This window comes from Lactobacillus sp. W8093 (genome assembly GCF_016100925.1).
In the GTDB taxonomy this organism is placed as follows: domain Bacteria; phylum Bacillota; class Bacilli; order Lactobacillales; family Lactobacillaceae; genus Lactobacillus; species Lactobacillus helsingborgensis.
Genome location: NZ_JACFRL010000007.1, coordinates 1 through 57,671 on the forward strand (window position 1 = coordinate 1; position 57,671 = coordinate 57,671).

At 37.1% G+C, this 57,671-nt stretch carries 57 protein-coding genes and 2 other annotated features (1 of these 59 running past the window's edge); of the genes, 8 read left to right on the top strand and 49 right to left on the bottom strand.

Going from position 1 to position 57,671, the window contains the following annotated elements; all coding sequences use genetic code 11:
* Positions 1-114 precede the first annotated feature (114 nt).
* Positions 115-516: a hypothetical protein gene (locus H3T47_RS05715; RefSeq protein ID WP_052059662.1), complete on the bottom strand. Its 402-nt coding sequence runs from the start codon at positions 514-516 to the stop codon at positions 115-117.
* 584 nt (positions 517-1,100) lie between these two features.
* Here H3T47_RS05715 and H3T47_RS05720 point away from each other — a divergent pair.
* From H3T47_RS05720 to H3T47_RS05730, 3 genes are all read left to right on the top strand, one after another.
* Positions 1,101-2,141 (top strand): PTS sugar transporter subunit IIC, encoded by a 1,041-nt coding sequence (locus H3T47_RS05720; RefSeq protein ID WP_370567578.1) that lies wholly within the window; start codon positions 1,101-1,103, stop codon positions 2,139-2,141.
* 76 nt (positions 2,142-2,217) lie between these two features.
* Entirely contained in the window at positions 2,218-2,574 is a 357-nt protein-coding gene (locus H3T47_RS05725; RefSeq protein ID WP_199282812.1) for an arsenate reductase family protein, read from the top strand.
* Between the two features lie 117 nt (positions 2,575-2,691).
* Entirely contained in the window at positions 2,692-5,094 is a 2,403-nt protein-coding gene (locus tag H3T47_RS05730) for a Xaa-Pro dipeptidyl-peptidase (protein WP_199282813.1), read from the top strand.
* A gap of 89 nt (positions 5,095-5,183) precedes the next feature.
* Here the strand turns inward: H3T47_RS05730 and carB are convergent, their stop codons facing one another.
* From carB to H3T47_RS05760, 6 genes are all read right to left on the bottom strand, one after another.
* Positions 5,184-8,366 carry a carbamoyl-phosphate synthase large subunit gene (carB, locus tag H3T47_RS05735; protein WP_199282814.1) on the bottom strand — a complete coding sequence of 1,061 codons (3,183 nt, stop codon included), beginning with the start codon at positions 8,364-8,366 and terminating at the stop codon, positions 5,184-5,186.
* The gene (locus H3T47_RS05740) at positions 8,359-9,444 is read right to left on the bottom strand and encodes a carbamoyl phosphate synthase small subunit (RefSeq protein ID WP_046327289.1); all 1,086 of its coding nucleotides are present in this window, start codon (positions 9,442-9,444) and stop codon (positions 8,359-8,361) included. The genes carB and H3T47_RS05740 overlap by 8 nt, the downstream gene beginning before the upstream one ends.
* Positions 9,441-10,718 carry a dihydroorotase gene (locus tag H3T47_RS05745; RefSeq protein WP_199282815.1) on the bottom strand — a complete coding sequence of 426 codons (1,278 nt, stop codon included), beginning with the start codon at positions 10,716-10,718 and terminating at the stop codon, positions 9,441-9,443. The genes H3T47_RS05740 and H3T47_RS05745 overlap by 4 nt, the downstream gene beginning before the upstream one ends.
* On the bottom strand, positions 10,718-11,674 hold the full coding sequence (locus tag H3T47_RS05750; RefSeq protein ID WP_046327291.1) for an aspartate carbamoyltransferase catalytic subunit: 957 nt from the start codon (positions 11,672-11,674) through the stop codon (positions 10,718-10,720). Before H3T47_RS05750 ends, H3T47_RS05745 begins: the two co-directional genes overlap by 1 nt.
* Positions 11,675-11,820: 146 nt before the next feature.
* Positions 11,821-12,363 (bottom strand): bifunctional pyr operon transcriptional regulator/uracil phosphoribosyltransferase PyrR, encoded by a 543-nt coding sequence (gene pyrR, locus H3T47_RS05755; protein WP_046327292.1) that lies wholly within the window; start codon positions 12,361-12,363, stop codon positions 11,821-11,823.
* A gap of 286 nt (positions 12,364-12,649) precedes the next feature.
* Complete coding sequence (locus H3T47_RS05760) at positions 12,650-13,573, bottom strand: dihydroorotate dehydrogenase (protein WP_046327293.1); 924 nt, start codon at positions 13,571-13,573, stop codon at positions 12,650-12,652.
* A 242-nt stretch (positions 13,574-13,815) separates the two neighbouring features.
* On the opposite strand from H3T47_RS05760, the gene pyrF reads away from it, so the two are divergent.
* Both pyrF and pyrE read left to right on the top strand, forming a co-directional pair.
* Entirely contained in the window at positions 13,816-14,523 is a 708-nt protein-coding gene (gene pyrF, locus H3T47_RS05765) for an orotidine-5'-phosphate decarboxylase (protein WP_199282816.1), read from the top strand.
* Positions 14,524-15,159: an orotate phosphoribosyltransferase gene (gene pyrE / locus H3T47_RS05770; RefSeq protein WP_199282817.1), complete on the top strand. Its 636-nt coding sequence runs from the start codon at positions 14,524-14,526 to the stop codon at positions 15,157-15,159.
* 1,344 nt (positions 15,160-16,503) lie between these two features.
* Here the strand turns inward: pyrE and glnA are convergent.
* The 9 genes from glnA to H3T47_RS05815 form a co-directional block, all read right to left on the bottom strand.
* The gene (gene glnA / locus H3T47_RS05775; protein ID WP_199282818.1) at positions 16,504-17,841 is read right to left on the bottom strand and encodes a type I glutamate--ammonia ligase; all 1,338 of its coding nucleotides are present in this window, start codon (positions 17,839-17,841) and stop codon (positions 16,504-16,506) included.
* Positions 17,842-18,010: 169 nt separating this feature from the next.
* Complete coding sequence (locus tag H3T47_RS05780) at positions 18,011-19,258, bottom strand: methionine gamma-lyase family protein (RefSeq protein WP_199282819.1); 1,248 nt, start codon at positions 19,256-19,258, stop codon at positions 18,011-18,013.
* On the bottom strand, positions 19,251-20,171 hold the full coding sequence (gene miaA, locus H3T47_RS05785) for a tRNA (adenosine(37)-N6)-dimethylallyltransferase MiaA (RefSeq protein ID WP_199282820.1): 921 nt from the start codon (positions 20,169-20,171) through the stop codon (positions 19,251-19,253). Before miaA ends, H3T47_RS05780 begins: the two co-directional genes overlap by 8 nt.
* 70 nt (positions 20,172-20,241) lie before the next feature.
* The gene (locus H3T47_RS05790; protein WP_046327299.1) at positions 20,242-20,646 is read right to left on the bottom strand and encodes a rhodanese-like domain-containing protein; all 405 of its coding nucleotides are present in this window, start codon (positions 20,644-20,646) and stop codon (positions 20,242-20,244) included.
* A gap of 54 nt (positions 20,647-20,700) precedes the next feature.
* A complete protein-coding gene (locus H3T47_RS05795) occupies positions 20,701-20,919 on the bottom strand; it encodes a YqgQ family protein (protein WP_046327300.1) in 219 nt (72 codons plus the stop codon).
* A complete protein-coding gene (locus H3T47_RS05800; RefSeq protein WP_199282821.1) occupies positions 20,919-21,599 on the bottom strand; it encodes a rhomboid family intramembrane serine protease in 681 nt (226 codons plus the stop codon). Before H3T47_RS05800 ends, H3T47_RS05795 begins: the two co-directional genes overlap by 1 nt.
* Before the next feature lie 7 nt (positions 21,600-21,606).
* Entirely contained in the window at positions 21,607-22,182 is a 576-nt protein-coding gene (locus H3T47_RS05805; RefSeq protein ID WP_199282822.1) for a 5-formyltetrahydrofolate cyclo-ligase, read from the bottom strand.
* 53 nt (positions 22,183-22,235) lie between these two features.
* Complete coding sequence (gene rpmG, locus H3T47_RS05810) at positions 22,236-22,385, bottom strand: 50S ribosomal protein L33 (protein ID WP_081945351.1); 150 nt, start codon at positions 22,383-22,385, stop codon at positions 22,236-22,238.
* Between the two features lie 82 nt (positions 22,386-22,467).
* Complete coding sequence (locus tag H3T47_RS05815; protein WP_233335860.1) at positions 22,468-24,495, bottom strand: penicillin-binding protein 2; 2,028 nt, start codon at positions 24,493-24,495, stop codon at positions 22,468-22,470.
* Positions 24,496-24,773: 278 nt separating this feature from the next.
* Between H3T47_RS05815 and H3T47_RS05820 the strand changes: the two genes are divergently transcribed.
* Complete coding sequence (locus H3T47_RS05820; protein ID WP_199282824.1) at positions 24,774-25,688, top strand: N-acetylglucosamine kinase; 915 nt, start codon at positions 24,774-24,776, stop codon at positions 25,686-25,688.
* Positions 25,689-25,785: 97 nt separating this feature from the next.
* Here the strand turns inward: H3T47_RS05820 and greA are convergent, their stop codons facing one another.
* The 5 genes from greA to H3T47_RS05845 form a co-directional block, all read right to left on the bottom strand.
* Positions 25,786-26,262, bottom strand: coding sequence for a transcription elongation factor GreA (greA, locus tag H3T47_RS05825; protein ID WP_199282825.1), 477 nt, complete (start codon positions 26,260-26,262; stop codon positions 25,786-25,788).
* Positions 26,263-26,339: 77 nt separating this feature from the next.
* Complete coding sequence (gene pheT, locus H3T47_RS05830; protein ID WP_199282826.1) at positions 26,340-28,757, bottom strand: phenylalanine--tRNA ligase subunit beta; 2,418 nt, start codon at positions 28,755-28,757, stop codon at positions 26,340-26,342.
* Positions 28,757-29,806, bottom strand: coding sequence for a phenylalanine--tRNA ligase subunit alpha (pheS, locus tag H3T47_RS05835; protein WP_046327304.1), 1,050 nt, complete (start codon positions 29,804-29,806; stop codon positions 28,757-28,759). The genes pheT and pheS overlap by 1 nt, the downstream gene beginning before the upstream one ends.
* A gap of 39 nt (positions 29,807-29,845) precedes the next feature.
* Positions 29,846-30,048: a binding site (T-box leader), on the bottom strand.
* Between the two features lie 47 nt (positions 30,049-30,095).
* Positions 30,096-30,446, bottom strand: coding sequence for a helix-turn-helix domain-containing protein (locus H3T47_RS05840; protein WP_038523253.1), 351 nt, complete (start codon positions 30,444-30,446; stop codon positions 30,096-30,098).
* 79 nt (positions 30,447-30,525) lie between these two features.
* A complete protein-coding gene (locus H3T47_RS05845; RefSeq protein ID WP_199282827.1) occupies positions 30,526-31,296 on the bottom strand; it encodes an RNA methyltransferase in 771 nt (256 codons plus the stop codon).
* A gap of 93 nt (positions 31,297-31,389) precedes the next feature.
* Between H3T47_RS05845 and H3T47_RS05850 the strand changes: the two genes are divergently transcribed.
* Positions 31,390-31,722, top strand: a complete 333-nt coding sequence (locus tag H3T47_RS05850) for an acylphosphatase (protein WP_199282828.1) — start codon at positions 31,390-31,392, stop codon at positions 31,720-31,722.
* Between the two features lie 33 nt (positions 31,723-31,755).
* Positions 31,756-32,715 (top strand): membrane protein insertase YidC, encoded by a 960-nt coding sequence (gene yidC, locus H3T47_RS05855; RefSeq protein WP_199282829.1) that lies wholly within the window; start codon positions 31,756-31,758, stop codon positions 32,713-32,715.
* Positions 32,716-32,773: 58 nt separating this feature from the next.
* Here yidC and H3T47_RS05860 read toward each other — a convergent pair whose 3' ends face one another.
* The 28 genes from H3T47_RS05860 to H3T47_RS05995 all read right to left on the bottom strand — a co-directional run.
* Positions 32,774-34,351 (bottom strand): HAMP domain-containing histidine kinase, encoded by a 1,578-nt coding sequence (locus H3T47_RS05860; protein ID WP_199282830.1) that lies wholly within the window; start codon positions 34,349-34,351, stop codon positions 32,774-32,776.
* Positions 34,329-35,042, bottom strand: coding sequence for a response regulator transcription factor (locus H3T47_RS05865; protein ID WP_038523265.1), 714 nt, complete (start codon positions 35,040-35,042; stop codon positions 34,329-34,331). The genes H3T47_RS05860 and H3T47_RS05865 overlap by 23 nt, the downstream gene beginning before the upstream one ends.
* Before the next feature lie 137 nt (positions 35,043-35,179).
* Entirely contained in the window at positions 35,180-35,752 is a 573-nt protein-coding gene (locus H3T47_RS05870; RefSeq protein WP_199282831.1) for a DUF177 domain-containing protein, read from the bottom strand.
* Position 35,753: 1 nt separating this feature from the next.
* Positions 35,754-36,908 carry a nucleotidyltransferase gene (locus H3T47_RS05875; RefSeq protein WP_199282832.1) on the bottom strand — a complete coding sequence of 385 codons (1,155 nt, stop codon included), beginning with the start codon at positions 36,906-36,908 and terminating at the stop codon, positions 35,754-35,756.
* Positions 36,909-36,914: 6 nt separating this feature from the next.
* Positions 36,915-37,262 (bottom strand): ribosome silencing factor, encoded by a 348-nt coding sequence (rsfS, locus tag H3T47_RS05880; protein WP_038523274.1) that lies wholly within the window; start codon positions 37,260-37,262, stop codon positions 36,915-36,917.
* Positions 37,263-37,270: 8 nt separating this feature from the next.
* Positions 37,271-37,867: a bis(5'-nucleosyl)-tetraphosphatase (symmetrical) YqeK gene (gene yqeK / locus H3T47_RS05885; RefSeq protein WP_199282833.1), complete on the bottom strand. Its 597-nt coding sequence runs from the start codon at positions 37,865-37,867 to the stop codon at positions 37,271-37,273.
* The gene (locus H3T47_RS05890) at positions 37,860-38,501 is read right to left on the bottom strand and encodes a nicotinate-nucleotide adenylyltransferase (RefSeq protein WP_046327312.1); all 642 of its coding nucleotides are present in this window, start codon (positions 38,499-38,501) and stop codon (positions 37,860-37,862) included. Before H3T47_RS05890 ends, yqeK begins: the two co-directional genes overlap by 8 nt.
* Positions 38,502-38,509: 8 nt before the next feature.
* Positions 38,510-39,625, bottom strand: coding sequence for a ribosome biogenesis GTPase YqeH (yqeH, locus tag H3T47_RS05895; RefSeq protein WP_199282834.1), 1,116 nt, complete (start codon positions 39,623-39,625; stop codon positions 38,510-38,512).
* The gene (locus tag H3T47_RS05900; RefSeq protein ID WP_038523286.1) at positions 39,618-40,142 is read right to left on the bottom strand and encodes a YqeG family HAD IIIA-type phosphatase; all 525 of its coding nucleotides are present in this window, start codon (positions 40,140-40,142) and stop codon (positions 39,618-39,620) included. The genes yqeH and H3T47_RS05900 overlap by 8 nt, the downstream gene beginning before the upstream one ends.
* A gap of 106 nt (positions 40,143-40,248) precedes the next feature.
* Positions 40,249-40,605 carry a 50S ribosomal protein L20 gene (gene rplT, locus H3T47_RS05905; protein ID WP_034980161.1) on the bottom strand — a complete coding sequence of 119 codons (357 nt, stop codon included), beginning with the start codon at positions 40,603-40,605 and terminating at the stop codon, positions 40,249-40,251.
* Positions 40,606-40,641: 36 nt separating this feature from the next.
* Positions 40,642-40,842 carry a 50S ribosomal protein L35 gene (rpmI, locus tag H3T47_RS05910; protein WP_034980158.1) on the bottom strand — a complete coding sequence of 67 codons (201 nt, stop codon included), beginning with the start codon at positions 40,840-40,842 and terminating at the stop codon, positions 40,642-40,644.
* Positions 40,843-40,863: 21 nt separating this feature from the next.
* Complete coding sequence (gene infC / locus H3T47_RS05915; RefSeq protein WP_082229344.1) at positions 40,864-41,394, bottom strand: translation initiation factor IF-3; 531 nt, start codon at positions 41,392-41,394, stop codon at positions 40,864-40,866.
* Positions 41,395-41,413: 19 nt separating this feature from the next.
* Positions 41,414-41,526 (bottom strand) — a sequence feature (ribosomal protein L20 leader region).
* 68 nt (positions 41,527-41,594) lie between these two features.
* Positions 41,595-42,248 carry an amino acid ABC transporter permease gene (locus H3T47_RS05920; RefSeq protein WP_038523292.1) on the bottom strand — a complete coding sequence of 218 codons (654 nt, stop codon included), beginning with the start codon at positions 42,246-42,248 and terminating at the stop codon, positions 41,595-41,597.
* Positions 42,249-42,262: 14 nt separating this feature from the next.
* Entirely contained in the window at positions 42,263-42,901 is a 639-nt protein-coding gene (locus H3T47_RS05925) for an amino acid ABC transporter permease (RefSeq protein ID WP_038523294.1), read from the bottom strand.
* The gene (locus tag H3T47_RS05930) at positions 42,898-43,716 is read right to left on the bottom strand and encodes a transporter substrate-binding domain-containing protein (protein WP_199282835.1); all 819 of its coding nucleotides are present in this window, start codon (positions 43,714-43,716) and stop codon (positions 42,898-42,900) included. Before H3T47_RS05930 ends, H3T47_RS05925 begins: the two co-directional genes overlap by 4 nt.
* Positions 43,717-43,731: 15 nt before the next feature.
* A complete protein-coding gene (locus H3T47_RS05935; RefSeq protein ID WP_305067078.1) occupies positions 43,732-44,469 on the bottom strand; it encodes an amino acid ABC transporter ATP-binding protein in 738 nt (245 codons plus the stop codon).
* A 185-nt stretch (positions 44,470-44,654) separates the two neighbouring features.
* Positions 44,655-46,589, bottom strand: coding sequence for a threonine--tRNA ligase (gene thrS / locus H3T47_RS05940; RefSeq protein ID WP_046327318.1), 1,935 nt, complete (start codon positions 46,587-46,589; stop codon positions 44,655-44,657).
* Between the two features lie 305 nt (positions 46,590-46,894).
* Positions 46,895-47,797, bottom strand: a complete 903-nt coding sequence (gene dnaI / locus H3T47_RS05945; protein ID WP_199282836.1) for a primosomal protein DnaI — start codon at positions 47,795-47,797, stop codon at positions 46,895-46,897.
* Between the two features lie 9 nt (positions 47,798-47,806).
* Complete coding sequence (locus tag H3T47_RS05950; protein ID WP_199282837.1) at positions 47,807-49,168, bottom strand: DnaD domain protein; 1,362 nt, start codon at positions 49,166-49,168, stop codon at positions 47,807-47,809.
* A gap of 2 nt (positions 49,169-49,170) precedes the next feature.
* On the bottom strand, positions 49,171-49,638 hold the full coding sequence (gene nrdR / locus H3T47_RS05955; protein ID WP_038523311.1) for a transcriptional regulator NrdR: 468 nt from the start codon (positions 49,636-49,638) through the stop codon (positions 49,171-49,173).
* Between the two features lies 1 nt (position 49,639).
* A complete protein-coding gene (gene coaE / locus H3T47_RS05960) occupies positions 49,640-50,242 on the bottom strand; it encodes a dephospho-CoA kinase (RefSeq protein ID WP_199282838.1) in 603 nt (200 codons plus the stop codon).
* Positions 50,239-51,069, bottom strand: a complete 831-nt coding sequence (mutM, locus tag H3T47_RS05965; protein WP_199282839.1) for a bifunctional DNA-formamidopyrimidine glycosylase/DNA-(apurinic or apyrimidinic site) lyase — start codon at positions 51,067-51,069, stop codon at positions 50,239-50,241. The genes coaE and mutM overlap by 4 nt, the downstream gene beginning before the upstream one ends.
* A 13-nt stretch (positions 51,070-51,082) precedes the next feature.
* Positions 51,083-53,758, bottom strand: a complete 2,676-nt coding sequence (gene polA / locus H3T47_RS05970) for a DNA polymerase I (RefSeq protein WP_199282840.1) — start codon at positions 53,756-53,758, stop codon at positions 51,083-51,085.
* Between the two features lie 169 nt (positions 53,759-53,927).
* On the bottom strand, positions 53,928-55,241 hold the full coding sequence (murC, locus tag H3T47_RS05975; RefSeq protein WP_199282841.1) for a UDP-N-acetylmuramate--L-alanine ligase: 1,314 nt from the start codon (positions 55,239-55,241) through the stop codon (positions 53,928-53,930).
* 152 nt (positions 55,242-55,393) lie between these two features.
* Positions 55,394-56,041, bottom strand: coding sequence for a YtpR family tRNA-binding protein (gene ytpR / locus H3T47_RS05980; protein WP_199282842.1), 648 nt, complete (start codon positions 56,039-56,041; stop codon positions 55,394-55,396).
* 20 nt (positions 56,042-56,061) lie between these two features.
* A complete protein-coding gene (locus tag H3T47_RS05985; protein ID WP_199282843.1) occupies positions 56,062-56,382 on the bottom strand; it encodes a thioredoxin family protein in 321 nt (106 codons plus the stop codon).
* 35 nt (positions 56,383-56,417) lie between these two features.
* Entirely contained in the window at positions 56,418-57,077 is a 660-nt protein-coding gene (gene trmB / locus H3T47_RS05990; protein ID WP_187158810.1) for a tRNA (guanosine(46)-N7)-methyltransferase TrmB, read from the bottom strand.
* 5 nt (positions 57,078-57,082) lie between these two features.
* Positions 57,083-57,671, bottom strand: partial view of an ABC transporter permease gene (locus H3T47_RS05995; RefSeq protein ID WP_199282844.1) — the final stretch only. Its footprint extends 611 nt past the window's final position; only the last 589 of its 1,200 coding nucleotides appear in the window; its start codon lies off the right edge, out of view; it ends in the stop codon at positions 57,083-57,085.

The following is a 57,671-nucleotide window of genomic DNA, read 5'->3' on the forward strand; positions in this document are numbered from 1 at the left end:
AAAAAATTTACAATTTAAAAAGACCGACAAATCAACGTTTTATTGACGTGATTTGTCAGCCTTTTTAGTTAGGTTAGAGTTTTTTTCCAGAATCTTTTTTGTTTTGTACTAATACTAGTCCTTCTTAATTTTTGAAATCAAATTTTTTTGCCGCTTGGGGTTTAAACGGTAATAGCCGGAGAATATTCCTAAAAATGTTAAAACAATCGTACCAATAACCAAAAGCAAGATGCTGTCTTCATGAAGTTCGCCGATGAATTCATATAAAGATGAAACCATCTTTAACCAACCACCTAAAGAAACAAAATACCAGGCTGTAGCCTTATCGATAAAGCTCATAGCAGTACGTAAATCAGATTCATTTTTGATAATACTACCAAGAATTCTGACGGCCCGCCTTTTTTCAAGATAAATTTTGACAATAGGTATAATCCAGTACAAAGGAGAAATCTTTGGCTGAGCTTTACTTGATTGATTGAACTCTTTTAAAAACCATTCGTAATCATAAAGTTCCATTAGTCCTTGATATAGGGGAAATGCGAATAATAACCAGTCTCCCAAAAAACTAATGCAGTTGATAAATAGTGAGATAATAAACACTTCTTTCTTTGATATAAACCAATCTTTTTTTACTTTAAGATATTCTAATCGTTACAAAATAATTATTCAAAAAGTTTATTTTGATACAAATTATCTTGTAAGCATAATATTAAAATTTAAAAAATAAAATTTATAATTTTTAATAATTAATTTCATTAGCTAGTGTAGCGAGAAAGCTTAAGATGCTTATTATCTTCGGCGCTGCCATCAAAAAATAATTTTATTAATAATTAGTCTTGCTTTTACTTCATCATTAATGTATGATATTGCTTAAATATTTATGAGAGGTAGAGATTATGACGACAATTAACAAAATTAATCAACCGCAAGTTAAATATTATTACTGGTACTTCAGTTATTTGATCTGAGTGCCTAGTTTTGTCATTGCCTTAGACACACAGTTCAACCTTCATGACAATTGTGTGTAAAGACTTAAGTACTTTCTTCTCTATGAATTCACACAGTTGTCGTCATCTGTGTGAATTTTTTATTGGGAGAAAATAATGAATACTATTAAAAAGATTACTTTAGACACCTTAAATGGTTTATCCACTGGTATCGTAGTGGCTTTGATACCAGGAGCATTAATTAACCAGCTAGTACAAGCTCTTTTACCTAGCATGCCACAATTAAGTTTTATTTTAGCATTAACTGCTTTTGCCTCAGCCTTGCTACCCGCAATTAGTGCTGTATGCGTCGGCATGACGGCTAAGTTAACGCCAATTCAGACTTCGTCATTAGCTTTAGCAGCTACTGCCGGAGCAGGTAATTTTGTGATGAACAAGGGCAAAATTGCAGTTATGGGCAGCGGCGATGTTATCAATACCGCTATTACCATTATGATTGCTTACGGGCTGGTCTTGTTTTTTGGTAAAAAGCTTAAGGCCTACACAATTCTGTTAGTACCACTATTAGTACTTTTAATTGCTGGGGGAATCGGTTGTCTCACACGTATTCCCGTTGGTCAACTAACTAGTTTGATCGGAATGGGAGTCGAAAAATTAACTGCATTACAACCAATTGTAATGGGTATTCTCATGGGAATAGTATTCGGTTTACTTATTGTTTCCCCTATTTCTTCTGTTGGTATCGCTACAGCAATCAGCATTTCTGGAATTGCTTCTGGTTCAGCTAATCTGGGCATCACAGCAGTCTCTTTTGCACTGGCTGTTTTTGGCTGGAAAGCAAACAGTTTTGGAACTTCAATCGCGCATTTCCTTGGCTCTCCTAAAATGCAAATGGCTAATTTAATGACCAATCCTAAACTGCTGATTCCTCTTTTAATTAATGCTGGTATCATGGGCGGCTTAGGTGCCGTGTTCCAAATTCAAGGGACGCCAATGAGCGCTGGCTTTGGCTTTTCTGGCTTAATTGGACCCGTCGCAGCGATGGCTAATCGCCCAGCAAATGCAATTAATATTATTCTGATTGCATTTTTGTTCTTTATCCTTCCAATCGCCCTAGGATTATTGATGAATTACTTGTTTAATAATAAAGTTCATCTTTTTACGAGCAAAGATTTCGAATTAGATTTTAGCTAAATAAAAAATCTTTTGTTTCTATTTTTCAGACATTTTGTTAGACACTGCTATAATTGAAACAAAGGAGCGTATGAAAATGATAAAATTCTATGGCTATAAACGTTGTTCAACTTCAAGAACGGCCCAAAAATGGTTGGAGGATCATAATGTCAAGTTTGATTTTCAAGATTTAGTGGAACTACCGCCTAAAAAATCTGACTTGGTTAAATGGCTGACACAATATCAAGACCGTGGCCTAAAATATTTTTTTAATACTCACGGCCAAGATTATCGTAAATTGCATCTTAAAGATCAGCTGCCCCAAATGACAATAGAAAAAGCAGCCGAAATGATGTCAAAAAATGGTAAGCTAATAAAAAGGCCTCTTGTTGTTGATGATCAAAACCTAACTTGCGGTTTCAATGAAAAAACATACCAAGAAGTTTGGCTTTAAATTAAAAATTAAATTCAGTAAGGAAAGTTTTGTCAAGAAACTTTCTTTTTTATTTTCATAATTAACTTCATAATATTTTAAAGAACAGGTAAAATAAAAACCAAAAAGGAGAATTTCATGAAATACAACCAATATGCTTATGTGAAAACAGATTACCAAACACAAGTAGAAGAATTATTACAAATTAAATTTTTACCATCCGCTTATCAAAAATTATCTTTTGGTGCTCTTTTAGCTGAACTAACCGCCAATACAGTTGCAGTTATTGCGCCTGACGCTAAAAGCGCACGAAATGCAAAATTAGCCGAGTTTGCTGTATCAGATAGTGAAAGGCTCAGCGACTTTTTAGACACAGCACCAGAAAAAATTGATTGTAGCCAATTTTATAATGTAGCATTGCAATTACTCGGATACCACGTTGGCTACGATTATCAGTTAAGTGAGCCACTAAAATTTATGCAAAAACAAGGCTTGCCTTATGTTAAAAATATTGGTGACAAAGAACATTTAATTCAGGCTTTTTACCGTTTACTTAATACCCGCGCCAAAAATGGCCAACTTTTAATTGATGTTATGGCTGGTGAAGGTTACTTTTATAACCGTCGGAATCAATTTGCTAAGAATAAATTTCTCTTTTTTAACGGCAAAAGTATGCCCGTTTTTGATACCAGTAAGGTAATTAGAGAAGTAGTTTATGTTGAAAGCGATTTGGATACTGACGGAGATGGCAAGAGCGACTTACTGCAGACAACAATTTTTCGTCCAATTGAAAGTGAAAATTTGCCGGTCCCTGCTCTTTATACTGCCAGCCCCTATTTTGGCGGCATGATTGATAACGAGCAACGCAACCATAATGTCGATGAAAATTTAAGCGATGCAACTGAGTGGACCAATCCGCAATACCAAGCTGCCCCTGTGGTAAAAGCTAAAAAGCCGCTGGCAGATAGTAAAAAATCGTATGAGCCGGTGGAACAGGCTGTTGGGAAGTCTTCTTATGGTTTAAATGAATATATGTTAGCACGAGGTTTTGCCAGTGTCTCTGCTGGTGCAATTGGTACACGCGGCAGTGATGGTCTCAGAATTACCGGTGCTCCAGAAGAAACTGAAAGTGCAAAAGAAATAATTGAATGGTTACACGGCGATCGCATTGCCTATACCGATAGATCACGCCAGCATGAAACTAAAGCTACTTGGTGTAATAAAAAGATTGGTATGACTGGCAGGTCATATTTGGGAACTTTACAAATAGCAATCGCAACTACCGGTGTAGCTGGCCTAAAAACGGTCATTTCCGAAGCTGCCATTTCCTCTTGGTATGATTATTACCGCGAACACGGCCTGGTAATCGCACCTGAAGATTGTCAAGGCGAAGATTTAGATATGCTGGCAGAAACTTGCCAGTCAAACTTGTGGGATGCCGGTGATTATCTGAAAATTAAGCCTAAATTTGACGAAATGCAGAAAGTATTACTTAAAAAAGCTGACCGTAAAACTGGACAATATTCTGATTTCTGGGAAAAACGCAACTACCGCCATCATACAGCTAATATTAAGTGTTCTTGGATTAGTGTTCATGGCTTAAATGACTGGAACGTCAAGCCTAAGAATGTCTATAAAATTTGGCAAAAGGTTAAAAACCTTCCGATTGAGCATCACCTTTTTCTGCACCAAGGGCCACACTATAACATGAACAATTTGGTTTCAATTGACTTTACCGACTTAATGAATTTATGGTTGGTTCATGAACTCCTAGGTATCGAAAATAATGCCTATGAACAGTGGCCGACGGTATTAGTCCAAGACAATCTTAAAGCTGACAAATGGCATGATGAAGACGATTGGAATAATAGCATCGGCACTGAAACCGTCTACTTCCCAACAGATAACAATGAGTTGACAAAAGATGCAAACTATATGCAAAAAGTATCTTTTACCGATATGGGAGGAACGGAGTTTAAGAAAGCTAAAATTTCAGAAAATGATTGGCAATACCAATTTATTTGTGGCAATCCAAAATGGGCTAAAGCCAGTTTGCGTTATACCACAGATGAATTTATTCATCCCGTAACTATAGTTGGTCGACCGGAAATAAGAATGAGCGTGTCATCCAGCCTTAATAAAGGACAAATTTCAGTTGCTTTAGTTGAAATGGGCGATCGCAAGCGTCTGACAGCTACTCCTAAAATTTTAATGCCTGGAGAACAAGAGCTAGGTTTCCATTTTAAGGTTGATTCTTTACAGGAATTTATGCCAGATAGGCTTACTCACGCCAAATTAATCACTAAAGCACACATGAATTTGCAAAATTACCAAGATATGAAGAAACCTGCCAAAATTAAAGCTGGCGACTTTTATGACTTGCAGTTTGAATTGCAGCCAACTTACTATACGATGCCGGTAGGCAGTAAACTCTGTCTAATTATCTATTCAACCGATCAGGGAATGACAAAAAGGCCGCTAGAAAAGACGGTCTACACAGTAGATCTGGCCAAGACCGCAATTAAGTTTAGCCTTAAATAAAATCGTCATACTGTTCTCTATCAATTATGTTTTGTAACAAAAAGACAACTGGATCAAAAAACCAGTTGTCTTTTTTACTTAATAAATTCTTATTTGATGTCTATTGTTGAAAACGACCGATTTTCAAGCGCAGTTAATAGTGCCCGCGCGGTGTCTAAACTCGTAATTAGCGGAATGTTTTGTTGAATAGCTGTTTGGCGAATGATAAAGCCGTCAGAAGTTTTAGCTAAATCATGTCCCATCGTATTAATTACTAAATCAATTTTACCGTTTTTAAATTCAGTTAGAATATTTGTGGCACTTTGGTCATAAATTTTGTCAACATGAGTAATATGCAGGTGGTGCTGCTCTAAAAATGCAGCCGTTCCGCTAGTCGCAAAAATCCGGTAACCAATTTGCGCAAATCTTTTGGCAATTGGTAATATTTCCTCTTTATCGCGGTCTTCAATCGTCAATAAAATATTGCCACTATCGGGTATCTGCATATTAGCACCTGAAAATGCTTTATAAAGCGCCTTAGGAAAACTGAAATCACTGCCCATGACTTCGCCAGTTGATTTCATCTCTGGCCCTAAATAACTATCAACATCCGAAAGTTTACTAAATGAAAATACAGGTGCCTTGACGCTAATCATTTCTGGTTCTGGCGCTAAGCCGGAGGAGAAGCCTTGTTCTTTCAAACTCTCTCCCATAATGACCCGCGTAGCGACTTGCGCCATTTCAATACTGGTAATTTTGCTTAAAAAAGGGACCGTTCGACTAGCACGGGGATTAACTTCAATAATATAGATTTCTCCCCCGCGCTCAATTAATTGTAAATTCATAATTCCGTGACAATTGAGCTTTAAAGCTAATTTTTTGGTAATATCAGCTATTTTTTGCTTAATAGCAGGTGAAAATGTTTGAGCAGGATAAACAGCCATAGAATCGCCTGAGTGAACCCCGGCATGTTCGATATGTTCCATTATTCCGGGAATCAGCACTTCTTCCCCGTCACAAATGGCATCAACATCACACTCGCGCCCATCAAGATAGTCATCGACCAAAATAGGATGACTGCTGGCAATATCCACATGATTGTGCAGATAATCTTCAAGTTCGGCTTGATTATAAACTATTTCCATAGCTTTACCGCCCAAGACATAGCTTGGTCTGACCAGAACAGGGTAGCCAAGCTTCTGTGCCGCCTTAATTACACCATCATGTGTAGTTGTGGTAATTCCTTGCGGCTGTTTTAAACCTAATTCTTTAACTACTTGATCGAATAATTCGCGGTCTTCAGCTCGGTTGAGGTCTGCTACACTGGTGCCCAAAATCTTGATCCCATGTTTCTCTAACCCAGCAGCCAAATTGATTGAAGTTTGACCACCAAACTGAATGATTACGCCTTCCGGCTGCTCAAGATCACAGACATTTAATACGTCTTCCAAAGTCAAAGGTTCAAAATATAATTTGTCAGATACAGAAAAATCAGTGGAAACAGTTTCGGGATTAGAGTTAATAACAATAGCCTCATAACCCATTTTTTGCAATGCTTTGACACAGTGAACGGTAGCATAATCAAATTCCACACCCTGACCTATACGAATCGGACCCGAACCAACTACTAAAACTGATTTCTTATTCGTCTTTTGGCTCTCATTTTCAGCGTCATAAGTAGAATAAAAGTATGGTGTTTCAGAAACAAATTCTCCTGCGCAAGTATCTACCATTTTGTAAACTGGCACTAATTTATGGTCTTTCCGAAAGTTTCGTACTTCATCTTCTGTTTCGTGCCACAGGTTGGCAATAGTATGGTCACTAAAACCATATTTTTTAGCATTTTTAAGGACAGTTATATCATCAGGATTAGCTGCAATAGTTTTTTCTAGATCGACAATATGCTTTACTATATCTAAAAAATAAAAATTAATTTTGGTTAATTCATGCAAATCAGACATTGTATAATCGCGCCGGAAAGCTTCAGCGAGGTAAAAAAGCCGATCATCTTGGGCTTTAACCAATTTATTTTCCAAATCCTCATCGCTGGCCTTGTGTGCCTCAAGAGAATAAAAGTCTTTTTGGTCAATTTCAAGCGAGCGCACAGCCTTTTGAAAGGCTTCTTCTGCAGTTCTCCCAATTGCCATGACTTCCCCAGTTGCTTTCATCTGTGTACCAAGTTCACGATTTGCTTTAGCAAATTTATCAAAGGGCCAACGAGGTATCTTGCAGACCACATAATCCAAAGCAGGTTCAAATTCGGCAAAGGTGGTGCCGGTGACTGGATTTTTAATTTCATCTAAAGTTAGTCCCACAGCGATTTTAGCCGCCATTTTAGCAATCGGATAGCCGGTAGCCTTAGAGGCCAGAGCAGAAGAACGGGAAACCCGGGGATTAACCTCAATGACATCATAATTGAAACTATTGGGATCAAGTGCTAGCTGCACATTGCAACCACCTTCAATTTTTAGTGCTCGAATAAGTTTCAAGGAGCAGTCCCGCAGCATTTGATATTCTTTATCAGATAAAGTTTGTGATGGTGAAAAAACAATTGAATCTCCAGTATGGATACCAACAGGATCAAAATTTTCCATACAACAAACAATCATGGCATTATCGTCATGATCTCTCATTACTTCAAATTCAATTTCTTTATAACCCGCTATTGAACGCTCAATTAAGCATTCGGTAACTGGTGATAGTTCCAATCCATTTTTAGCTATTTTAGCTAATTCTTCACGGTCATTGCAGATGCCGCCACCGGTACCTCCCATAGTAAAAGCAGGACGAACAATAATCGGATAGCCAATTTTATCTCCAAAATCTAGTGCTTCTTGCACTGTTTTCACACTCGTTGAAGGTGGGACCGGTTCACCCAGTTCTTGACAAAGTTCTTTGAACTTTTCCCTGTCTTCTGCTTGTTCAATTGAATCAAGCTTTGTACCTAGGAGTTCAATATTTAGTTCATCTAGAATGCCACTTTTAGCTAAAGACAATGCCATATTCAATCCCACTTGTCCGCCTAACGTAGGTAAGATTGCATCAGGAAATTCTTTACGAATAATGCGGGAAACTGATTCCAAAGTTAAGGGCTCAATATAAACCTTATCGGCAATAGTCGTATCAGTCATGATGGTAGCGGGGTTAGAATTGACCAACACTACTTCGTAGCCTTCTTCACGTAAAGCTAAACAAGCCTGTGTTCCGGAATAATCAAATTCTGCTGCTTGACCTATAATAATTGGACCTGAACCAATTACCATGATTTTTTTAATATCAGTTCTTTTAGGCATCGTTCTCATTTTCCTTTCTCTGGTCAATCATTTGCATAAAGTAATCAAATATCCCTTCTTCGTCATGTGGCCCCGGTGTACTGTCTGGATGAAATTGCACCGAAAAAGCTGGGTATTTTTTATGCCGCAAACCTTCAACAGTGCCATCATTAACTTCAACGTGCGTAACCATTAAATTCTCTGGATCAATTGAATCGCGGCTAACAGCATACCCATGATTTTGAGAAGTAAATCCAATATTTCCTGTAGCAATTTCACGTACTGGATGATTAAATCCCCGATGGCCGAATTTCATTTTATAAGTCTTAGCACCATTTGCCAGAGCAAAAACTTGATGCCCCATGCAGATACCCATGAGTGGTATATGCTGCTCAACTTCTTGCACCATCTTAATTGCCTTTCCCATTTCCAGCGGATCTCCTGGGCCATTGGATAATAAAACACCATCTGGTTGCAATGACAAAATCTTGGCAGCCGAAGTAGTATAAGGAAGAACTATGCAATTGCAGCCCCTTTGGCTTAGTTCACGTAAAATACTGTTTTTTATACCAAAGTCAACCACCACAACATTACGCTTTGTACCAGGTACAGGATAGGATTTTGCAGTGGAAACTCTATCCACTGCACCCCTGGTTATTTGACTGGACTGCAACTCTTTGGCAATTTCTGCCGCGTTCTCCTGAGAATCACAAATTTGACCGCGCATAGTTCCATGACTACGCAGCTTTTTTACTAATTGTCTAGTGTCTACACCCTGAATACCTGGAACATTGATACTTTCTAAAAACTGGGGTAAAGTGGTTTGCATACGCCAATTATCTGGGTGACGCGCCACTTGATGACAAATTACCCCTTTTATACCCGGTTCAAGTGATTCATAATCAGCTAGTGTAATACCATAGTTGCCAATTAAAGGATTGGTAAAAACTAAAATCTGATCAGCATAGGATTGATCAGTAATCGCTTCTTGATAGCCAGTCATACCGGTAGTAAAAACCACCTCTCCCCTAGTTGTTTGGTCGGCTCCAAAACCTGAACCCGCAAATATACTGCCATCTTCTAAAATTAAATATCTCATTTATTTTCCTCTATTTGAAAGACAACTTTGCCATCAACCATTGTTAAGACTGTTTGACCGTAAACCGTGTCACCCTTAACTGGGGTGTTTCTTCCCTTAGATTTAAAATCAGCAGTATTAATGGTTATTTTTTTACCAAGATTAAAAATTACTATATCAGCTGGTTGACCAATCGCAATTTTTCCTGCTTTTTTCAGTCCAAAAGACTCAGCTGGTGCGATTGTTAGCCAAGTTAATAACTGACTCAAAGTGAAAATACCAGTTTTAACAAACTTGGTATATAGTTCACTAAAAACTGTTTCGCTACCAACTATCCCAAAAGCTGCTTTAGCAAAACCGCCTTGTTTATCAGCAGCGGTATGAGGCGCATGGTCAGTAGCTATCATGTCAATCGTGCCGTCAAGCAATCCAGCAATTAAAGCTGCTTGGTCTCTTTTCGTTCTTAATGGGGGATTCATTTTAAACTTAGCATCATCGCCAGTAATATTTTCTTCTTCTAACAGAAGGTGGTGAGGAGCAACTTCACAAGTAACATTGATACCCCTAGATTTAGCAATTCTAATTAGTTCAACACTGGTAGCAGTTGACACGTGACAAACATGATAGTGAACGCCGGTTTTTTGCGCCAGTAAGAGATCACGTGCAATTTGTGTGGTCTCAGCTAATTCAGTAATAGGAGCTAAATGTAATTTTTTTGCTTTTTGACCTTCATTAATCACACCATGATTAAATAGTGCATCATCTTGTGCATGTTCAGCAATGATTAAATTATTCTCTTGTGCTTTTTGCATTGCCAAATACATGGTACGAGCATTCTGCACTCCTTTGCCATCATTACTTAGCGCCACACATCCGGCTTTTTTAAGTTGAGCATAATCGGGAATTTCATCAGTATCTTCATCAATAGTTATGGGGCCATATTGCAAAATATGCACTAGACCATTTTGGTCATTATTGCGCACCATTTTGGTCATTAATTCCGGGATGTTAGGGACAGGTACCACATTAGGCATTGCACAAACCGTAGTAAAGCCACCATGCGCCGCTGCCAGCGAACCAGTCTGAACATTTTCTTTTTCAGTTTGACCAGGATCTCTATAGTGGACATGAACATCAACTAGACCTGGACTTACCAGCTTGTCTTCCGCGTTAATTACGCTGTCGCCGGTTAAGCTGGTCCCAATTGCTGCTATCAAGCCATCTTTAACTAAAAGATCAGCTTGCATAATCTGACCACCAACAAAAAGATAGCCATTTTTAATCACAGTTGTCATTAAGACAGACCTCCTAATTTACGTCCGCGCATGACCGCTTCAATCATTGCCATGCGCATAAAGACCCCATTCTCCATTTGCCTTACGAAACGACATTTTGGAGCTTCAACTAAATCACCACTAAGTTCAACATCATGGTTAATTGGACCTGGATGCATGATAATGGCATCATCTTTCAGTTGGTCATATCGTTTTTGATTAATCCCATATTTTGCATGATATTTTTGAGCATCAAATTGGGCTTCATTTGGATCACCAGCATGCCTTTCATGCTGCACTCTCAAAAGCATCATTACATCCATTTGACTAACCAGATCATCAATCGGCTTATATTCGCCAAATTTGTCAAACTGTCTGTCATACCAATATTCAGGACCCGAGAAATAAACTTTTGCACCCAGCCTAGTTAAAAGATCCATGTTACTTTTGGCAACTCGTGAATTGGTAATATCTCCGACGATAGCTACTTTAAGATTTTTAAAATGACCAAATTGTTCGTGAATTGTCATCATGTCCAATAAACACTGTGACGGATGCTGACCACTGCCATCCCCAGCATTGATTACCCCAATGTTAAGGTGCTGGTTTTGCTTAGGATGGATCAATTGGTTGTAGTATTCGTTTTCTGAATGCCTGATTACTTCAAGATCAATGCCCAGAGCTGCCATAATAAGTGACGTGTCATAAAGGGTTTCACCTTTTTTAGTTGAACTATGTGCTGGATCAAAAGGAATAACCTTTAAGCCTAGTTTTCGTTCGGCCATTTCAAAACTGGTATGAGTTCTGCTGGAATTTTCAAAAAACATATTAGTAACATAGACCGGACAAGTTAAATGTGGGCGGGCACCACCATTTTTAAAATATTCTGCTCGTTCAATCAGTGCCATTACTTCCTCAGCTGTTAGGTTTTCGACGCTAACAAATGATTTTAAAGTGACAAAATTTGTATTTTTCATTTTTACTCTTTCCTAAAAAAATAAACCTGCAGCTTTTCAGCTCCAGGTTTAGCAAAAGGGTTTTTAGTTTAGTCCAAGACTTAACAAAAAGAACTCATACCCTTCTGACCCTCTCTGGAGCCAATTAAACGGTTGAATTGATTCTATTATTGCGGCAATGGCTTTAATTCCACACTGTCTTTATTATCAATTTCTTCAACATGAACCGCTATTTCTTCATGCGAAGATGTTGGGATATTTTTACCAACGAAATCTGCGCGAATCGGTAATTCACGGTGGCCACGGTCAACTAGCACTGCAACAGCAATTGAGCTAGGTCTGCCCTTATCCATTAAAGCATCCATTGCTGCTCTAACTGTCCGCCCAGTAAAAAGTACATCATCGACCAAAACAACGTGTTTATTGCCGATTTCAACACCTATTTCCTTAGAATTAACAACAGGGTCTTGCTTTAACGATGCATCATGACGGTCATCGCGGTACAAAGTAATATCAAGTTGACCCAGTGGCACATCGACCCCTTCAAGTTTTTGAATGCGGTCATGGATTCGCTGAGCTAAATAAACGCCACGAGTTTTAATCCCTACGAGTACCAGATCTTCAGTACCCTTGTTACGTTCAATGATCTCATAAGTAATTCTGGTTAGCGCTCTCTTCATTGCTGAAGCGTCCCAAATTTCTTTTGTCATCTTTTTCTCCTATTGCTACTTTACCCATGAAAAAACACTTAATCTATTGAGACTAAGTGCTGTGTAAAAGTCAATACTTAATTGAGCTTTCCTTGCTAGCCTCACGGGACTAATTTTAAAGGACATCTATTTCAATATAATGGTTAAACGAGCAGTTGTCAACACTAAAGTTATGTATCGGGCAACTATTATTTCTAGCAAAAATTTTTAAGTTTAAAAAAATATTTTCTAATTATATAAACCATGTCTAACTTTTATTTTAAAGCCGCCTCACTTAAGAAACAAACTAATTAAGTTCAATCTGACCAACAAGATCATTGATATCAGCAACACCCATTTTTGCTAAAATTGCGGGCAATTCATCTGCTATGTGGGGGCATATTAATGGATCCTTAAAATGAGCACTTCCCACTTCGACTGCATTGGCTCCGGCTAACATAAATTCAATTACATCTTCAGCTGACTCAATACCGCCCATACCAATTATGGGTAATTTAGTTGCTGTTCTCACCTGATTAATCTGATAAATGGCAATAGGTTTCACTCCCGCACCTGAATAGCCACCAAAATTATTGCCTAACAGTGGTTTACGTGTCTTGATATTGATGCGCATCCCCATTACCGTATTTATTAGTGACAGACCGTCTGCACCACCAGCTTCTGCTGCTCGGGCAATTTCACCTATGGCAGTAACGTTAGGTGTTAACTTAATGTAAATCGGAATTGTGACCGCCACTTTGATTGCAGCAGTTAGTTTTTCAACTAATTCTGGATGAACACCAAAACTCATTCCACCTTGAGCAACATTGGGACAAGAAAAATTTATTTCCAGGGCATTAACCATCTTAGAAGCAGCTAATTTTTGGGCCACTTCGACATAGCCGGCACTACTTTCACCACCAACACTGGCAATAATGGGCAAAGCAGGATATTTCTTTTTAATGTCAGGTAACTTGGTACTAACTACTTGATCAACTCCCGGATTAGTTAAACCGACAGAATTTAATACTCCATTTTCTAAAACTGCAATTTGAGGTTGAGGATTACCAGCCCGCGGTTTAGGTGTAGTAGTTTTTATAACCAGCGCCCCCAATTCATTTAAATCAAATTTCTCAGCCGCAGATACATCACCAAATCCGAAAGTACCACTTGCTGGCATTAACGGATTTTTTAAGCTTAGACCCGGTAATTTTACTTTGATGTTAATCATATTATCCTCCAAAAATTGCTGTTCTTTTGCTCATAAATATTTTTGGGTATATTTTACACGTTTTTGACCATTTTAAAAGTAAAATTTTTAGTTGTATTTTATTAGCAAAAATGTTAATCTCAATGTTAATGAACTTTAAACGGTACAGAGAGACCGCAAGTTGAACATGGCTTAATTTTTTTAAAAGTCTATTTTGATGCACTCTCGTACCAAAGTAGGCTTTTTTATATGTGGAGGCGTTAATGAAAAAAGCGGTATTTGTAGCATTGGACTATGACAATCAGAAGGATGTTGAGAATCTGCTTCAGAAATTAGGTGATCCCCAAGAAACCTACTTAAAAATTGGCATGGAACTATATTATCATTATGGTCCGAACTTGGTAAAAACTTTAGTTGAACAAGGATACCATATTTTTCTAGATCTCAAATTACATGATATTCCTAATACAGTTTACCAAGCTGCCAAACAGATAGGAAAATTAGGAGTTTTTTGTACCACCGTTCACGCACTCGGTGGTAGTGCAATGATTGCAGCAGCTAAGAAAGGGCTGGTTGATAGTACCCTTAAAGGTAGCGAAGTCCCTAAACTCTTAGCTGTGACGGAACTGACCTCCATTTCAGCTGCAACTTTGGCAAATGAGCAGAATTGTTCATTGTCAATGGCTGAAGAAGTGGTTAGTCTAGCTCAGACTGCTAAAAGTGCCGGTGCTGACGGTGTAATATGTTCACCGCTTGAAGTACAAAATCTGCGGGAAATAGTTGGCCAAGATTTCTTATATGTTACACCGGGAATTAGATTATCAGCTAAAGCGAATGATGATCAAAAGCGCACTGCCACTCCTTCAAAAGCAAAAGAATTTGGCTCAAGTGCAATTGTAGTCGGTCGACCCATTACCAAAGCTGAAAGTCCCGCACAGGTTTATCAAGAAATTAAAAAGGAGTTTGAATAAATGTACCAGGAACAAATTATCAATAAACTAATCGCCGAAAAAATAATTACATTTTCTCCGCAAAAACCATATCAATATGCTAGCGGAATGCTATCACCCATTTATACAGACTTACGCTTAACTGTTTCTTATCCAGACTTGCGCGACTGGATTGCGACAGACTTGGCAGCGTTAATTAAAAGCAGATATCCTGCTGTAACTGTAATAGGCGGTGTGGCAACTGCTGGTATACCACATGCAGCATGGGTTGCTGCTAAACTTAACCTGCCCTTGATTTATGTGCGGCCAAAGCCTAAGGATCACGGCAAAGGCAAGCAGATTGAAGGCCGCTTTAATAAAGAAGACAATATCGTGTTAATTGATGATTTAATAACCACAGGTGGCTCTGTAATCAATGCCGTTGATGCCACAAAAAAAGAAGGTGGTAATGTAATTGGCGTTAGCTCAATCTTTACATACTATTTAAAAGATACGAAAAATAATTTTGCTCAAGCTGGCGTCGATTTTAGTCCTCTACTTTCCTATCCTGAGTTATTGCAAAAAGAAAAAGAGTTGAACTACATCAGCTCTGAAGAATATGAGGCTTTAAAAACCTGGCACGAAGATCCGTGGAAATGGGGCAAAAAGTTTCAGTAAATAAGAACTGACAAAGATTGCTACACAGCAAAAATTTGTCAGTTTTTTTATATTTAAAAGAACCAGCAGCTGATTTCTGACAATTACTCTCAAAAACTAGACAGGAATAATTATTACTCCAGTTACCAGACCAGCAAAAAGTTATTTGCGCCTAAACTTTAATCTAGTTCTTTATTAGGAAGTCCCAAGAGGTACGCAAAATATAAAGATGTGGCAACCATTACTAATATTATATCCTTACTGAAAATCGATTGTTCTTCATTCTTAGCCCTCACTTACACTAATTTATTTGAGCAATAAAAGTTTACTCAAAATCTCGCCCACGCATCAAAAAAGACTGATTTTTTCAAACCAGCCTTTTTTGATGTGTATATACGATTTAATTATAGATATCATTAGAAAATTGTTTAATTATTATCTACTTCTTTTTTACTATCAACAAAATTGAGAAAACAGTTGCTAATATCAAATTTATTTGAATATTGCCTGATCAATTTTTCTGACATGTAAAAGAATTTAATCACTCTAAACTTTTTCTGTGGTATTATTAATCATAGTAGTGAGAATAAAATTATTTTTATTCTCACTACTACTTTTAAATGTTAAGCAAAAGTCCGAACTTTAGCATAATTCAAAAACCATTGGATTTTTCTTAACATTATTCGACACAACTTCAATGTATGCCAACATCGGAGTTGTGTTTTTTTAATTGACATTAACTATCCTCTCTTTTGCTAATTTTTCGGTAAATACTAGTTTTCCTATATTTATTTTTATTATTTCCAGAAAAGCATTACCCCTTTCATTCATAGCACCTAATTTAAACTATGTGAATTATATAATAATCGTAATCAAATTTTTAAAAATTGTCAATAAACTATTGAATATTTTTTAGTTACTGTATTAAATTATATCTACTTTCACATTTTGTTATCTAGATTTATAAATAACAATCGAAAAAGCTTTGATTTAAAGGTCTAAGAAATAGGTTCTTTTTCATCTAATTTAAATAACAATTAAAAATACTATTTCAGTTTATATTTTTCGCTATTCAAAATTATTTAAATAACTAAAATATTATAAAGTTGATTGGTTTCTTCCAAAATTACGATTCTTTTCTTTTATTTTCGACTATAATATAACAGTTTTACTTACTGGCACTTTGGAAAGCTTCTTTCAAATTTTTGTTTAACTATTAATATATTAAAATAAAAAATAGAATGATTAAAATATATAAAAATATTACATTAAGTATTATATATTTTGTTTTCCCAATAAATAAGACCAATAAAAAAAGTAACATAAATTTCTTATGCTACTTTTTTATTTTTATAACTAGATTATTTAATAACCCATATAACGATTTCTTTCCCAATCAGATACTGTTTGGGTATATTGAGACCATTCTAATTCTTTAGAATCAATAAAGCTTTGAGTTAAATGCTCACCTAAAGCATCTTGAATTAATTGATCCTTCTTAAAGGCTTTTAATGCGTTATGCAAGGTTGAAGGAAGTGGTTTAATTCCCATTTCATTGCGTTTTTCTTCACTAACATCAAAGAGGTTGCAAGTCACAGGCTCCATTGGCATTTTTTCTTCCTTAATACCAGCCAGACCGGCACTTAAACATGCAGCTAAGAGCAAATACGGATTAGCAGTAGGGTCAGCAGAACGCATTTCTAAACGGGTATTCAGTTCTCCTGCAGATGGTACTCGAACCATTGGTGAACGGTTCTTTGAAGCCCAAGAAATATAAACTGGGGCTTCAAATCCTGGAATTAAACGCTTATAGGAATTGACAGTCGGATTACCAACAGCTGTGATTGCGCGGGCATGTTCCAAAATACCATTTAAAAAGTACAGAGCTGTTTTTGACAAGTGGTACTTATTATTCTTATCATAAAAGGCATTTTTGCTACCTTTAAACAAGGACATGTTAGTGTGCATTCCATTTCCTGCTTGACCCTGTAATGGTTTAGCCATAAATGTGGCAAACAAACCATGCTGCTTAGCTATTTCACGCACAATCATTTTAAATGTTTGCACACGATCAGCCGTTGTTAAAGCGTCATCAAATCTAAAGTCAATTTCCTGCTGTCCGTCACCTACTTCATGGTGAGCAGCTTCTACTTCAAATCCAATGCTCTCTAAAGTTTCAACTATATCTCTCCTACAACTGGCACTTTCGTCATTTGAGGTTAAATCAAAATATGAGGCATGGTCTGGAACCTGTGTGGTCCAGTTGCCATTTTCGTCAAGTTTTAACAAATGAAATTCGGCTTCAAAACCAATATCAAAGGCTGTAAAGCCCATATCCTTCATTTGTTCAATTATCCTTTTAAGATTATTGCGTGGATCCCCTGCAAAAGGTTTGCCATCAGTTGTATGAACTGAACAAGTCAGGCAGCCAATTTTGCCGCCTGTAGTATCGCTCCAAGGTAAAACGGACCAAGTCGAAAAGTCGGGGTAAAGTACCATATCACTTTCTTCCAAACGAACAAAGCCATCAATTGAAGAACCATCAAAGCGTACGTCATTACTTAATACTGTTTCCAATTGACTATTTGGAACTTCAACTGCTTTAAGAGTTCCATTAATATCTGTAAAAGCTAGTCTAATAAATTTGACATCGTCTTCTTTTACGCTTTTTCTAATGTCATCTGCTGAAATTTTCTTTGTCATGATTCTCCACCTAAAAATCTTAAAATAATTGGTATGGTTTAAACTAGAAATACCTTCTTGTCTAAACTAGATTAAAGATTAGCAAATCCTTAAATAAATGTAAAGTGGTCTAACAAAAAAAGTAATAATTTTACCAAAGTTTTACCTTACTTTTATAAATAGTATTAACCTATTTAAAGAATAATTCATTGACAGCATTAGTAATCGCAATTTTAACGTGGGCATAAGTCAGACCGCCTTGCATATACAACGCATAAGGTGGTCTAATTGGTCCATCCCCGGAAAATTCAATACTAGCACCTTCAATAAACGATCCGTCTGCCATAATCACTTGATCTTCATATCCCGTATCGTTACTTGGTATCGGATCCACAAATGAATTAATTGGTGAGTTTTCTTGTAAAGCCTTGGCAAACCTAATCATTTTATCTTTATCATGGAAAATTACCGTCTGAATTAAATCGGTTCTATCTTCATTCCATTTGGGAGAAACTTCTAATCCCATTCTTGCTAAAAGTGCAGAGGAATAAATCGCGCCTTTAATTGCATTACCGGTAACACTTGGCGAAATAAATAAACCTTCGAAATAATCAAGATTGTTATTTAAGCTTGCGCCTTCTTCGCGACCTATTCCTCCAGCAGTGAGTCGTGCAGCCGTATTTTCAATTAGCTCATGCTTACCAACAACATAGCCACCGATTTTAGCTAAACCTCCGCCAGCGTTTTTAATTAACGAACCAGCCATAAGATCTGCTCCAAATTCAGTAGGCTCATGTTGTTCGGAAAATTCGCCATAACAATTATCAACAAAAACTATACTTTCAGGGGAAACTTCCCTAATCAGCGCAATCATCGGTTTAATCTTGGCGACAGTAAAACTTGCTCTGATATTATAGCCACGTGAGCGCTGAATAACTACCATTTTCGGATGATGTTCTCTTAATAATTTTCGTGCCGCTTCAAAATCAACACTGCCATCAGACAACAGCTCTACATAAGAAAATTTAACGCCGTATTGCTTCAAACTGCCTCGACCATCACCGGCAATACCAATAACCTGTTGTAAAGTGTCATAAGGCATCCCTGTAAGATACATCAGTTCGTCACCCGGAAGTAAATTACCAGCCATAGCTGTAGCTAGAGTATGAGTGCCAGAAACAAACTGCGAGCGTACTAGAGCATCTTCTGTGTGAAAAATTTGGGCATAAATACGGTCAAGTTTATCGCGACCACTGTCATCTGAGCCGTAACCCGTACTGCCAATCAAGTCTGATTCAGCTACAGCCTTATCTTTAAACGCTTGTAAAACCTTATTTTGATTAAAAAGAATATTTTGATCAATTTTTGCCAGTTGTGGTGCAATTTCTTGATCAATTTCTGCTACAATTTGTTGTAATTTTTCTGGCCAATTATTCATTTAACCATTCCCCGACTTTCATTAAAATTTTTTTCATACATTCTGGATCCCTTAGGGGATCAAACCAGTAAACAGGTAATTGATGATGAAAATATGTTAATTGCCTTTTGGCATATCTTCTAGAAGCTGTTTTTAAATTCTTAACGCAACTCGCTAGACTATCTTCTTTAGCAAAATAAGGGAAAAATTCCTTATAGCCAATGGCTTGCAAGATCGTATATTCTTGCGCCCTATTCTGATATACGTATTTTGCTTCATGAAGAAGCCCTTGATCAAGCATCTGATCAACACGTTGATCAATTCTACGATAAATTTCTGCACGCTCAGAATTTAACCCGATAATCAAATAATCATACCGGGGCTTTATTTCCTTTTGTTGCTCAGAAAATTTTTGCCCGGTGCGCATAATTACAGTTAATGCGCGTAAAACCCGACGTGAATTATTTGGGGGGATTTTCTGAGCTGCTACTGGGTCGCGGTTATTTAACTCAACCCATAACTTTTTTTTACCATTTTCAGCTAAGTAATTTTCCCATTCAGGGGCAACTGCCTTTTGCTTCTTTTTTGGTTCACCCAGTTTCATTTCATTTAGCAATGCATTGACGTAAAAGCCAGTGCCTCCAACTAGCATGGGAATCTTTTTCTTAGCAGTAATTTCATCAACTGCTTTTTCAGCCTGAGTGACAAAGTCGGCAACAGAATACGGTTTAAAAATAGATTGAGTATCAACTAAATAATGAGTAACTAATTCTTGCTCCGCTTTCGTTGCCTTGGCAGTTCCAATGGCTACTTCCTTATAAACTTGCATTGAATCACCCGAAATTATTTCGGCATTAATTTTTGTGGCAAGCTCAATAGCCAGTGTAGTTTTACCAATTGCTGTTGGTCCGACTATTGCTAGCACCTTTTGCATTTTTGTGTCCTTTTTCTGTATTTAATATAGAAAAAACACGTTTGAATGGCTTAACAAACATGTTTTCAATTTAATATTTAGATTTCTTCGTCCGTCCATCCCAATCCTCAAAACCAGTTTTCAACCATTTGATTGATGAAAAATTCTTCTTTTGTAAGAATCTGGCAGCGCGCAACGTTACTGATAAAGAATCGGAGTACAAATAAACGGGTAAGTCTGTTCTTAACTCCGTATATTGATATTTGAGCATTGTATAGGGCAAATTTCTGGCACCATCAATATGCTTTCTTTTAAATGGTGCTTTTTCACGTAAGTCAACCACTTGCGCCTTCCGCATTCCCTGATTAAATTGCTCATTAGTTAGATCTCCGCCACCTAAAAGTTTTGTTTGTATCTTATGCCATAGCCATACTGCAACAAAGGCTAGAATAACTATAATTAAAATTGCGTCTATAATAACTAAAAAAGATGACATAAATTTTCTTCTCTCCCATTATTAGTTTTTAAACCAAAATAATTCCAAATCGCTCTAAGAGTCGTGTTTGTCCTTATTTTGACGTTCTTCATATTCATACTCACGTCGCAATATTAGCTTTGCTACTAAATAATCGTGCTGGTCTATTAAATGCGAGTGATTAATGTTATCGAGTTCAAGCGCCATGAGCTCAATATCCCATATTCTTTTGCCTACATGAACAAATATACCATACTTTTCTAATAGCTGTTGTACATCATATAGAGTTTTCATTATAGCCTAATTACCATGCCCATTCTGACAGTCGCTACACAATAAATAATTAAAATACAGGTAGCAACCACACGTTTTTTAAAAGAATATTTTCTATAAGTTCTATCTCCAATTATCACAGCAATTAAAAAACCAGTCACTAAGCCGCCAATATGCCCTTGAATATCAATATTTGGTGCAAATAGATCCAATGCAATGTTTATTAGAGCTAACCAAAAGGATTGTTTTCCCAAATAGACTAAGACAGGATTATTCCTATTTTGTAATGCTGTCGCTGTCATTGCTCCGAACAAGCCAAATAAAGCAGTAGATGCGCCAGCACTAATAGCACTATCGCTGCCCCAAGCTAGGCTCAATAAATTTCCTCCGACACCTGAAAGTAAATAAACTACTAGAAAGCGCCAATGACCCAATATTGGTTCCATATAAATACCAAGATAATAGATCATTACGGCATTAGAAATCAGGTGCATAATTCCAATATGTAAGAATTGCGCAGTAAATAAACGCCACCATTGGTTGCCACCTACAATCGCATAGTTATTCATTGCACCCATTTTAATTAATACATAGGTATTTTGTGAACCACCAATAAAAGTTTCTATTAAAAATACCACGAAAAGAATGACTAAAATACATATTGTTATATAGCTGCTTCTATATCTTTGTCGCTGATCCATTATAACCTCATTTATTTGCTAAAACCGCATTAGGAGTGATAATCGTTTGAATTGCAATATCAGTAGGTTCAACTTGCCACAAAGCTGTTTCAAAAATCATTTTCGAATTAACTAAAGCAACGGTTTTTGATTGTGGATGCTTAGCTAAAAAGCGATCATAATAACCGCCACCAAACCCAAGGCGTTGATGAGAGTCTAAAGCAAAAGCTAGTCCCGGAACAATGATCAAATCTAAGTCGTTGTTAATTTGTGCATCTGGTTCACTAACTTCCGCAACCCCGAATTTTGACTTAGTCAGCTTAGTCATGTAGCTATAGTAGATAAAATCCTGTGACCGTTCGGCATTATCATTAGCCCGAGCAAGATATACATCTTTACCCATATCCCATAATTGAGCTATCAATCCTGATGTATCAACTTCATAAGTCAAAGAGGATGTGATTCCTACAGTTTGACATTCATTGAGCCACTGCAAGTTCATTATTTTTTTCAACAAAATTTGATCTTCAGCATCTTTTTCTGGTGTTTCAGCAAAATTGCTCAACTTTTCTATTTGTTGTTGTCTAATTTCTTTCTTTGTCATAATTCTTCCATATAAAAAATAGCAGGAGCATAGGCTCCTGCTATATTGGTTTATTACTTAGTTTCACGATGAAGAGTAGTATGCCTTTCAACTGGGCAATACTTCTTCAAACTTAAACGTTCCGGATGCTTACGCTTGTTTTTCTTAGATAAGTAACTTCTATCGCCACATTCGGTGCATTCCAAAATGATGTTGTCTGCCATTTCTTTCACCACCTACGCTTTTATTCTGACTGTATTATCTTAGCATTTTTCTAATATTATTGCCAGCAATATTCTCACTTTTCTATTTTTTATGTAATTTAAAATAGTTTTGTACCATTGCTTTGGTCATCTGCAAAGTATACGAACCTTCTAGTTCGGGATCAAGTCCTGGAAAAATTACAGCAGTAGCTATCTCAGGATTTTTTGAAGGGGCATAGCCGACAAAAGTAGCGTTTACTAACTCAGGCGGATCTTTGGGGTTAGGATTATCCGGATCATAGTAAAATGTCTGTGCAGTGCCTGATTTACCTGATATAGCAGGTTTGACGTTTTTCAGCTTATGAGCTGTACCCCAAGAGTTAGTGCCGTGAACAACACGCCAAAATCCTTGTCTGACAATATTGAGTTCAGCTTGAGTCCACGGAATTCGAAGCTGGACGTTAGGCTTTCTATTATAATCAATATAGATTTTTTTCCCATTATTTGAGGTTCTGCCAATCGATTGCACGACATAAGGCTGCATCCGGTAACCACCGTTAGCAATAGTAGAAACATACTGCACCATTTGAATTAAAGTGTATGCATCATAGTTGCCATAAGACAAGTCTAATACTGAACCGGGCAATACTAATCCTTGCTCATTAAACGATCTACCTTGAATACCCGATATCTCTCCCGGTAAATCAATACCCGTCTTTTGACCTAATCCAAACATATTGAAATTCTTACGTATTGGTTCAAAGGCAGTTTGCGGCATGTGAATTGATTTTTTAGGAACATAAGATGCCTTCACCCATTTCATTGCCAAGTGCATCATATAGATATTACTGGAAACCTCGAGTGCAGTTTCTGCATCTAATGCACCAAAAGTACCAAGTGGATAAACAGATTTCTTTACGGGCGTACTAGGTAAATATACTGCTGTATCAGGCATTACATTATTTGTGGGACTAATAACTTTATTGATTAAGCCACCACTTACCATTGCTCCCTTAACGGCTGACCCCATAACAAAAGACTGGTTAATAACGCCTAATGCGTTATTAGTAGTTTTATTTTTTTTAGGATCACGGCTAATTCCTGCCATAGCCAAAATTGCACCCGTTTTAGGGTTCATGGCGACGGCATACGCACCGTTTGAATAATGGGCAGCCCCGGAGCTAATAGCCGCAGAATAGATTTTTTCTAAAGAATTTTGGACTTCTTTTTGATACTGGGCATCCAGAGTCAAGACTAAACTGGAGCCAGCCTGACCTGAATAAACAGATTTTGACTGTTCAATATCTCCTGAATTTTTAGTCCAAACTTTGCTGGTTGCTTTAGTTCCCTTTAATAATGGTTCATATTTTTCTTCTAAATATGAGGTGCCAACCCGGTCGTTTCTGGAGTAGCCGTTAGTTAAATAATATTGTAGATTATCGCTAGGTAAACCTGCTTTTTCGGTAGAAACCGAACCGATAATACTCTGAATTGAGGAACCATTTGGGTATGACCTTTGCCAATCAGTGCCAATTCCAACGCCAGGCAGATCTGAAAGATGCTCACCTACACTGGCGATTTCCTTGTCAGTTAAATGATTATTTTTGATATAGATTGTAGAAAGCGTGTACGCTCCAGAGATCTTGTTATAAATTAAAGCCGCAGTTCTTTCCCGCTTATTTAGTTTAATATGCTCAGCACTCACTTGCTGTTGAATTCTCTTATTGATTAATTCATCATCTTGAGTTTGCCGGACAGATTTTGGTACCTTGGCAGACTCCTTGGCACTATTTTTTTTATTAGCTAAATAATAATCAATTACTTGCTGCTCAGTCGGTTTTTCATCGTTAATTGTAATATAGCGACTAAGAGCATTAGAAATGACATAAATATCTTCTGTGGTAGTTGAGACACTTTTGGTATAAGTAATGGCATTTTTAGCCCTGTTACCAACTAAAACGCGACCTTTAGTATCATACATTACTCCTCGAGGAACCTGACTGGAAACCACAGCAGAATTGGATTTTTGGACTTCAGCTTTAAAGCGGGAGCCATAGCCAATTTGTAAATACGCTAGTTGTCCAATTAGAGTAGCAAAAAGCACAAAAATAATTCCTAAAATTATTTTCATCCTAACCGGAGTAGAAGCCTGTTTTTTTGAATTATCATTCTTTGTTTTCAATTTTTTCTTAAAAAAATTCACGTAGCCTCAACCTCACTAAACTAGTGTAATTTTATCAGAAACCAACAGACAATTCTATTGATTAAAAGGCCTTTTGACAAAATTTTAACAGTTATAAAATAAGTAAAGCAAATAAAGTGTTCGTAAGCACTTTAATAAAAATCTTCTGTATTTTGCTAAAGTGTAATAAAATAATGTTAGTTGATTAAATAGAAAGAAGAAAGATTATGACACTTAAATATCAGATTGGCGTTGATGCCGGGGGAACGCATACTACTGCTATTGCCTATGATCTTAACGGTGAAGAAATAGAGCGTTCTCAAGCCGGTCCTGGCCAAGTAAACACAAATTATACCAGCGCAATTTCAAATATTACTGAAGCGATTAATAAATTAATAGACCAAATTGATGGTGACTGCCAAAGAATACTTTGTGGTATGGCTGGCTTATCCGTCATTGGACATGCTCCTGAAGTAGCTGCTGAAATTTCTGCTAAAGCCGAAAATTTACCTACTAGAGCAATTACAGATTCACTTCTGGCATTATACAGTGGTCTTGAAGGAGAAGACGGTGGTCTTGTTATTGCCGGCACGGGTTCTGTCTTTAATGGTCTGCAAAAGGGCAGGATAATCACAACTGGTGGCTATGGCTCCATTTTAGGAGATGAAGGTTCAGGTTATGCAATTGCACTTTCAGCACTAAAATCTGCTTTACTCAGTTGGGATAAACGAGAAGATAACGAATTGATTTCCCTTTTTAACCAACTTTTTAAAGTAGATAATTTGACTGACGCAACTGCTAAATTTTATAAAACCAGCAATGCGGATTTTGCCTCAATGGCAGTAGAAGTGGCAAAATTGGCAGACAAAGGCAATAATTTTGCCATAGCTGTGATCAAGGAGCAAGCTGAATTACTTGCAAGAGATATTATCATCGGTATGGACAGATATGATGAACCTAAGCCAATGAAAATTGCACTGACCGGTTCCGTCTTAGCTAACAATGACATGTTACGTGATTTCTTGGAGAATAAAGTTCATGAGAAATATCCACACGCACAATTTTCGATTTCCAATGGTGAAAATGCCCGCGGAGTAGTTTTTGATAGAAGTAAAGATTACCGCTATTTCACTAGTCATTAATTTTTTAGAATAAATAAAGACCAGAATTTTGCTTTTTAACAAAATTCTGGTCTTTTACTTGTTAGTTAACTAGAGCAAATCTGCTTATCTGACTGTGTTATTCTTCAACTTTATTAATAACTACGTCAAATTTACCGCCAGGTGTCGAAATAGTCACTGTTTCGCCCTTTTTCTTGCCCAAAATTGCTTGAGCAATTGGTGAATCATTAGAAATCTTGCCATTCATTGGATCAGATTCATCACTACCAACAATAGTGTAAGTTTCCGGCTCGTCTTCGCCCACTTCAGTATAGGTAACTGTCTTACCTACAGCTACTTCATCTGGATCACTAGCATTAGCATCAACGACATGAGCATACTTAAGCATTTCTTCAACAACGCTAATACGATCCTCTAAATGACTTTGTTCATCCTTAGCTGCATCGTATTCGGAGTTTTCAGACAAGTCACCATAAGAGCGGGCAACCTTAATTCTTTCAATTACTTCTGGTCTTTTTACTACTTTTAAATTTTTTAATTCTGCCTCTAGCTTTGCTTTACCTTCAGCAGTCATTGGATATGATTTTTCAGGCATAAAATTTTCTGCTCCTTAAAGTTAAAATTCCTTTTGCACTGGTATATGATATTAACTTAATTGTTTAAAGTCAACTATTAACGTATTTCCGCTTTCAGGTGCTTTTCCAAGGCACTATTAATTGAGTTCATAGCTTTGGAAACAATTTCATCTGTTAGAGTGTCATTTTCATTTAGGAAAATTAAACGATAAGCAAAACTCTTTTTGTTCTCAGCAATATGAGAACCACGATAGACATCAATTATTCTCAAATCATAGAGGTATTTCCCACCATTTGCTTTAATTTCATCTTCAACAGCTTGGTTTGTAATTTCCTGATCTACTAAGATTGAGAGATCACGTTCAACAGCAGGGAACTTCGGTGCAGTTTGTGCTGTGGTATGAGGATTTATGATTAATGGCACCAGGGTTTCAAGATCTAATTCGTATCCGTAAAGCTCACTGCCCCGCATGGCTTTGCTCAAATCTGTTACCGCACGACCGATCATGCCAATCATGCCTACATAATTACCTTTAATGTAAATGCCTGCGGTTCTAGTAGGATGCATATGCACTACTATTTCAGCTTTATATTCAACATCTTTCAAATCAATTCCCAAAGCTAAGAATAAATTGGTCAGTTGCCCTTTAACATAGTAAAAATCAATTTTTTCATTATCATGTTGCCAGTTTTCAAAATAAACATTGCCGCTATACAAAGTAGCAAGATGTTCGTGCTCATTATAAGTATTATTCTCAAAATCATAAACGCGGCCCTGCTCAAACATTGCTAACTGATTTTGCTTACGTGCCATATTATAGCTGGCGGCATCAACCAAACCTGTCATTAAATTTTGTCTTAAAGTTGACCGATTGGAATTTAAAGGCATTTGAATTTTAACCAGTTTTTTAGGTTTCTTTGTGAAGGCTATTGCTTTTTCTGGAGAAGTTAAAGAATATGAGATAGCTTCTATTAAGCCTTGTCCTTGAACGATATTTTTAATGCGCCTAATAGTTTCTTCAACTTTAGAATAGCCACCATGTGTTTCTGCCAGCACTGGCTGAGTTGATTTAATATTGTCATAGCCATATAAGCGCCCTACTTCTTCCACTAAATCAGCTGGAATAGCAATGTCCCAGCGACGCGCAGGAACATCTACAATTAAATCATCATCGTTAATTTCAGCTTTGAAATTTAAACGGCCAAAAATAGCAGCAATTTCCGCCGGTGAGATTTTTGTACCCAATACTTTGTTGATATAAGAGATTGTGGTTTTAATTTTAGTTTGTTGGCGCTTTTCAGAGCTACCGGTAATAACACCTTCATTAATGGTGCCGGAAGCATCATTACGTAAAAGAAGCGCAGCCATATCTAAGGCTCTAGTTGTTGCATCCCAGTTAACGCCCTTTTCATAACGACTAGATGCTTCTGTCCGATTAGCGTGACGCAAAGCAGCTTTTCTAATTAAGGCAGGATCAAAAATAGCAGACTCTAACAAAACATCCGTGGTATCAGCTTCTATTTCTGAATTAAGACCACCCATAACTCCAGCCATCATTACTACGTCTTCACCGTTAGTAATTACGATGTCGTTAGGGTCAAGATTAACTTCTTTATTATTTAACAAAGTCAGCTTTTCATCTTTAGCAGCTTTCCTAACAACCAACTTATTTGTATTAAAAGCACGAGCATCATAACTGTGCATTGGCTGACCAGTTAAAAGCATAATATAGTTCGTAACATCGACAACATTATTAATTGGTCTAATGCCCGCATTCCACAGTCGTCTTTGAAGCCAAAGAGGGCTATCACCAATTTTGACATTGCTAATTTTGCGTAAGTAAAATTTGGGTGCCAGCTTCGGATCAACGTCTACTGTAAAATCGTTAGTCCAATCCGGACCATCTTCTTTAAGGGTTACATCTTCAACTTTGACTGATGTATCAGTAATAGCACCAACTTCATAAGCCGAACCTTCCATAGATAAGGTGTCTGCACGGTTAGGGGTAATGTCAAAATCAAAGATATAATCATCCATCCCTAAAAGCTCAAATGCAGATTGTCCTGGTTTGATGTCTGCATTTTTGGGGAAAACAAAGATGCCGTCAGAGTATTTTTCAGGCACTACGTTATCAGGTAAGCCAATTTCTTGTAAACCACAGATCATCCCATTTGATTCAGTACCGCGTAATTTACTTTTTTTAATTTTAACGTTATCAGCGATTCGGGCACCGGGCAAAGCCACAACCACATCTTCTCCAGCAGCAACATTGGGGGCTCCACAAACAATCTGATGGGGTTCTTCAGCACCAACATCAACATGAGTAATATTCAAGTGCGTACCAGAAATCGATTCGCAGTCAATAATATGGCCCACTACCAACTTCTTCATCCCGTCTTCAGGATGTTTAACTTCTGCTACTTCAACGCCTGTACGCGTTATTTTTTCAGCCAAATCCTTAGGATCTCGGTCTAACTCAATAAAATCCTTTAACCAATTATATGAGACAAGCATTATCTCTCCTCCTTGCTGAATTGTTCTAAGAAGCGAACATCGTTAGTATAGAAATCACGAATATCATCAATACCGTATTTAAGAATGGCAAAGCGGTCTAATCCCACGCCAAAGGCAAAACCACCGTATACATTAGGATCAACACCAGCATTTTTTAAAACATTAGGGTGGACCATTCCAGCTCCTAAGACTTCAATCCAGCCGGTATACTTACAAATGGAGCAGCCCTTGCCATCGCAATTAAAGCAGGAAACGTCCATTTCTACAGATGGCTCGGTAAAAGGAAAGTAACTAGGACGCAAGCGGGTTTCACGGTCTTGACCAAAAGTGTGCTTGGCCATCAGCTCTAAAGTTCCCTTCAAATCACCCATCGTAATGTTCTTGTCCACTACCAGACCTTCCATTTGCATAAATTGGTGTGAGTGAGTGGCATCATCATCATCGCGCCGATAAACTTTACCCGGCCCAACCATTTTCAAAGGGCCTTTAGCAAAATCATGCTTTTCCAAAACGCGTGCTTGGTCTCCTGAAGTTTGAGTACGCAATAAATCTTCAGAATCAATATAAAAGGTTTCTTGCATATCCCTTGCTGGGTGGTCTTTGGGCAAGTTCATCATTTCAAAACAATAATGATCAGTTTCAATCTCTGGCCCTTGAACTACTTCATAACCCATGCCGATAAAGTATTTTTCAAGATCATCCAAAATAATATTAATAGGATGCTTTGTTCCATGGTGCAGCTCACGACCTGGCAATGTAACGTCAATTTTTTCTTTAGCTAATTGCTCTTCAACTAGAGCCTCTACTATTTCATTCTTAGCATCATCAAGTTTATTATTGAAAAGGTCACGCAACTTATTAACGCGTTGACCAACTTCACGTCTGTCACTGGGATCAATATCCTTCATAGAATGCAGAATTTGAGTCAATTCACTTTTACGTCCAGTTAATTTGACCCGAACATCATTTAACATTTTCTCATTCTTAGCTTTGTCGATCTCAACTAGACCTTTTTCACGGAGCTCCTTTAATCTGTCAAATAAGTCCATTATTCTTTCCTTTCAAATCAAACAAAAAAGCTTCATCCCAAAAGGGACGAAGCTTCGCGGTACCACCCTAGTTTGGACAAAAATGTCCACACTTTGAATTTCGCTAACGGTGAATACCGGAATGGATTAGATTCTACTAATAAGATGAAATTCACAGTTCCGTTTAAACTTTTCTCTCAGCTCAATAAAAAAGTTTCTCTGATTAAATGATTGCTGCTACTAGTCTTACTCTTTGTAATTAGTTACTAGAATATATCATTTCTCAAAAACTTGCAAGTGCATACGAAATTTATACCCATTTATCTGCCCAGGTATGAATTTGATCAAAAACAGGCTTTAATTCCTCTCCCTTTTTGGTCAAACCATAAGAAATAATTTTAGTTTTATCATCAACTGAGCGCTCTACAATATCTTCCTTTTCAAGTTCTTTCAGTCTTTCAACCAAAACACGATCTGAGCAAGCCATAACACAACGAGCTAAGTCCTTAAAGCGCATATAATCTCCGGCACAAAGCGAACTAATAATTAGTCCATTCCATTTTTTACCGATAATTTTAAACGCGTTAATGAAATGTTTGCAAGATTCATAATCAGGAGCACCGCAATCCGCACAGCGTTTTTCCTTAATACCTTGAGTCATGATACCGTCCTCCCACAACAAAGTGTTTATTTCGTCTTTTATTATATTAAATATACTTACTAAAAACAAGTATAATCGTCTAGGAGAAGTAATAAATGATTATCCCTGCTGCGACTGCCGCATTTAATGACTCGGCTTGGCCCTTGATAGGAATATATAACTTTTCATCACTTAGTTTTGCTATTTCTGTAGTAACACCATGAGCTTCGTTGCCAATAACAATGCCTACTTGCGGTACTTTTTCAAACTCAGGTAATTGTTTGGCCTTTTGATCTAATAAACTAGCATACACTGGGATTGCATTATCTTGCATTTCTTTAATAACAGCTGGTAAATTTTCCATGATTAAATTAACATGGAATTGACTGCCCTGCATTGCTCGTTGAGTTTTAGGATTATAAATATCAACGCTTTCTGGCGCGAGCACAACACCGTCAAAACCTGCCGCATCAGCTGTTCTGACAATAGTGCCTACATTACCGGGGTCAGCCAGATGATCTAGCAGAACCCATTTACCGAAATTAAAATGATAATTTTGTGGTTGTGAAATCTTGAGGATCATAAAAATATCCTGCGGATTTTTGGTACTTGTAAGATGACTGGCAACGAGAGTATTAATTTCAAGCACATTTTTACTTTCCAGATTAATAGAAAACTTTTTTGCCAAGTGCAGCAAAGCTTCCTCAGTACCCACGAGATAGATAAATTTTTCCCCAGCTTTCAATGCTTCTTCAACAAGATGAAAGCCTTCAATTATATATAAACCAGTTTTTTCACGGTATTTTTTTTGCTTTAATTTAGCTAAATTCTTAATAACATTATTATTGACAGAACTTATTTTTTTTGACATCAAATCAGCTTCTTTCATCTTAATTAATATATTGTTTTAATTTCAACCAAATAAAATGTTAAAATCAAGAAAGCAATGTAAGAAAGGACTATTATGGGATTTTTTAATCGACACAAACAGGAAAACAAAAATACTTCTCAAAAAAATTCCGCAGAGACTTGGCAGCTAACTGTATCGGGCATTGTTCAAGGTGTTGGCTTTCGCTGGAGTGTATTAAATCTGGCCCAGCAAATGAAGATTGCAGGCAATGTCCGTAATAATAGCGATGAAACGGTCACAATTACCTTACAAACAGGCTTAAACCAAGTCAATCAGTTTTGCTCTGAACTGCCCCAAAACATTTCACCGTTTGCTAGAATATCAAACATCAAAAAAGAAAAGCTGTCAAATGTAGCCAAAATGAGTGGTTTTCATGTATTATATTAGTTATTGGCAAAAAATAATAATTGGGTGAATTGAATGAAAAAATTTCGTAAATATATTGGATTGATTATAGTTTGTTTGGCGGTAATGTTAATTGTTACTGCCTGTGCTCAAAATGGCAGAAAGCCGCCTACGGATTTTCTTTATGGCACAATTTACAAGTTTATCGGCAAGCCTTTACAAAACATTATGCTCTTTTTTTCTCACGTTATAGGTGGGGAAAATGGTGCAGGTTGGGCTATTATCCTGATGACCTTCGTAGTCAGAATGGTACTTTTACCACTAATGCTTAACCAGCAAAGAAAAGCTACAACGCAACAAGAAAAAATGGCAAGACTGCAGCCGCAGATGAAGTTGATCCAGGAGACAATGAAACGTAAAGACTTAACTCAGGAGCAACAAATGACCGTGGCAGGGTGGCAACGTCAGCTTTATTCCCAAAACAACATTTCTTTAACCGGTGGAATGGGTTGCCTACCGTTAATTATCCAATTCCCAATCATGCTGGGAATTTATGATGCTGTAATGTATTCCAACACATTAGCCAGTTCAAGCTTTTTTGGAATTTCATTGAGTAACCGATCAGTTTTAGTAACGATTTTTGCAACGGTCTTTGCTTTTTTGCAAGGCTATATTTCCTTAGTGGGCATCCCTAAAGAACAGAAAAAGCAAATGCAGTCAATGATTTTAATGAATCCCATTATGACTCTCTTTATTTGCTTATCTGTTTCAGGTTCGGTAACCCTATACTGGGCAGCCGGAAACTTCTTTTCCGTTATTCAGCAATTGATTGTAACATTTATTATCATGCCTAAAGTTAAAAAAGAGGTTGATGAAGAATTAAAACGGGAACCTTTGACTCAAGTTGTTACTAAAGAGAAAGTCGCTGAATTGATTAATAATCAAGCTGCTAACCCAGCTCAATCTGAACAGACTAAAGTATTACATGAAAATCTCCGCAATCGTAATAAAGGCAAACAGCAAAAACGCCCTTAATTATAAGCTCTAAGCAAAAGACCTTTAGGTCGTGACAATCGACTTAAAGGTCTTTTTGTTATTCTTTTTGCTCTTTTAAGGCTTGTTCATTTTCTTGGCGCTGGCGCAGTTTTTTTGCTTGAGAATCAGATAGTGCAGGAAAGACCATAATAAATTGGCTTCCTTGACCTTCAACTGAGTCGACACTTATGTTGCCGTGATAACTGGTCACAAGTTTTTGAGCTATTGATAGCCCTAAACCATTACCGCCTTTTTCACGAGTGCGTGCTTTATCAACCCGATAAAAGCGATTAAAAATTTTGCCTTGTTCTTCTTTTGAAATGCCTTCACCAAAGTCTTGGACTATAATATGGACCTCATCTTGGGATAATCCGGCTGAAACATTCATTTCTTTACGATCGGTAGAGTATTTAACGCCGTTATCTATTAAAATTACCAGCAGTTGCTCTAAATGTCCTTGGTAAATTTGAATTTCTGTCTCAGCTGGCAAATCGTCCATGTCTAATCTGATTGTAAAATCTTTGTGAACTAGTGACATATCACCAACAACACGTTTCAGGACTTCAGAAACTTTAGTAACTGCATAAGGATACTGCACATTAATTTGTTCTGCACGCGTTAAGTCCAACATTTCTTGAATTAAATGCTGCATTCTCTTTGCTTCCTGCAGTGAGGCATCGATTGACTCGTCTAAAATTTGCGGGTCATCTTTTCCCCAGCGCTTTAGCATACTCAAGTGCCCTTCAATTACAGCTACTGGTGTGCGAAGCTCGTGAGAAACATCGCCCACAAATTCTTTTTGCTGGTCAATATAACGCTGCATGCGATCAAGCATTTGATTAAAGGAAACAGCTAATTCTTGTAATTCATCGTGCCGGTGAAAATCTCTAATCCTGATAGTACTATTAGGATCATCATTTACTTCCAAAGCAACATGCGACATTTCTTTTATTGGTTTCACAATGTCACGGACGATTATAAACGCCACTAAAGTGAAAAATATTATTGCAGCAACAGAAATTCGCGCCATCCATTTAAGCAGATTTTTCATCAACCCGTTATAGTAAGTCATTTTATTTGCCACAACTATATAGCCAGTGACTTTGCCTGAACGAACTGACCTAACTTTTTGATATGTAATCAATTCTTCACGTCGGTGTTTAAAAACATGAACTACCTGATGATCACCTTTAATTTTTTTAAAAGGCGGAATTGCATTGCCATTATCAAAGACGTCTTCTTTACGCAGATTATAAACTACCACGTTTAGATCACGATTAGTTAAAGACGACAAAAGATCGTCATTAAAAGCACTCCTATTGGGCTGATCCGAACTAATTGGCGGATTACCCTTTAAAACTTCTCTTGTAGAGGGAGTTAATGCGGGTACAACATTAGAGATTTCTAATTGAGTCGGTATTCTATTCAAAGTACTATTGAGTTTAGAAACAATTTCATTTGAGGTCTCTTTTTGTTGCCCCATTGATTGCTGACCAATGAATGAATAAATTATGAATGAAAAAACAATAAAAGAGACCATGATCGTCAATGCAACGACGCTTACCCACCGTACAACAAGTGACGAATGTTTGGTCTCTTTTTTGTTTTTCTTTTTATTTCTTTTCATCATCCTCATCTCTTACCATATACCCAGTTCCACGAACCGTCTTAATATAAGATTGTTTACCTGGAACATCAATCTTGTTTCTTAGATAACGCACATACACTTCTACCACGTTTGTTTCGATATTTGAACCTGGGCCCCAAATCTTTGATAATAACTGGTCACGGCTAACAACATTATTCTTATTCTTAATTAATGTCATTAGCAAATTGTACTCACGTTTAGTCAAGTCAACGGCTTTACCATCACCACGACGGACAATTCTGTTTGCAGTTTCAATGGTAAGGTCTTTAAATTTAACTACTTTCTTCTCAACTGAATCATCGGAAGCATCTTTTTCAATCTTGACACGACGCAAAACTGCACGCAAACGAGCTAGCAGTTCTTCAATGGCAAAAGGTTTGACAATATAATCATCGGCACCATGATCAAGGCCGGAAACTCGATCAATGACTGAATCACGAGCTGTCATCATAATGATTGGTGTACTTTTAACTTGGCGCACTCTCCGGGCAATTTCTAATCCATTCAGATCAGGAAGCATCAAGTCCAATAAAATTGCATCAAAATCTTCTTTTAAAGCTAGATCAAGTGCTTTGCGGCCATTACTTTCGACAACTGTGTCATATTTTTCATGCTTTAATTCCAATTCAACGAAGCGAGCCAAATTCTTTTCATCTTCAACAATTAATATTCTTGCCATTTTTGTTCATCCTTTTTTAAAATTTAATTTCGGTTTATTTAATTCATATCTTAATCAACAATTAAAGCATACTTTAAAAATGCTTTTAAAACAAGATTAAAAACCAGCATTTCAACAATACTGATCTCATAACTTATTTAATTATTTTTATTTTCATTATTCAAGTTTTTATTATTTTCCGTAAACAAATCTTTTAATTTAGCAAAAGCGGGATTAACTTGTTCTTTTTGTTCTTTAACGAAATCATCTTCAGAAATTACCGACCAGCCTTTTCCTCGAGGATAAAGATTCTCCTGCTTCTCTTTTTTGGTTAAAATCGTTGTCGGAATGTGTAATAAAATATTATCTTCAATCGTCTTTTGCAAATCAATAATTTCATTTTCTACCTTGACAATGGGAATCTCGCTTTCAGCGCTCTCGTCTTTTGCCACATCAGTATCAGTATAATTCTCGCTAAAGTGAAAGTCTTCTTGGAAATCAACCGGTTCTAGACTGCGACTGGAAGGGACAACTAGCTGGGCTACAACGTGGAAATCCCCTGTAACATAGGGCTGATTATAAAAGACAGCGCCAGATAGCTTAATATTTTTTACCTGATAAACTAAATTCTGGCTACGCTTTAGAAATTCTTTTTCTGGTTGCACTTCACACTCAATATGAGTCAATGGCTCTTTACTATTTTTAATCTGAGCAAAATTAAGTGTTAACATTTTAAACCTCCAGCGGCTTGCGACCAAAGTTTTGATCAACTTGCATCAATTGTTCATAGAAACGATCAACACGTATTTGCAAATTCAGCGATCCACTTTTAGTGTTTTTTTGATCAACTTTAGAAATCACGTCCGCAGTCGTATCTTTTCTAATTTTCTTAAGATACTTTCGTCCTAGTTTGCTATAACCTAAAAGGAGCAGCGATTCGTGGTTAAAGCTGTTAACCATATCATCTTGAGTCACATTTAATAGCGTATACAGACTAAGCCGGCGCAGACGAGAATAAGTATATCTTTTAGACTTGATCATACGTAAAAATTCGGTAAACGTTTTTGCGTTATGAATTTCATGTTTCATTTTATACTCAAGTCCTTCGCTCATTTGGTAAACTTGCTGCAAATCTTCTAAAGAAGAAGATTCAATCCGATATTTAAGAAATGGAAACAATAGATTCCAATTAGGATAAGCTTTTTGCTTAAAAAGCAGCTGTACCTCTTTTTTCGGCAGCCATTGTTCTAACGTACAATTATTTTCATTATGCAGAATTAAATTACGAATTGCACTGGCACTTTGAACAACCTTGTTATTTTGCAAAACATCATCGTGTCCTGCTCCAATACGATTAATCGGGTGTAAAACTAACGGTGTACCCAAATTATGATTAGCAACAGCATACGCCAGTGCCAAAATAGCATTAGGCTCATTTACCTCATGTCCAACCTCACGTGCCACCATTTGATTATACTGAGTTGAGTATGTTTGACTGTAATCATTAAAATCCATGTGACTTTGAGGTATTTCAGCAATTTTACTACCCAAATAAGCAAAGTTTTGCGTAGCATCTTCAACACCAAAGATTAGATCGGTAACCCCGACTTTAGCTAGTTGATCAATGCTGCCAAGAGCAAACAAGTCAGCCGGCTCCACGGAAGTTGAAAACGGCAATTCGAATACTAGGTCAGCGCCGCTTTCAAGAGCAGCCTGCGCCCGAGTCCATTTATCCATGATTGACATTTCGCCTCGTTGGACATAGTTACCGGACATGATCACAACTATTGGGTCTTTATTTCCAGCTATATAGCGCGCCTGATTCATCAGAAATTCATGCCCGCTATGGAAGGGATTATATTCCGCGATGATCCCTACAACACTCATAGTCAGTTAATCTTCCTCTAATTCCAATTTTTTACCGTTGGCCCATAATTTTTCTACATTATAAAAATCTCTGGCTTCTTCGGTAAAAACATTTACTACTACATCACCTAAATCAAGTAAAAGCCAATTTGATTCGCTCGTACCCTCAACGCGGTAGTCGTAATAATCGGCTTTATGAGCTTCATCTATGATCGCGTTAGCTATAGCATGCAACTGTCTATTTGATCCGGCACTGGTGACAACATAATAATCAGCTAAAATACTATGTCCTTGCATATCAAAAGCAGCTGTATTTTCGCCGTGACGATCACTAATTGCTTTTAAGGTAAAACTTAATATTTCTTTACTAGTCATTTTTCTCCTTATTTTTTTATACTCCAAACATTGTAAGCATTTAAAGTTCGTGGATAAATCTTATTCCTTTTTTCAATTAAAAATTCAAGGGTATGTGCTAATTGGTAGCCGACACCTTCATTAAGATTAGCATAAGTTATCTTACGCGCTTCTTCAACTCCGGGAAATGATCTGCCGGGTTCAATAAAATCTGCCATATATACAATTTTGTCCAAAGTTGTCATCTCAACGTCAGCGGTAGTATGTCTGCTTATAGCCGTTAAAATTTCCTCATCACTAATTTTTAAATCACGTTGAATAAAATAAACACCAACAATTCCATGCCAAATGCTCCGGTTCCAATTTAATAAATCTTGATCAAAACCTTGAGTTTTAATTACTTCACGGTATTCAGAAACAGGAACCTGCTTGGCATAATCGTGAACAAAGCCGGCCAAAGCCGCTTTATCCTGATCATAATGATTAAGTTCAGCCAGTCTAACTGCTGTTTGACTGACACCAACGCAATGTTCAAAGCGGTCAGCTGTCATGTTGTTTTGCTCTTTAGCAATTATTTCAGCACTGCTTAGAGGAGAATAGGTTTTTGCAAAAAATAAATCACTCATGATATAGACCTTTTTTCTGAATATAATTTCTGACTGTATCAGGTACTAAATACCTAATTGAACCACCAATTGTAATTGTCTGCCTAATTAGTGTAGAACTAACTTCAATTTCAGGAATGTCAACCCAAATCATTGGCAGTTTTGCTTTTTGAGGATAACCTGCTCTTTGAACTCCCACTAGTGTAGCTAATTGTGCTAGCTTGGTTGGTTCCTTCCATTCATTTAAATTATTAACCTGATCACTGCCCATAATTAAATAATAATGATTTTCGGGTTGAGTTTCATGCAAATATCTCAAAGTGTCAATCGTATAGGAAACGCCCCCACGGTATAATTCGAATAATTTCACTTGAAACCGAGGGTTGTCTTGAGTTCCTAATTCAAGCATATTTGCGCGATCTTGCGCAGACGCAATTGGCTCATCTTTTAAAGGTGGCACATTAGTAGGAATAAACCAAATTTCATCCAAATGCAATTTAGTTAGTACTTGTTCAGCCACTATTAAATGACCAATATGAATTGGGTTAAAAGTCCCACCAAAAATACCAATTTGACGACCTTTCTGGGGTGCTAATTTTTCTTCAGCTACAGCCACTGTAGGTGTTTTTTGATAATTTTTTGCAATAGCGATCATTATATCCTCTATATTAACGCACGTCTAATTCCCAAGCCAATCTGACCAGGTGTATAAATTTTAACTAAACAATTTGCAGGAACAGTGATAAAACCGATCCCGCCAAAAAGCAAGTCACTTTTATTACTAGTATGATATTCCTGCCCCTTTAATGATGGCAAATTATCTTCTTTAGTCGGCGGACTCAATAATTCACCAATGTGTTTGGTATAAAAAGCATCAGCATTTGCCGTCTTGGTTCTGTGAATGTATAGACCACGAGCCGCATAAACTGTGAAACTAGCTTTTTCACCTTTTAAGAAGTCTACTCGCCCTAAACCTGCTAGAAAGAGACTATTACCGGGGCTTAACTGAAACGTTACCGGCTTGAGCTGCTTTTGCGGTGATACCACTGCTAATTCTTTGGTATTCAAATGTGTAACCAATTGATTTTGGGTCAATATACCGGGAGTATCTATTAAAAAATGACCATTTGCCAAAGGAATTTCAATTTTAGCTAAAGTTGTTCCCGGAAAACGTGAGGTCGTGATTAGATTTTTAACATCCCCCATTTGGTCAACAATCGCATTCAAAAGAGTTGATTTTCCTACATTGGTCATTCCCACAAAATAAACATCTTGCTCACGTGATTTCTGATCTAAATACTTTATCAACTGAGTTAGATTTTTCTTATTTTTAGCACTGACTAAAAATATTTTTTTGGGAAACAATCCTGCCCTATTAGCTTCTTGTCTCATCCAATCCTTGATTTTGCTTTGTCGGGAATTGTCGGGAAACAGGTCAAATTTATTACCCACCAGTATAAAATCATTTTCACCAATAAAACGTTTAAGTGATGATAGTAAAGAATTAGTAAAATCAAATAAATCAACCACATTGACGACTAAAGCCTTTTTTGTAGCTAAAGAATTCAAGAGCTTTAAAAAGTCATCATTATCGGCATTGACAGGCATAATTTCATTATAATGACGCAGCCGAAAGCAACGTTGACAGTAAATATCGTTGCCTTCATCTCCACTTTCTATTGCCTGTTGCAATCGTGAAAGTGGCAGATAACCAGGTTCTTGCGGGTTATCAGATTGAAGAACAGCACCACAACCAATACAAACAATTTGATCATCCATTTTTTAACGTCTCCTTAAATGTAACTGGGTGCGAAAAGTTGAGAAAAAAGAAAATAATTTTTTCAAAAAAACGATTGATACGGGTATTCCATTTGTCAGTTTGTATAAGAGGCTCAACCAAGACCGATTTGACACCAGCTAAATTGCCAGCTTGAATATCGGTAATCAACTGATCCCCCACCATCATTACCTGTCCTTTTTCTAAACCCATTGATTTCCTTTTTTTACTAATCGCAAATGGTAACGGCTTTTTAGATTTAGCAACAAAATCAATGTGATAGGGATTTAAAACTTTCCCTACCCGTTCAGCATTATTATTGGAAATTACCACCAACTTAATTTGAGCTTGTGCTAATTTTTTATTAAAGCTATCCATTTTTTGAGCAGTTTCAAATTCGTTCCAAGCTAAAAGAGTATTATCTAAGTCAGAAAATACAGCTTTAATATTCATTTGCTGCAGCATATCTGGATCTAAATGATAAATCGTATCAATAGTATAGCGTGGCCTGAATAACATCCAATTTACCTTTCATCTATTATTGCACTAGTTTAATATATCAAATTATTAGCTGCAAGTGCTAAATTTTGACATAAAAAAACGGCGCCATAAGCGCCATTTCAAATTAATTTAAAGCCTTTTTAGCAGTTTCTGCTAATTTCGCAAAGGTCTTTGAATCGTTATAAGCAATATCAGCTAACATCTTACGGTTAATGTCAACACCAGCTAATTTCAAGCCGTGCATTAACTTAGAATATGAAATATCATTTTGTCTTGCTGCAGCATTAATTCTGGCAATCCATAACTTTCTGAAGTCGCTCTTACGTCTTCTTCTGTCACGGAACGCATATCTGTAAGATACAAATAATTGAGTACTTGCAGCCTTAAATTGCATATGCTTTGCGCCACGGTAACCCTTGGCAAGCTTCATAATCTTCTTACGACGTTTACGTGTAACTGTTCCACCCTTAACTCTTGGCATCTAAAATTCCTCCTAAATATCGTTTTATTTGTTTAATTAACGCATTTGAGAGAGCATCTGTTTGATGCGCTTCAAGTCGCTGCGTGAAACCATTGCAGCCTTTCTCAAATGACGACGTTGTTTCTTAGTCTTGCCGTGGAAACGGTGGCCAGTAAAAGCGTGATGACGCTTTAATTGACCAGAAGCAGTTCTCTTAAAACGCTTTGCAGAAGCGCGGTGGGTTTTCATTTTTGGCATTTTCTAATTCCTCCAAATTAACTATTTATTTTTGTCACTCTTCGGAGCGAGCATTAAGAACATTGAACGGCCTTCCATCTTAGGCTTGCTAGTAACAGTAGCAATATCAGATGTGGCTTCAGCCATTTTTTCCAACACTTCACGACCCAGTTCCTTGTGAGTGATTGCTCGACCTCTGAACCTGATCGAAACGCGTACTTTGGCACCTTCTTTAGTGATAAACTTACGCGCGTGCTTTAATTTAGTGTTAAAATCGTTACCCTCAATGGTTGGGCTCAAACGAATTTCTTTAACACTGACCGTTTTAGACTTTTTCCGAGATTCTTTAACCTTCTTTTGTTGCTGGAAACGGTACTTACCATAGTCCATGATACGAGCAACAGGTGGCTTGGCATTAGGCGAAATTAGAACTAAATCTAAATTTGCAACACTTGCTTGGCGCAAAGCCTCAGTCTTGGTTACAACACCAACTTGTTCACCATCTTCATTAATTAAACGAACTTCGCGTGCGCGAATTTGGTCGTTTAATATCAAATTCCTTGGAATAATCATTCACCTCCATGTTAATCTGAGGACAAGAAAAAGACGGGTATAGTTCTACCCGCCCATAATCAACAGAAAATATCGATCAGCCCAGAGGTTTACTTAACTTAGGCGAGAAGCGGGAAGCTTCTTCTTGTTCTCAACTAAAACGATTATACTCGCATTTACTATTTGTGTCAACGAGATATATTTTAAATCTCATTGCAAAATTATGCTAACTTTTTGTTCAGTTTATTACCAATTAAAGATAAAGTAAAGCAAACAATAAAATAAAGCAATGTTAAAGCGGCAAACATCGGCACAATATAATTAGCATTTTGACCGTATATTACCTGTGCGTGTTGCATCAGTTCTGGAACAACAATAATAGTTGCTAAGGAAGTATCTTTAATTAAAGAGACAAACTGACCAATTATAGTAGGTATCATGTGCCGGTACGCCTGCGGCAAGACCACGTGCCATAATGCTTGCACAAAAGACATGCCTGTCGATCTTGCCCCTTCAATTTGACCAATAGCTACTGACTGAATGCCAGACCGCACAATTTCAGCAATCATGCTGGATTCAAAAATTGTCATCGCGATAATTGCTGACAAAATTGCACCGGGTCTTAAACCAATATTGGGTAAGCCAAAATAGGTAAAAAAGATAATTAATAGCAAAGGCAAATTTCTAACGATGTCAATAATAAAGCCAACAATTGCTGAAATGAATTTAAGTTTAGCATAGCGGATAATTCCAAGAATTGACCCTAAAATGAAACTTAAAACAATTGCAAAAACTGAAATAAATAATGTGACTGCTAAGCCTTTTAACAGAAAACCGAAGTTTAACCAAGATAAGGCATTAATCCATGTTTGCATTTTAGTTCGCCTCCCTATGCCAATTTCTTTTCCAAATGCCGCATATAGTAACTCAGTGGCATTGTAATCAACAAGTACAAAACACCTATTACCAAATAACTGTTAATCGTGTCAAAAGTGACAGAAGCAATGGCGTTTGCTTGGTACATTAAATCAAAACCTGCAACAAAAGCTAAAATTGACGAGTCTTTAATCAAATTGACAAATTGATTGCCTAGTGGTGGAATAACTATTTTAAAAGCTTGCGGCAACACTATATAGCGCATTGCCTGCTTATAAGTCATACCTGTTGACCGTGCACCTTCCATTTGACCGGAAGAGACCGATTGTATACCAGAGCGAATAATTTCAGCAATAAACGCAGAAGTGTAGAGAAATAAACCAATTGTACCAGCAGTAAAACCATCAATTTGTACAAAATATTTTGGTACTATTAAGTAAAAAAACATTACGATGATTAGTAAGGGAATATTGCGGAAGATTTCAACGTAAATTCGACCAATTTTATTGGCAAGTTTATTGGGAATAACCTCCAATAAGGCTAATAAAATACCGAAAATAAGACTAAATATTAAAGTTAGCAAGCTTGACAAGATAGTCCAGCCAAATCCTGAAAACAGTTGACTACTAAAATTATTGAAGATATGGATCATTTAATATACATCTCCTTATAGTTAAATCCAGGAACCTGACCGAACCATTTTTTAATTAAGAGATTGTATTCTCCGCTTTTTTGAATCTTATGAATTGCTTGATTTATGGCTTTATGAAAAGGTCCTTGATTTTTATTTACTGCAATACCATAAGGCTCTTTAGTATAGGTTCCTCCGGTTACTTCAAGGCTTCCAGAACTTTGTGCTGCTAAACCATATAAAATGCCGTTATCACTAGTCAAAGCATCACCTTGATGCGATTTTAAAGCAGAGACTGCTTGACCATAGTCTTGCATTGCAACGACTTTGGCTTTAGGAGCCACTTTTTTTATTGCCTCAACCGAATTATCGCCGACAATACCGATCACAGTTTTACCATTCAGGTCGCTCGGCTTTTTAATTTTTGATCCTTTAGGGACAAGAAACGATTTACCAGCCTGAAAGTACGGCTTAGAAAAGCTAATAACTTTTGCCCGTTCCGGTGTAATTGTCAAAGTTGCGATAACTGCATCCACATTGCCGTTTTTCAACAAGGGTATTCTTGATTGGGAGGTGGCAAGAGTAAAACGGGCTTGACCTTTTGGACCTAAAATTTCTCTGGTAATGGCTTTAGCCATATCAATATCAAAGCCTTTTTCTCTATCATCTCTAATATCTATTAAACTAAATAGTTTTTTGTCACCTTCAACTGCCCAAGTAATGGTATTAGTCGAATGTACATTTTTCAAAGCAGATTGGTCAGTGACTTTATTGCCACAACCCGACAAAAGAAAAATTCCTAAAAACAACGAGATTGAGCAAACAAGTTTTTTCATGATATTTGCCCTTCCTTAATGTGTAATTATTTTACTTAAGAATTGCTGGGCACGGTCAGTTTTTGGCTGCTCAAAGAAAGACTTGCTGTCGTCATCTTCAACAATCTGACCTTGATCCATGAAGATAACGCGGTTAGCTACTTCTTTGGCAAAACCCATCTCGTGAGTCACAATCAGGGAGGTCATATCACTTGCCGAAGTTATTTTTTTGATTACCTGTAAAACTTCATCAATCATTTCGGGATCAAGTGCTGAAGTTGGTTCATCAAAAAGTAATAATTTGGGGTGCATTGCTAAAGACCGCGCAATTGCCACACGCTGCTTTTGACCACCAGATATTTGTGCTGGCATATTACGTGCTTTATCAGCGACTCCTACCATATCAAGTAAATGCAGTGCCTGCTTTTTATTTTCTTCTTCAGGTATATGACTGACAATTCGAGGAGCAAGCATTACGTTTTCTAAAACATTTTTATTTTTGTAAAGATTAAAATGCTGAAAAACCATGCCCACGTCTTGACGCAATCTATTTGAATCTGTTTTGGGATTGGACAAATCCTGGTTATTAACAATTAATTTTCCGCCTTGGATTGACTCTAAACGATTAATAGTTCTAATTAAAGTACTTTTGCCTGAACCGGAAGGCCCGATTAAGACAACTGTTTCACCCTGGTCAATTTGCAAATTGATATTATGCAACGCGTGAAATTTGCCATAAAATTTCTGCACGTCACGAAATTCTACCATTGACATATATATGCTCCTTTTTAGCAGTTTTAATTTAACTAACTAAACCAAGCTTTTTTAACAATTGATTAATTAATCAAAAGTGCATCCCGTCAACACTACATTTTGTTACTCGACGTGCAAATTTTAGCGGTTTCTACATTTAAGGTTTAGCCATTAAATTATTTTGCCTTTTCTATAAATAACAATTTTTATCCTTTACGTGAATATGATTTAACATCTTGATCGATTTCGTTAATGAATTCGTTAAAGTCCTTAGCCACTTCTTCTTCTGTACCATAGCGACGAACATTGACACTATTGTCCTTGAGCTCTTTATCACCTAAAACAAGAGTGTATGGTACTTTTTGAGTTTGCGATTCACGTATTTTGTAACCTAATTTTTCGTTACGTAAATCTGCTTCTGCTCTGAAGCCGCGCTTATTCAATTCATCGCGAACTTTTTTAGCATAGTCAGAATGGGCATCAAGGTTAACCGGAATTACTTCCACCTGAACTGGAGCCAGCCAAGTTGGAAAGGCACCCTTGTAAATTTCAATCAAGTAAGCAATGAAACGCTCCATAGTACCAACAATACCGCGGTGGATCATAACTGGACGATGTTCTTCTCCATCTTGACCTACATAACTTAAGTTAAAGCGTTCTGGAAGCATAAAGTCCAACTGGATTGTGGACATAGTTTCATCAGCACCTAACGCCGTCTTAGTCTGAATATCAAGTTTAGGACCGTAAAAGGCAGCTTCACCTTCAGCTTCGACATAGTCAAGACCCATGTCGTCCATTGCCTTCTTCAGCATTGCCTGACTTCTTTCCCACATCTCGTCATTAGCAAAATACTTTTTAGTATTCTTTGGATCACGGTATGAAAGTCTGAAGTAGTAATCCGTGATATCAAAGTCTTTGTAAACGTCTAAAATCAAAGTCAAAATCTTAGAAAATTCACTCTGTACTTGGTCCAACGTGACAAAGGTATGACCATCATTTAAAGTCATTTCCCGTACACGTTGCAAACCTGACAACGCACCCGATTTTTCATATCTGTGCATCATACCCAGCTCTGCAATTCTAATTGGCAGTTCGCGGTATGAACGGATATGGTGCTTGTAAATTTGAATATGTGACGGACAATTCATTGGGCGCAGTTCAAGCATTTCTCCATCGCCCATATCCATTGGTGGAAACATATCATCACGATAATGTGCCCAGTGTCCAGATGTCTTGTATGCGTCAACATTCATTAAGACTGGAGTATATACATGTTGGTAACCATCAGCCACTTCTTTGTCGATAATATAGCGTTCAACTACTCGGCGAATTGTGGCTCCTTTTGGCATCCAATAAGGTAAACCAGCACCAACCTTAGGATCAACAAAGAATAAATCAAGGTCGCGTCCGATAGTTCGGTGATCACGTTCTTTAATTTCTTCACGACGCTTAATATCGGCATCTAAATCAGCTTTTTTAAAGAACGCTGTTCCGGAAATTCTTTGAAGCATTGGATTTGATGATTGACCTTGCCAATAAGCACCGGCAACCGATAACAACTTAAATTGTTTAATTTTGCCCGTATTTGGCAATAGGGCTTCAAAGCCAAAATCAACAAAATCACCTAATTTAAAGACATGCACTTGATCGTCTTTTTCATCTTTTAGCAACGCACTCTTATACGGGTCATTCTTAAAAATTTCGGCAAGCTCAGCTTTTGGCAGAAAAGAAGATTCAATCTTATCTCCTGCTTTGATTACTTTTTTGATTGCTTTTTCAAGTTCCGGCAGTTCACTAACTTTGATTTGATTTTCTTTGTCAGTGTCAACATAAAAACCATCATCATCTGCTGCGTGCTCACCAAAGTGAATCTCTGGATATGCTTTCTGCGCAACTGCTTCAAAAACAAAGGCTACTGTTGCTCTTAAAATATCTAGACCAGCTTCATCCCTATCAGTAATAATAGCAACACTGGCATCTTGGTCTAATTTGTAATCTAAACCAACAATTTGACCATTTACTTTTGCTCCAAGAGCTGCTTTACCTAGAGATGTAGCAATACCATGTGCTAGTTCTGAAACTGTGACTGCCTCAGTAAAATCTTTTTTTGAGCCATCAGGCAATGTAATTGAAAAACTCATTTTTTCCTCCGAAAATTTAAGAAATAAAAAAAGTCCCAGTGCAATTAAGCACTGGGACGTTAATTAACGTGGTTCCACCCAAAATTTAGTCCAAAAATCTGGACTATCTCGTTGTAGATTGTTAACGGATCTAACCCATTTTAAAATTTTAGGTACGAATGAGTGGGTTGCAAACGCTAATGGGAGCTTCCAGAATATTGCCCTCTCTCTGTGGTGCGTAGCAACATGTTCATTCATTGCAGTTAATTATAGCCCAATAATTTTTTAATGCAAGTTAATTTTCATAGATTTACAGCAAAATATTTTTATTGGTGTCTTCTATTTGGTCCAGAAATTACTACTTCAGTCGCCAAAGACTTGATTCTTTCCATTAATCTCGCTGCTTTTACAGGATCAATAGAATTTTTGGTTTCTTTGAAATGATCTGCCAGATCGCTCATTGCAAAATTTGACGAGAAAAATGTTGGCAGCACATTATCCATTCTGGCCTGCAGAATTACCGCCAAGACCTCGTCACGCGACCATTGACTCAAACTTTCAGCTCCAATATCATCTAGTATTAAAAAATCAGCGTTAGCAATTTTTTGGACTTCATCCTGAACACTATTATCACTAAAATGACTGGATAAACCTGCAATAAATGTCGGAACATGCAAGAAAACAACATACTTATCCATGGCAGCAACTTGATTAGCAAGTCCCGCCAATATATATGTTTTGCCGATACCAAAATTGCCCGACAAATAAAGTCCCTTCTGATGAACATCTTTAGCATATCTTGATAAAAATTGCTGAATGCGGGTCATCACTTCGGCTCTTTCCGGGGTCAGTTCAATCTGGCTTAAGCGAACATCATGCAACCCATCAGGTAAATTAATCAGGCGCAAATGCCTTTTGATATATATTTCTCTATCGTGAATAAGTTTGCTGTCTTCGGGCACAAATTTCAAACTGATCGCATTTTTATTCATTATCAAATCAGGATAATAGCCTCTGGTGACAGGATCTTTTTTATGCTGGCTCAGATAATAGCCGTAAAGAGTGGGCAGACTTTTATTAATAATGCTGTCATTTAATTGATCTTGATGCTGCGCGATAAAGTTTTGCACCTTAGGTTCAGCCAGTACCCTTTGTTTAATAGCTTCAGGACTTTGCTCCTCAGCATTGCCTGATTGTCCTTTAGCAATATATTTTTTAATGGGTCGCATATATTTCACCTACTTCATGCCATTCTTATTTTCAAAATTCTCAAAAAACTTTTTTAGTTCTTCACTAGAAACTTCGGAATTTATTTTTGGTTTATTTTCAGTCCAATCCGTGCCCTTTTCAATTGACTTACGCGAATTATAACTGCCATACTGCTTTCTTTTCTGCTCTTGGGCCTTTTTCCTATTGTCCATATATTCCAAAGCTTGACCACCGGTTTTTACTCCGTGCTGCAGCCAATCATGTAAAATTTTATTTGCCAAACGAAAAGACACATTAGGACCACTTTTCAAGCAGGCATAAGTCAAGATATTGAGCAGTTCTGCTGAAATACCTTTTTCATTATATAAACTATCAAGTAGGCGATATTCACTAGCATCTACAAAATCATTCCGGCTGGTCTTAAGCTGATACAAAAATTGTGCTGGTGAGTTCGCTTTTGCGCTTTGTAATAATTCTTGTTCACTACTACTTAAGTGCTTGTTTTTTAGTTCAGAATTGTCCTTTGCTCGTGTCTTTTTTTGTAATTGGCTGCGAGTAGTTGCTGCATGAATGTTATTAGCAATAGTTTGTTTAATCCGATTCATATTTAGATGGTAATCACCATGCAAACAGGGCAGAGTTTCATCTACAAATTCCTGTTCGGTCAAACCATAAGTTCTCATAATTGCACGAATTGCTTCTCTGTTTTGGTCAATTTCGCTGCCTGCAATTTGATAAATTTCAAATTGCTGTTTCATAAAGTCCCAGTCAATCTGGTCCTTTTCATTGATAGTGGCAGTATTACGGGTAACAATATTATTTTCTTGGGCAGCCTCTTTAACCTCAATTGAAGGGTCTATTGCTTCTTGATCTGGTAAATGAAAGACATCTATAAACGAGGCGGAGATATTTGGTGCTGTTTTCACACCATTAACAAAGTTTTGATTTTGTTTTGTTTCCCGGGCAAAATCATGACTTAATTTATGAAAAGCGGTAATACCCACTTTTTCTTTTAATAAGCTTGCTAATAACGCAGTCCCAAAAAATTCACTGCTAGACGGGATACTTTTAAGTTCAAAACATAGAATTTTGCCCATTATTTGATTGTCAAGTAGTCGGGTCTCGATTAACCCCACCGCCTCTATCTTGTGCAGAGCCGCAAATAATTTTTTAATATCACAGTCAACTTGTTCTTGCAAACGGTAAATCCCCTGTGAATCTGACAGCATAGCTTGGGCAGAATAATCCTCATTCAGACTTAAATAGAGTGCCACCGCCAAAGAACCAACTAAAGGCTGATATAGCTTAATTAAAACACGCAAATCTGTTGGGTAGAGCTCTACTCTGTTTGTAATATAAAAAGGCTGTTTGGGATTGTTAGTCTCAAACATAATTAATTTCCTTTCTCTCTTCTGGCAATCATATCTTCCATAGTTTTCATGAAACTAGACATATCTTTAAACTCACGGTAAATTGACGCAAATCGAATATAGGCCACATCATCTATTTTAGCCAATTCATCCATTACCAATTGACCAATTTTTTTGGAAGAAATTTCACTAACTCCTTCCTGCCTGATTTTGTTTTCTACGTGATCAACTAATTCTTCAAATTGTGAACTTGAGATTGGTCTTTTTTGACCAGCTGCCATCACTCCACGTAAAATCTTTTTTCGGTTAAATGGCTCACGTGTGCCGTCATTTTTGATTACTAATAAAGGCGTGGTTTCAACACGTTCAAATGTAGTAAAACGGAAGCCGCAGTTTTCACATTCGCGCCTACGTCTGATAGCACGATTTTCATCACTCGGACGCGAATCAATTACTTTTGATGCATTTTTATGACAATTAGGACATTCCATTTTAGTCCTCCCCTTTGATTTCAAGTAACAATTCTTCTAATTTAGTCTCAAGGTCTTTTCTGGAACCAGTATTAGTAATCACGTAGTCAGCCAATTTTTCCTTTTGCTTAAGTGGCATTTGACTATTGATGCGCTTTAAAGCTGCACCCTGACTAAGGTGATCCCTTTGCATTAGTCTTTCTAGCTGCAATTTTTCTGGTATAGCAATCAGTAAAGTCCGATCACAATATTTTTGACCATTTGACTCAAACAGAACAGGAGCATCAACAACTATTATGGGGCTTTTCTTAGCCTTGTTTAGCGCAATTTTAGCTTGTATTTCTGTAAAAATCAATGGATGAGTAATTTCATTCAAAATTTCAAGTTGTTTTTCATCATTAAAAACTATTTGTCCCAACTTTGAACGATTAAGTGAACTATCCGTATTTAAGACTTCACTGCCAAATTGTTTGATAACTTTTTCATATCCCTGATTACCGGTCTTTAAAATATCATGGGCTATTTGATCGCAATCAATTACTGGAATTTGCATTTTTTCAAAATAAGCATCTGCGGTGCTTTTACCGCTTGCAATTCCACCAGTCAAGCCTAATATCATTGTCATTTATAAATCACCTGACATTTAGGACAAAAAGTAGTTCCTCGTCCATTGACCTTAATTTTTTCAAGTGGTGTACCACAACGCACACATGGTTCACCTTTATGACCATAAACCTGCAACATTTTTTGAAAGCCACCTGTTTTGCCGTTTGCATCCAGATAGGTATGAATTGTAGTACCTCGTTCAGCAATTGCCAATTCTATTAGTGAATTAATGTTATCGTGCAATTGTGCTACCTTTTCTGCGGGAATGGTATTGGCTTGACTTAACGGGTGAATTTTCGTTTCCCACAACACCTCGTCAACATAGATGTTGCCCAACCCTGCAACAACAGATTGGTCAAGGAGTGTATTTTTAATATTTTTCTTTTTACGTGCTAAACCATTTTGTAAATAAGAAACGGTAAAAGCTGCTGAGTTGGGTTCTGCACCTAATTTGCTAATACCCGTCTTTTCTTTTTCAGTTCCCGTTTTAATTAACTGCATGCGCCCGAACTTACGCACATCATTATAACGCAATGCCGAATTATCACTAAAAACAATTTGCACGTGGTCGTGTTTATCCTTTTTAGTATTTATTTTAACTAAACGATACTTACCCTCCATGCGCAAATGTGACACTACTGTTAGATTGCCGCTAAGCCGAATTAACAAATATTTAGCATAACGATCAATTGTGGTGATTTTTTTACCAACTAACTGCTGCTTAAATTCTTTTGCATCACCAGTTATAATCTTTGGATACCAGACTGTTACTTCTTTGATTGTCTTTCCTTTGATAAGAGGAAGAAGTGTCCGTCTCACAGTCTCAACTTCTGGCATTTCCGGCATTACAAGTTACTCCTTACTTAGCATCAAACCAATTATGACCATATCCGGAATCAGCTACAAGAGGTATGTCTAGTCTTACAGCCGACTGCATAACTTCCGGTACAATCTTTTTAATTGTTTCCAATTCATCCTTTGGCACATCAAAAATCAGCTCATCATGAACCTGGACTACCATCTTGGTCTTAAGATGCATGTCATCTAATTTTTTCTGCATGTTAATCATCGCTATTTTGATAATATCTGCGGCAGAACCTTGAATTGGCGAATTAATTGCTGTTCTCTCAGCAAATGAACGCACATTAAAGTTTTTAGCATGAATATCTGGCAAGTAGCGTCTTCTGTGCATAATTGTTTCGGCATATCCTTTTTCACGGGCTACCTGAACTGCTTTATTCATGTAATCTTTAATTTGAGGATATTGCTCAAAATAATTATCTATGAATTGCTTGGCCTGCTTGCGACTGATATTAAGGTTTTTAGATAAACCGTAATCAGAAATGCCGTAAACAATACCGAAATTCACAGCTTTGGCCCTGCGGCGCATTAAAGGAGTGACATCGGCTGTTGATTTTAAGTGAAAAATTTTCATTGCGGTATGAGCGTGAATATCGTAACCGGTTCTAAAAGCTTCCTGCATCTGTTCATCGCCAGAAACTTGTGCCAAAACACGCAATTCAATTTGTGAATAATCACAGGAAAAAATGTAGCCATCAGGTTCACTAGGAACAAACGCTTTTCTAATTTGCTTACCTTCCTCGGTTCTGGTTGGAATATTTTGTAAATTAGGATCAACTGAGGACAAACGACCGGTAGCAGTAAGAGTTTGCAAGTATCTGGTATGAACCCGACCGTCTTTTTGAATGACATCCAGTAAACCATTAACATAAGTTGACTGGATTTTAGCAATTTGCCGGTAAGTGAGAATTTGTCCAATAATCGGGCTTTCATCTTTTAGCTGATTTAAGACATCAACTGATGTGGAATAACCGGTTTTGGTCTTTTTAATTGGCTTTAAGCCCATTTTTTCAAACAAAATATGACCTAATTGCTTAGGAGAATTAATATTAAATTCTTCACCAGCTTCATCATAAATTTGCTTTTCCATTTTCTTGAGCTCAACTGCAAACTCATCTTGAAGCTGCGTTAAAGTCTCAGCTTGAACTTTGATGCCATTGATTTCCATCACAGACAGAACTCTGGCAACAGGGATTTCAATATTGGCAAAAAGATCGTCTTGCTCGTGTTCTTTTAGTTTAGCTAACAATGTCTCTTTTAAGTTCTCGATTGCTTCTATCTTGCCAGCCAAATGATTAAATAACACATGATCGTCTTCTGGAATGTGGGCACTTTTACCTTTACCATAAACGTCGTAATCACTTTTAACCGAATTATCACCGTACATCCGACATATCTCGCCCATATCATCCGAATTATTTTCATTATTAATCAAATACGAAGCAAGAAGCATGTCATAGTCAATGCCGCGAGCATGAATACCTAAACGATTTAAGCCAACTGTTGTCCGCTTTAAGTCAAAAACATTTTTAGTAATTCGCTTATTTTCCAGAATATTCTTAAGTTGCGGTTCTTTTAACAGGTCAACATTACGGCTTACATATATTTGCTTATCGATCTTGATGGCAAAACCAACAAAATCAGCTAAGTGGTAGTTAGCACCCAGCATCCCTAAATAAAAAGTAATAGTTTGACCATCTTTAACTGCAAAGTTGTTAATGTCATTTTCTTTAAGCTCTGTAAAAGCAACTGCTTTATTATCTTTTACTGGTTGATCCTTTTGCCCAGCAGCATTTTCAGGGTCTAACTGGCTTAAAAACTTGCGAAAGTTCATTTTTTCATAGAATCTGCGCAATTTTTGATAGTCCACATCGCGCCACTTAATATCATCAATCCCAATAGTCAAAGGAGTGTGGCGATCAATTGTTGCCAATTTTTTGCCTAAAAGAGCCTTATCTTTGTCATTGATGAGATTCTCTTTCATTTTTGAAGGTTTCATATCATCTATATGATCATAAAGGTTTTCTACAGAACCATATTCTTGGATAAGTTGTGAAGCCTTTTTGGGACCAATCTTAGTCACACCAGGATAATTGTCAGAATTATCACCCATTAAGGCTTTCATATCAATAAATTCAGTTGGGGTAACACCATTAACTTCCTTCATGTGTTCAGGCGTATAAGCTTCCAAGTTCAACACACCGGATTTAGTGACCATTACTGTTGTTTGAGGTGAAGCTAGTTGCGTTAAATCTTTGTCGCCCGTAACAACAGTCACTTTGAAACCCTCTTTTTCACCAATTGTAGCAAAAGTACCGATAATATCATCGGCTTCATAATTGTCGAGTTCATAGGTGGATATGCCCAGATCATGTAAAAGTTCTTGAATGTATGGTAACTGTTCAGACAATTCAGACGGTGTTTTCTGTCTACCGCCTTTATAATCGGCATACATATTATTCCTAAAAGTAGTTTTACCCGCATCAAATGCGACTAAAACATGGTCAGGTTTGACATCATTTAAGACGACATCAAGCATGTTTTTAAACGTATAAATGGCATTGGTATGCAAACCTTCAGGATTTCTAAAATTTTCAAGTTGACGAAACAGTGCATAAAAAGCACGAAAGGCAACTGAATTACCATCAATCAAAAGTAATTTTTTATCAGCCATTAGTTCTCCTCATAATTAAACCAAGTTTCTTAATTCAACTACCATTTTAACAGTTTTTGCTCACATCTTGCACAATACTGATTTATTTGCATTCTGAGGTAATTGGTTCGCGCTTTTTTAAGTAAAAAGACCAAGTTTTAAAAACTTGATCTTTAGCTAAAAATTGCAATTATTTTAATAACTTTTCCAAAGCGTCTTCATATTTGGTAATATCACCGGCACCCATGAAGACGATCACACTATCTTTGTTTTGAGCCAAATCGGCAATATTATCAAGGTCAATTACCTCTGCTCCGGGAATTTTGGCTACTAAGTCATCACTAGTAATATCACCGCTTTTTTCTCTAGCGGAGGCATAGATTGGAGTGATATAAGCCTTATCAACTCCGCGCAAAATTTCTTCAAAATCACTGGCATATTTTTTGGTCCTGGAAAAAGTATGTGGTTGAAATACTACTACCAAGCGTTTATCAGGAAATTTTTGTCTTGCTGCTTGAATTGTTGCCCGCATTTCTGTCGGATGATGGGCATAGTCATCAATGATATTAATATCTTTAAAATCTTTTTCTGAAAACCGTCTTTTGGCTCCTTGATATGTCAATAAACCTTGTTGAATATCTGCTAACGGAATTTTTTCAGTGTAAGCAACAGCTATCACCGCAGTAGCATTCAAAATATTATGATCACCAAAAAGATGAATTGTAAAGTGACCGATATTATGTCCGTGATTTAACACAGTAAAACTGGACCCTTGAGTTGATCTTGTGATTGCTACGGCTTGAAAATCATCGTCACTGTCAAAACCATAAGTATATTTGGGGCAATCTGCTTTAAGCTGCTTTAAACGGCTGTTTCCGCCCCAGACAAAAAGTCCTTTTTGCGTTTGCTGAGCAGCTGTTTGAAAAGCGGAAGTATAATCTGATTGATCTTTAAAATAATCTGGATGATCAAAATCAATATTGGTCATAATTTGGTAGTCAGGATGATACGCCAAAAAATGACGCCGATATTCGTCAGCTTCATAAACAAAGAAGCGGGAGTTCTTAACACCCTTGCCCTCACCATCTCCTATTAAGTAAGATGTTGGTGCAGCTTCTCCTAACACGTGAGCTAAAAGACCTGTAGTAGAAGTTTTCCCATGAGTCCCAGAAACACCAATGCTAGTGTGCATCTTAATCATTTCTTCTACAGTATCAGGATAACTTTGCCAAGTAACATTTTTACTTTCACAAGCCTGCACTTCAACATTATCAGCTTTAAAAGCGTTGCCCTTAACAATTACCTGACCATTATCCTTAATGTTATCGGCCGCAAATGAAGATATTTTTATATCCGCTTTAATCAGCGGTTCTTGCGTGAAAGTATACTTTGCGATATCACTGCCGGCCACATCAAAACCCAGGTCTTTTAAAACTAGAGCAAGAGCAGCCATTCCAGTTCCTTTAATTCCGATAAACCAAATCTGTTTATTTTTGTCTAACATTTTTCTGAACTCCAAAATCTTTTATCATTGCTATTTATTTTACCATTACTATCGCAAAATGAGCAGGACCATTACAAAACCATGATGAAATTTAAAATTCAATTTTATGCGCAAAAAAGACTTTACCTTTTTGTTGGTAAAGTCTGCTACTTTTATAAAGTGATTTGTCCTTCGGCTAAAAGTTGATCGCACTTTTCCGGATCAAATTCATCGCCGGCATTAAAATCAGCCGGAACTACCAAAATACCCCTTTTTTGCGGAGCATGTTCAAGACCCAATTCACGAGCTGAACAAATCATACCATAAGAATCAACATGGCGTAGTTGACCGGGCCAAATCATTTGACCATTAGGCATCAAAGTACCAGGCAAGGCAACTACGACTTTTTGTCCCTGTGCAATGTTAGGTGCACCACAAACAATTTGGTGTTCTTCGCCGTTACCTACATCAACAGTAGTGACATGAAGGTGGTCAGAGTCAGGGTGTTTTTCACAAGTTTTGACATAGCCGTAAACTAAAGTTGGTTTGCCATATGCCAGTTTATCCGTAAAACCAGCTTCTGCTAATTTTTTATTTAAAGAGGCTAAATCTTCTTCATTTAGTTTAACCTGACCATTAGGCAAACTATCATAATCAATAACTTCGTTGACATTGAAAAAATTATAACCTGTGACATTCCCTTTTTCATCAGTGATACGAGTAATGTCATCTTTTTCCTCATACTCACTTTTACCCTTATCTTGGCCCAAAATCACAATCAGGGTATTAGGATAACCTTCTTTATTAATACTTGTAATCATGAATCACAATCCTCTTTCACTTAGTCAAGCGACCGCAAAAAATTTTCAACCTCATCCTTAGTTTTACGATCCTTATTAACTAGTCTACCAATTTCTGCGCCATCTTGGTAGACCACAAATGAAGGAATGCCCATGATATTCATTTCTTTTGCTATATCCACAGAGCCATCACGGTCTATTTGATAAAATTTACTATTAGCAAAATCTTTTTCAATTTCAGGCATAAACGGATCCAAAAAACGGCAATCTGGGCACCAACCAGCAGAAAATTCTAAAACAACACGACCATTTTTGGTAATATCTGCTAATTTAGCTTTGTTTAATTCTTTTATTTGTTCCATTTTTGAAAAAACCTCTCTTTTCTCTATCTATTAAATTATTTTACTCCAAAATCAGCATGCAAAGCATAAATCGGGTTGCCCTGAGCCGCAAATTTATGCTCATATTCAGTTTCAATATTAGCTGCAAGAACTTCTTCCTTCTCATTATGAAGGTCCACGGAAACAAAATCAAAATTCATGCCAAAATTATTCATACTTTGAAGAGAATAGGCAAAAAGTCCTGCATTATCAGTTTTAAACTCTACTTGACCGTTTGCACGCAAGACAGTTTGATATTTTTGTAAAAAAGTTTTATAAGTTAGCCGTCTTTTCTCATGTCTAGTCTTAGGCCAAGGATCGCTGAAATTTAAATAAATTTTGCTAGCAATGTGAGCGCTAAAAAATGCGTCAATATTGGCAGCATCCCCACAGAGAATTTGTAAATTAGACAATTCTTTTGCTAGTTTCGTCCGCAAAATCATGCCTGCAGCGGTCATTTGCAACTCAAGAGCAACAAAATTTTTCTCAGGGTGTTTCTCAGCCATTGTGGTAATAAATTTCCCTTTTCCAGGACCTACTTCAATTTCCAGTGGTCTTGAAATATCAGCAAACCGCTTTGACCAATCAATTTTCAGACTTGGATCAGGTCGATCAATCACACTTTCTGGATGCTCATGGACAAGCTTTACAGCCCACGGTTTGTTTCGTAATCTCATCTATTCTACGACTTCCTTTTCTTTACTTTTGCTGGTAAGTATAACCTTAATACGACCCAGCTGAAAACAACTAGGCACCCCATTGCTTCAAACAGGTGCAAATTGGCTGGCAAGGTAAGCAGCCAGGAAATACTGATAATCAACCACTGCATTAACATCATCCCTGCTAAAGCCGAGACCATATCCAAGCCACGGTTGGTGTGCTCAATCGGATAGACTCGATACATAATGTTATCATCAAATTCATCAACCATCGGTACTAATTGGTAAATTGTTAAAAATACTACTAGGCACGATAAACCTAACGCCCAGAGCCAATTTTGCACTAACCAAGAAACCAATACAGCAAATGCAGTCATTCGCACTATTAAATTGATATTTTCAGGATTCCTAAGAACTGACCGGCGATATAAAAACCTATTGGGATTTTCCAATGCCATCTTCTTAGGTAATAAAAAGTCTAAATATTTTCTCCTTTTAACATTGGTTTGTCTTTCTTTGACATCAGTAAACATACTAAAAGCGTTAAAAACAACATTTTTGCGCTTTTGTTCTTGATCGACGGCATATTGCCAGTCAAACAAAGCTGCATGC

Excerpts from the sequence above, each read along its gene's own strand:
- H3T47_RS05745 (WP_199282815.1), bottom strand. The coding sequence starts at position 10,718 with ATGACAACTGTGATTAAAAATGGCTATCTTTTTGTTGGTGGTCAGATT.
- mutM (WP_199282839.1), bottom strand. The coding sequence starts at position 51,069 with ATGCCGGAAATGCCAGAAGTTGAGACTGTGAGACGGACACTTCTTCCT.
- H3T47_RS05865 (WP_038523265.1), bottom strand. The coding sequence starts at position 35,042 with ATGGCAAGAATATTAATTGTTGAAGATGAAAAGAATTTGGCTCGCTTC.
- coaE (WP_199282838.1), bottom strand. The coding sequence starts at position 50,242 with ATGACAATGATATTAGGCTTGACTGGTGGAATTGCAAGCGGTAAAAGC.
- glnA (WP_199282818.1), bottom strand. The coding sequence starts at position 17,841 with ATGACAAAGAAAATTTCAGCAGATGACATTAGAAAAAGCGTAAAAGAA.
- H3T47_RS05840 (WP_038523253.1), bottom strand. The coding sequence starts at position 30,446 with ATGACTCAAGGTATTAAGGAAAAACGCTGTGCGGATTGCGGTGCTCCT.
- pyrR (WP_046327292.1), bottom strand. The coding sequence starts at position 12,363 with ATGACAAAAGAAATTTGGGACGCTTCAGCAATGAAGAGAGCGCTAACC.
- pheT (WP_199282826.1), bottom strand. The coding sequence starts at position 28,757 with ATGCTTGTCTCATATAATTGGTTAAAGGATTTTATTGAGTTAGACCGA.
- pheS (WP_046327304.1), bottom strand. The coding sequence starts at position 29,806 with ATGGACTTATTTGACAGATTAAAGGAGCTCCGTGAAAAAGGTCTAGTT.
- greA (WP_199282825.1), bottom strand. The coding sequence starts at position 26,262 with ATGCCTGAAAAATCATATCCAATGACTGCTGAAGGTAAAGCAAAGCTA.
- polA (WP_199282840.1), bottom strand. The coding sequence starts at position 53,758 with ATGGCTGATAAAAAATTACTTTTGATTGATGGTAATTCAGTTGCCTTT.
- pyrF (WP_199282816.1), top strand. The coding sequence starts at position 13,816 with ATGAAAAAAGCGGTATTTGTAGCATTGGACTATGACAATCAGAAGGAT.
- H3T47_RS05930 (WP_199282835.1), bottom strand. The coding sequence starts at position 43,716 with ATGAAAAAACTTGTTTGCTCAATCTCGTTGTTTTTAGGAATTTTTCTT.
- yqeH (WP_199282834.1), bottom strand. The coding sequence starts at position 39,625 with ATGGATGATCAAATTGTTTGTATTGGTTGTGGTGCTGTTCTTCAATCT.
- ytpR (WP_199282842.1), bottom strand. The coding sequence starts at position 56,041 with ATGATTACAAGTATTAATAAAGAAGGTTATCCTAATACCCTGATTGTG.
- H3T47_RS05820 (WP_199282824.1), top strand. The coding sequence starts at position 24,774 with ATGACACTTAAATATCAGATTGGCGTTGATGCCGGGGGAACGCATACT.
- H3T47_RS05815 (WP_233335860.1), bottom strand. The coding sequence starts at position 24,495 with ATGAAAATAATTTTAGGAATTATTTTTGTGCTTTTTGCTACTCTAATT.
- H3T47_RS05860 (WP_199282830.1), bottom strand. The coding sequence starts at position 34,351 with ATGAGGATGATGAAAAGAAATAAAAAGAAAAACAAAAAAGAGACCAAA.
- H3T47_RS05985 (WP_199282843.1), bottom strand. The coding sequence starts at position 56,382 with ATGGAACAAATAAAAGAATTAAACAAAGCTAAATTAGCAGATATTACC.
- H3T47_RS05715 (WP_052059662.1), bottom strand. The coding sequence starts at position 516 with ATGGAACTTTATGATTACGAATGGTTTTTAAAAGAGTTCAATCAATCA.
- rsfS (WP_038523274.1), bottom strand. The coding sequence starts at position 37,262 with ATGACTAGTAAAGAAATATTAAGTTTTACCTTAAAAGCAATTAGTGAT.
- H3T47_RS05760 (WP_046327293.1), bottom strand. The coding sequence starts at position 13,573 with ATGATTAACATCAAAGTAAAATTACCGGGTCTAAGCTTAAAAAATCCG.
- H3T47_RS05790 (WP_046327299.1), bottom strand. The coding sequence starts at position 20,646 with ATGTCATCTTTTTTAGTTATTATAGACGCAATTTTAATTATAGTTATT.
- rpmG (WP_081945351.1), bottom strand. The coding sequence starts at position 22,385 with ATGGCAGACAACATCATTTTGGAATGCACCGAATGTGGCGATAGAAGT.
- yqeK (WP_199282833.1), bottom strand. The coding sequence starts at position 37,867 with ATGAGTGATTTATTTTTTGCAAAAACCTATTCTCCTCTAAGCAGTGCT.
- pyrE (WP_199282817.1), top strand. The coding sequence starts at position 14,524 with ATGTACCAGGAACAAATTATCAATAAACTAATCGCCGAAAAAATAATT.
- H3T47_RS05875 (WP_199282832.1), bottom strand. The coding sequence starts at position 36,908 with ATGAGTGTTGTAGGGATCATCGCGGAATATAATCCCTTCCATAGCGGG.
- trmB (WP_187158810.1), bottom strand. The coding sequence starts at position 57,077 with ATGAGATTACGAAACAAACCGTGGGCTGTAAAGCTTGTCCATGAGCAT.
- H3T47_RS05805 (WP_199282822.1), bottom strand. The coding sequence starts at position 22,182 with ATGACAAAGAAAGAAATTAGACAACAACAAATAGAAAAGTTGAGCAAT.
- nrdR (WP_038523311.1), bottom strand. The coding sequence starts at position 49,638 with ATGGAATGTCCTAATTGTCATAAAAATGCATCAAAAGTAATTGATTCG.
- miaA (WP_199282820.1), bottom strand. The coding sequence starts at position 20,171 with ATGCAAAAGGTGCTAGCAATAGTCGGACCAACAGCAATTGGTAAAACT.
- H3T47_RS05730 (WP_199282813.1), top strand. The coding sequence starts at position 2,692 with ATGAAATACAACCAATATGCTTATGTGAAAACAGATTACCAAACACAA.
- rplT (WP_034980161.1), bottom strand. The coding sequence starts at position 40,605 with ATGCCAAGAGTTAAGGGTGGAACAGTTACACGTAAACGTCGTAAGAAG.
- murC (WP_199282841.1), bottom strand. The coding sequence starts at position 55,241 with ATGTTAGACAAAAATAAACAGATTTGGTTTATCGGAATTAAAGGAACT.
- H3T47_RS05870 (WP_199282831.1), bottom strand. The coding sequence starts at position 35,752 with ATGTTAACACTTAATTTTGCTCAGATTAAAAATAGTAAAGAGCCATTG.
- rpmI (WP_034980158.1), bottom strand. The coding sequence starts at position 40,842 with ATGCCAAAAATGAAAACCCACCGCGCTTCTGCAAAGCGTTTTAAGAGA.
- yidC (WP_199282829.1), top strand. The coding sequence starts at position 31,756 with ATGAAAAAATTTCGTAAATATATTGGATTGATTATAGTTTGTTTGGCG.
- H3T47_RS05900 (WP_038523286.1), bottom strand. The coding sequence starts at position 40,142 with ATGTTATTCAGGCCACGCTATACTATTGATACGATTTATCATTTAGAT.
- infC (WP_082229344.1), bottom strand. The coding sequence starts at position 41,394 with ATGATTATTCCAAGGAATTTGATATTAAACGACCAAATTCGCGCACGC.
- H3T47_RS05740 (WP_046327289.1), bottom strand. The coding sequence starts at position 9,444 with ATGAGATATTTAATTTTAGAAGATGGCAGTATATTTGCGGGTTCAGGT.
- H3T47_RS05920 (WP_038523292.1), bottom strand. The coding sequence starts at position 42,248 with ATGCAAACATGGATTAATGCCTTATCTTGGTTAAACTTCGGTTTTCTG.
- H3T47_RS05925 (WP_038523294.1), bottom strand. The coding sequence starts at position 42,901 with ATGATCCATATCTTCAATAATTTTAGTAGTCAACTGTTTTCAGGATTT.
- H3T47_RS05890 (WP_046327312.1), bottom strand. The coding sequence starts at position 38,501 with ATGATCGCTATTGCAAAAAATTATCAAAAAACACCTACAGTGGCTGTA.
- H3T47_RS05780 (WP_199282819.1), bottom strand. The coding sequence starts at position 19,258 with ATGAATAATTGGCCAGAAAAATTACAACAAATTGTAGCAGAAATTGAT.
- H3T47_RS05725 (WP_199282812.1), top strand. The coding sequence starts at position 2,218 with ATGATAAAATTCTATGGCTATAAACGTTGTTCAACTTCAAGAACGGCC.
- H3T47_RS05950 (WP_199282837.1), bottom strand. The coding sequence starts at position 49,168 with ATGTTTGAGACTAACAATCCCAAACAGCCTTTTTATATTACAAACAGA.
- H3T47_RS05845 (WP_199282827.1), bottom strand. The coding sequence starts at position 31,296 with ATGTCAAAAAAAATAAGTTCTGTCAATAATAATGTTATTAAGAATTTA.
- dnaI (WP_199282836.1), bottom strand. The coding sequence starts at position 47,797 with ATGCGACCCATTAAAAAATATATTGCTAAAGGACAATCAGGCAATGCT.
- H3T47_RS05795 (WP_046327300.1), bottom strand. The coding sequence starts at position 20,919 with ATGAAAACTCTATATGATGTACAACAGCTATTAGAAAAGTATGGTATA.
- H3T47_RS05935 (WP_305067078.1), bottom strand. The coding sequence starts at position 44,469 with ATGTCAATGGTAGAATTTCGTGACGTGCAGAAATTTTATGGCAAATTT.
- H3T47_RS05850 (WP_199282828.1), top strand. The coding sequence starts at position 31,390 with ATGGGATTTTTTAATCGACACAAACAGGAAAACAAAAATACTTCTCAA.
- H3T47_RS05750 (WP_046327291.1), bottom strand. The coding sequence starts at position 11,674 with ATGAAAAATACAAATTTTGTCACTTTAAAATCATTTGTTAGCGTCGAA.
- thrS (WP_046327318.1), bottom strand. The coding sequence starts at position 46,589 with ATGAGTTTTTCAATTACATTGCCTGATGGCTCAAAAAAAGATTTTACT.
- H3T47_RS05800 (WP_199282821.1), bottom strand. The coding sequence starts at position 21,599 with ATGGATCAGCGACAAAGATATAGAAGCAGCTATATAACAATATGTATT.
- carB (WP_199282814.1), bottom strand. The coding sequence starts at position 8,366 with ATGCCTAAAAGAACTGATATTAAAAAAATCATGGTAATTGGTTCAGGT.